Origin of the sequence: Acetobacter okinawensis (assembly GCF_002153655.1) — a bacterium.
Lineage (GTDB): Bacteria > Pseudomonadota > Alphaproteobacteria > Acetobacterales > Acetobacteraceae > Acetobacter > Acetobacter okinawensis_A.
The window spans coordinates 1-53,018 of the sequence record NZ_JOPJ01000022.1; the positions used below are offsets into that span (position 1 = coordinate 1).

General features: G+C 60.0%; 51 protein-coding genes, 1 tRNA gene and 1 riboswitch. Of the genes, 25 read left to right on the forward strand and 27 right to left on the reverse strand.

Features of this window, described 5'->3' with window-relative positions; all coding sequences use genetic code 11:
• Positions 1-113: 113 nt before the first annotated feature.
• Positions 114-998, reverse strand: a complete 885-nt coding sequence (locus tag HK26_RS09900) for an energy transducer TonB (protein ID WP_180539487.1) — start codon at positions 996-998, stop codon at positions 114-116.
• Positions 999-1,131: 133 nt separating this feature from the next.
• On the opposite strand from HK26_RS09900, the gene HK26_RS09905 reads away from it, so the two are divergent.
• Both HK26_RS09905 and HK26_RS09910 read left to right on the forward strand, forming a co-directional pair.
• Positions 1,132-1,605 (forward strand): DUF2946 domain-containing protein, encoded by a 474-nt coding sequence (locus HK26_RS09905; protein WP_086639637.1) that lies wholly within the window; start codon positions 1,132-1,134, stop codon positions 1,603-1,605.
• A 96-nt stretch (positions 1,606-1,701) separates the two neighbouring features.
• Entirely contained in the window at positions 1,702-3,879 is a 2,178-nt protein-coding gene (locus tag HK26_RS09910; RefSeq protein WP_086639638.1) for a TonB-dependent receptor, read from the forward strand.
• Positions 3,880-3,962: 83 nt separating this feature from the next.
• Here the strand turns inward: HK26_RS09910 and HK26_RS09915 are convergent, their stop codons facing one another.
• Complete coding sequence (locus HK26_RS09915) at positions 3,963-5,417, reverse strand: NAD-dependent succinate-semialdehyde dehydrogenase (RefSeq protein ID WP_086639669.1); 1,455 nt, start codon at positions 5,415-5,417, stop codon at positions 3,963-3,965.
• Between the two features lie 239 nt (positions 5,418-5,656).
• The gene (gene cobU / locus HK26_RS09920; RefSeq protein ID WP_086639670.1) at positions 5,657-6,223 is read right to left on the reverse strand and encodes a bifunctional adenosylcobinamide kinase/adenosylcobinamide-phosphate guanylyltransferase; all 567 of its coding nucleotides are present in this window, start codon (positions 6,221-6,223) and stop codon (positions 5,657-5,659) included.
• Positions 6,224-6,283: 60 nt separating this feature from the next.
• On the opposite strand from cobU, the gene cobT reads away from it, so the two are divergent.
• A complete protein-coding gene (gene cobT / locus HK26_RS09925; protein ID WP_086639639.1) occupies positions 6,284-7,330 on the forward strand; it encodes a nicotinate-nucleotide--dimethylbenzimidazole phosphoribosyltransferase in 1,047 nt (348 codons plus the stop codon).
• A complete protein-coding gene (gene cobS / locus HK26_RS09930; RefSeq protein ID WP_257640960.1) occupies positions 7,327-8,160 on the forward strand; it encodes an adenosylcobinamide-GDP ribazoletransferase in 834 nt (277 codons plus the stop codon). The genes cobT and cobS overlap by 4 nt, the downstream gene beginning before the upstream one ends.
• A 75-nt stretch (positions 8,161-8,235) precedes the next feature.
• Here the strand turns inward: cobS and HK26_RS09935 are convergent, their stop codons facing one another.
• Together HK26_RS09935 and cobD are read right to left on the reverse strand one after the other, a co-directional pair.
• Positions 8,236-8,499, reverse strand: coding sequence for a hypothetical protein (locus HK26_RS09935; RefSeq protein ID WP_086639640.1), 264 nt, complete (start codon positions 8,497-8,499; stop codon positions 8,236-8,238).
• A 151-nt stretch (positions 8,500-8,650) separates the two neighbouring features.
• The gene (cobD, locus tag HK26_RS09940) at positions 8,651-9,763 is read right to left on the reverse strand and encodes a threonine-phosphate decarboxylase CobD (RefSeq protein ID WP_180539490.1); all 1,113 of its coding nucleotides are present in this window, start codon (positions 9,761-9,763) and stop codon (positions 8,651-8,653) included.
• An 11-nt stretch (positions 9,764-9,774) separates the two neighbouring features.
• Between cobD and cbiB the strand changes: the two genes are divergently transcribed.
• Together cbiB and bluB are read left to right on the forward strand one after the other, a co-directional pair.
• A complete protein-coding gene (gene cbiB, locus HK26_RS09945; protein WP_086639641.1) occupies positions 9,775-10,764 on the forward strand; it encodes an adenosylcobinamide-phosphate synthase CbiB in 990 nt (329 codons plus the stop codon).
• Positions 10,761-11,399: a 5,6-dimethylbenzimidazole synthase gene (gene bluB, locus HK26_RS09950; protein WP_086639642.1), complete on the forward strand. Its 639-nt coding sequence runs from the start codon at positions 10,761-10,763 to the stop codon at positions 11,397-11,399. Before cbiB ends, bluB begins: the two co-directional genes overlap by 4 nt.
• 34 nt (positions 11,400-11,433) lie before the next feature.
• On the opposite strand, the gene HK26_RS09955 is transcribed toward bluB, so the two are convergent.
• From HK26_RS09955 to HK26_RS09985, 7 genes are all read right to left on the reverse strand, one after another.
• A complete protein-coding gene (locus HK26_RS09955) occupies positions 11,434-12,948 on the reverse strand; it encodes a cobyric acid synthase (protein WP_086639643.1) in 1,515 nt (504 codons plus the stop codon).
• Between the two features lie 14 nt (positions 12,949-12,962).
• The gene (gene cobO, locus HK26_RS09960; RefSeq protein ID WP_086639644.1) at positions 12,963-13,589 is read right to left on the reverse strand and encodes a cob(I)yrinic acid a,c-diamide adenosyltransferase; all 627 of its coding nucleotides are present in this window, start codon (positions 13,587-13,589) and stop codon (positions 12,963-12,965) included.
• A gap of 45 nt (positions 13,590-13,634) precedes the next feature.
• Positions 13,635-14,216 (reverse strand): histidine phosphatase family protein, encoded by a 582-nt coding sequence (locus tag HK26_RS09965; protein ID WP_086639645.1) that lies wholly within the window; start codon positions 14,214-14,216, stop codon positions 13,635-13,637.
• 124 nt (positions 14,217-14,340) lie between these two features.
• The gene (locus tag HK26_RS09970) at positions 14,341-15,693 is read right to left on the reverse strand and encodes a cobyrinic acid a,c-diamide synthase CobB (RefSeq protein WP_086639646.1); all 1,353 of its coding nucleotides are present in this window, start codon (positions 15,691-15,693) and stop codon (positions 14,341-14,343) included.
• 3 nt (positions 15,694-15,696) lie between these two features.
• Positions 15,697-19,146: a cobaltochelatase subunit CobN gene (gene cobN / locus HK26_RS09975; protein ID WP_086639647.1), complete on the reverse strand. Its 3,450-nt coding sequence runs from the start codon at positions 19,144-19,146 to the stop codon at positions 15,697-15,699.
• Positions 19,147-19,159: 13 nt separating this feature from the next.
• The gene (cobW, locus tag HK26_RS09980; RefSeq protein WP_086639648.1) at positions 19,160-20,212 is read right to left on the reverse strand and encodes a cobalamin biosynthesis protein CobW; all 1,053 of its coding nucleotides are present in this window, start codon (positions 20,210-20,212) and stop codon (positions 19,160-19,162) included.
• The gene (locus tag HK26_RS09985) at positions 20,209-20,649 is read right to left on the reverse strand and encodes a DUF1636 family protein (protein ID WP_086639673.1); all 441 of its coding nucleotides are present in this window, start codon (positions 20,647-20,649) and stop codon (positions 20,209-20,211) included. Before HK26_RS09985 ends, cobW begins: the two co-directional genes overlap by 4 nt.
• Before the next feature lie 177 nt (positions 20,650-20,826).
• A riboswitch (cobalamin riboswitch) is annotated at positions 20,827-21,064 on the reverse strand.
• 181 nt (positions 21,065-21,245) lie between these two features.
• Here HK26_RS09985 and HK26_RS09990 point away from each other — a divergent pair.
• The 3 genes from HK26_RS09990 to HK26_RS10000 all read left to right on the forward strand — a co-directional run bounded on the left by HK26_RS09990 (position 21,246) and on the right by HK26_RS10000 (position 24,744).
• Positions 21,246-21,719, forward strand: a complete 474-nt coding sequence (locus HK26_RS09990; RefSeq protein ID WP_025826449.1) for a MarR family winged helix-turn-helix transcriptional regulator — start codon at positions 21,246-21,248, stop codon at positions 21,717-21,719.
• A gap of 10 nt (positions 21,720-21,729) precedes the next feature.
• Positions 21,730-23,952 carry an FUSC family protein gene (locus HK26_RS09995; protein WP_086639674.1) on the forward strand — a complete coding sequence of 741 codons (2,223 nt, stop codon included), beginning with the start codon at positions 21,730-21,732 and terminating at the stop codon, positions 23,950-23,952.
• A 192-nt stretch (positions 23,953-24,144) separates the two neighbouring features.
• The gene (locus tag HK26_RS10000) at positions 24,145-24,744 is read left to right on the forward strand and encodes an acetate uptake transporter (RefSeq protein ID WP_086639649.1); all 600 of its coding nucleotides are present in this window, start codon (positions 24,145-24,147) and stop codon (positions 24,742-24,744) included.
• 94 nt (positions 24,745-24,838) lie between these two features.
• Here HK26_RS10000 and HK26_RS10005 read toward each other — a convergent pair whose 3' ends face one another.
• Positions 24,839-25,858, reverse strand: coding sequence for an enoyl-CoA hydratase/isomerase family protein (locus HK26_RS10005; RefSeq protein WP_086639650.1), 1,020 nt, complete (start codon positions 25,856-25,858; stop codon positions 24,839-24,841).
• A gap of 61 nt (positions 25,859-25,919) precedes the next feature.
• Between HK26_RS10005 and HK26_RS10010 the strand changes: the two genes are divergently transcribed.
• Entirely contained in the window at positions 25,920-26,414 is a 495-nt protein-coding gene (locus tag HK26_RS10010; protein ID WP_086639651.1) for a flavin reductase, read from the forward strand.
• Positions 26,415-26,466: 52 nt separating this feature from the next.
• Positions 26,467-26,598 (forward strand): hypothetical protein, encoded by a 132-nt coding sequence (locus HK26_RS13905; RefSeq protein ID WP_257640961.1) that lies wholly within the window; start codon positions 26,467-26,469, stop codon positions 26,596-26,598.
• A 26-nt stretch (positions 26,599-26,624) separates the two neighbouring features.
• On the opposite strand, the gene HK26_RS10015 is transcribed toward HK26_RS13905, so the two are convergent.
• The 3 genes from HK26_RS10015 to HK26_RS10025 are packed head-to-tail and all read right to left on the reverse strand — an operon-like array spanning position 26,625 to position 29,136.
• Positions 26,625-27,419, reverse strand: coding sequence for a metal ABC transporter permease (locus HK26_RS10015; RefSeq protein ID WP_025826441.1), 795 nt, complete (start codon positions 27,417-27,419; stop codon positions 26,625-26,627).
• The gene (locus HK26_RS10020) at positions 27,419-28,225 is read right to left on the reverse strand and encodes a metal ABC transporter ATP-binding protein (RefSeq protein WP_086639652.1); all 807 of its coding nucleotides are present in this window, start codon (positions 28,223-28,225) and stop codon (positions 27,419-27,421) included. The genes HK26_RS10015 and HK26_RS10020 overlap by 1 nt, the downstream gene beginning before the upstream one ends.
• Positions 28,222-29,136: a metal ABC transporter solute-binding protein, Zn/Mn family gene (locus HK26_RS10025; protein WP_086639653.1), complete on the reverse strand. Its 915-nt coding sequence runs from the start codon at positions 29,134-29,136 to the stop codon at positions 28,222-28,224. The genes HK26_RS10020 and HK26_RS10025 overlap by 4 nt, the downstream gene beginning before the upstream one ends.
• 123 nt (positions 29,137-29,259) lie before the next feature.
• Between HK26_RS10025 and HK26_RS10030 the strand changes: the two genes are divergently transcribed.
• The gene (locus HK26_RS10030; protein ID WP_374188241.1) at positions 29,260-29,841 is read left to right on the forward strand and encodes a Fur family transcriptional regulator; all 582 of its coding nucleotides are present in this window, start codon (positions 29,260-29,262) and stop codon (positions 29,839-29,841) included.
• On the forward strand, positions 29,781-30,362 hold the full coding sequence (locus tag HK26_RS13910; protein WP_257640963.1) for a hypothetical protein: 582 nt from the start codon (positions 29,781-29,783) through the stop codon (positions 30,360-30,362). Before HK26_RS10030 ends, HK26_RS13910 begins: the two co-directional genes overlap by 61 nt.
• A gap of 211 nt (positions 30,363-30,573) precedes the next feature.
• On the opposite strand, the gene HK26_RS10040 is transcribed toward HK26_RS13910, so the two are convergent.
• The gene (locus tag HK26_RS10040) at positions 30,574-31,275 is read right to left on the reverse strand and encodes a hypothetical protein (RefSeq protein WP_086639654.1); all 702 of its coding nucleotides are present in this window, start codon (positions 31,273-31,275) and stop codon (positions 30,574-30,576) included.
• Positions 31,276-31,601: 326 nt separating this feature from the next.
• On the opposite strand from HK26_RS10040, the gene mtnA reads away from it, so the two are divergent.
• The 5 genes from mtnA (at position 31,602) to HK26_RS10065 (ending at position 35,665) form a co-directional block, all read left to right on the forward strand.
• A complete protein-coding gene (mtnA, locus tag HK26_RS10045) occupies positions 31,602-32,699 on the forward strand; it encodes an S-methyl-5-thioribose-1-phosphate isomerase (RefSeq protein ID WP_086639655.1) in 1,098 nt (365 codons plus the stop codon).
• Between the two features lie 32 nt (positions 32,700-32,731).
• Positions 32,732-33,229 (forward strand): aminoacyl-tRNA deacylase, encoded by a 498-nt coding sequence (locus HK26_RS10050; RefSeq protein WP_086639656.1) that lies wholly within the window; start codon positions 32,732-32,734, stop codon positions 33,227-33,229.
• Positions 33,230-33,381: 152 nt separating this feature from the next.
• On the forward strand, positions 33,382-34,275 hold the full coding sequence (locus tag HK26_RS10055) for a DUF2272 domain-containing protein (RefSeq protein WP_086639677.1): 894 nt from the start codon (positions 33,382-33,384) through the stop codon (positions 34,273-34,275).
• Between the two features lie 73 nt (positions 34,276-34,348).
• On the forward strand, positions 34,349-35,389 hold the full coding sequence (locus HK26_RS10060) for a cysteine synthase A (RefSeq protein ID WP_086639657.1): 1,041 nt from the start codon (positions 34,349-34,351) through the stop codon (positions 35,387-35,389).
• A gap of 66 nt (positions 35,390-35,455) precedes the next feature.
• Positions 35,456-35,665: a hypothetical protein gene (locus HK26_RS10065; protein ID WP_086639658.1), complete on the forward strand. Its 210-nt coding sequence runs from the start codon at positions 35,456-35,458 to the stop codon at positions 35,663-35,665.
• Between the two features lie 39 nt (positions 35,666-35,704).
• Here the strand turns inward: HK26_RS10065 and HK26_RS10070 are convergent, their stop codons facing one another.
• Both HK26_RS10070 and guaA read right to left on the reverse strand, forming a co-directional pair.
• Complete coding sequence (locus HK26_RS10070) at positions 35,705-36,289, reverse strand: hypothetical protein (protein WP_257640964.1); 585 nt, start codon at positions 36,287-36,289, stop codon at positions 35,705-35,707.
• Positions 36,290-36,488: 199 nt separating this feature from the next.
• Positions 36,489-38,087 (reverse strand): glutamine-hydrolyzing GMP synthase, encoded by a 1,599-nt coding sequence (gene guaA, locus HK26_RS10075; protein WP_086639660.1) that lies wholly within the window; start codon positions 38,085-38,087, stop codon positions 36,489-36,491.
• Between the two features lie 233 nt (positions 38,088-38,320).
• Between guaA and HK26_RS10080 the strand changes: the two genes are divergently transcribed.
• Both HK26_RS10080 and HK26_RS10085 read left to right on the forward strand, forming a co-directional pair.
• Complete coding sequence (locus tag HK26_RS10080; protein ID WP_257640965.1) at positions 38,321-38,767, forward strand: hypothetical protein; 447 nt, start codon at positions 38,321-38,323, stop codon at positions 38,765-38,767.
• A 71-nt stretch (positions 38,768-38,838) separates the two neighbouring features.
• A tRNA-Arg gene (locus tag HK26_RS10085) sits at positions 38,839-38,915 on the forward strand.
• Between the two features lie 190 nt (positions 38,916-39,105).
• Here the strand turns inward: HK26_RS10085 and HK26_RS10090 are convergent.
• Positions 39,106-40,290: a lipase family protein gene (locus HK26_RS10090; protein WP_086639661.1), complete on the reverse strand. Its 1,185-nt coding sequence runs from the start codon at positions 40,288-40,290 to the stop codon at positions 39,106-39,108.
• A gap of 158 nt (positions 40,291-40,448) precedes the next feature.
• Entirely contained in the window at positions 40,449-41,786 is a 1,338-nt protein-coding gene (locus HK26_RS10095) for a PQQ-dependent sugar dehydrogenase (RefSeq protein ID WP_086639662.1), read from the reverse strand.
• Positions 41,787-41,973: 187 nt separating this feature from the next.
• On the opposite strand from HK26_RS10095, the gene HK26_RS10100 reads away from it, so the two are divergent.
• A complete protein-coding gene (locus HK26_RS10100; RefSeq protein ID WP_086639663.1) occupies positions 41,974-43,569 on the forward strand; it encodes an L-lactate permease in 1,596 nt (531 codons plus the stop codon).
• Between the two features lie 52 nt (positions 43,570-43,621).
• Here HK26_RS10100 and HK26_RS10105 read toward each other — a convergent pair whose 3' ends face one another.
• The gene (locus HK26_RS10105) at positions 43,622-43,924 is read right to left on the reverse strand and encodes a putative quinol monooxygenase (RefSeq protein ID WP_086639664.1); all 303 of its coding nucleotides are present in this window, start codon (positions 43,922-43,924) and stop codon (positions 43,622-43,624) included.
• A 254-nt stretch (positions 43,925-44,178) separates the two neighbouring features.
• Between HK26_RS10105 and lgt the strand changes: the two genes are divergently transcribed.
• From lgt to HK26_RS10125, 4 genes are read left to right on the forward strand one after another with little or no spacing between them, the layout of a single operon-like run.
• Positions 44,179-45,027: a prolipoprotein diacylglyceryl transferase gene (lgt, locus tag HK26_RS10110; protein ID WP_086639679.1), complete on the forward strand. Its 849-nt coding sequence runs from the start codon at positions 44,179-44,181 to the stop codon at positions 45,025-45,027.
• Positions 45,028-45,035: 8 nt separating this feature from the next.
• The gene (locus HK26_RS10115) at positions 45,036-46,064 is read left to right on the forward strand and encodes a class I SAM-dependent methyltransferase (protein ID WP_086639665.1); all 1,029 of its coding nucleotides are present in this window, start codon (positions 45,036-45,038) and stop codon (positions 46,062-46,064) included.
• Entirely contained in the window at positions 46,061-46,864 is an 804-nt protein-coding gene (gene pgeF, locus HK26_RS10120; RefSeq protein ID WP_086639666.1) for a peptidoglycan editing factor PgeF, read from the forward strand. Before HK26_RS10115 ends, pgeF begins: the two co-directional genes overlap by 4 nt.
• Positions 46,861-47,826 carry a hypothetical protein gene (locus HK26_RS10125; protein WP_086639667.1) on the forward strand — a complete coding sequence of 322 codons (966 nt, stop codon included), beginning with the start codon at positions 46,861-46,863 and terminating at the stop codon, positions 47,824-47,826. Before pgeF ends, HK26_RS10125 begins: the two co-directional genes overlap by 4 nt.
• 49 nt (positions 47,827-47,875) lie before the next feature.
• On the opposite strand, the gene HK26_RS10130 is transcribed toward HK26_RS10125, so the two are convergent.
• From HK26_RS10130 to HK26_RS10150, 5 genes are all read right to left on the reverse strand, one after another.
• Positions 47,876-49,291: a lytic transglycosylase domain-containing protein gene (locus HK26_RS10130; RefSeq protein WP_086639680.1), complete on the reverse strand. Its 1,416-nt coding sequence runs from the start codon at positions 49,289-49,291 to the stop codon at positions 47,876-47,878.
• A gap of 341 nt (positions 49,292-49,632) precedes the next feature.
• Positions 49,633-50,691 (reverse strand): transporter, encoded by a 1,059-nt coding sequence (locus HK26_RS10135; RefSeq protein WP_374188242.1) that lies wholly within the window; start codon positions 50,689-50,691, stop codon positions 49,633-49,635.
• A 162-nt stretch (positions 50,692-50,853) separates the two neighbouring features.
• Entirely contained in the window at positions 50,854-51,132 is a 279-nt protein-coding gene (locus HK26_RS10140) for a hypothetical protein (RefSeq protein WP_086639681.1), read from the reverse strand.
• 158 nt (positions 51,133-51,290) lie between these two features.
• Entirely contained in the window at positions 51,291-52,358 is a 1,068-nt protein-coding gene (gene hisC / locus HK26_RS10145; protein WP_086639682.1) for a histidinol-phosphate transaminase, read from the reverse strand.
• A gap of 117 nt (positions 52,359-52,475) precedes the next feature.
• On the reverse strand, positions 52,476-53,018 hold a 543-nt coding region (locus HK26_RS10150; RefSeq protein ID WP_257640966.1), incomplete at its 5' end, for an ankyrin repeat domain-containing protein.

The window sequence follows — 53,018 nt, forward strand, 5'->3', positions numbered from 1 at the left end:
GGATTCGAACCCGTGTTGCCGCCGTGAAAGGGCAGTGTCCTAGGCCTCTAGACGAACGGGACAGAGGCAATGGACAGTCTCCTACCGCAAAACCCTGCCGGGCACAAGCACAATTACTGGATATGAAAACCAACCGGAATACGCCCGGTAACAACAGCCGTGCCGGGTGGCGTACAGTGCAGGTTTTTGACGGTTTGCAGAGCCTGATCGTCCAGATCATCATAGCCGGTGCTTTTCACCAGTCTGGCAGCAATAACCTGCCCTTTGGTGTTAATGCTGACCTCGGCCAGAGCCTCCCCCTCCTCATGCAGGTGGCGAGCTGACACGGGGTAATGCGCTTCCGGCGCGGAGCAGGAGAGCTGAAAACCCCCTTTCTGCCCGGCAGCAGCAGTGCTGGCAGGGGCAGCAGACTGCCCACCGGTAGCCGCACTGTCTGCTCTGCCCTGTGTCTGACCTGTTGCTGTTGTTGCCTCTGTGTGCGCGGCAGATGTTGCGCTCATATGGGGCTCCCTGTCATGACGTGAGGTTGGGAGCGCCAGCTTTTTAGGCACGGCAGATACTGGTGGCAGGTGTTCGGATTCCGGCTGCACGGACGGCAGAAGAACCGTAGCCTCCTCCTGTGCGAGAGACTGCACATCCATGTCCGGCATATCCTGCATCACAGCCGCGGGTCTGGGGGGGGCCAGCGGCTCCGGCCGGGCCTGCCCGGCTTGGGGCGGAGCGGTTCTGGGCGCTTCAAACAGCATGGACACTGCCGCAGGCTGCTGCGTGCCGGTTTGGGGGGCAACGCGCATCATCAACCACACGGTCATAGCCAGATGGGCCGTTATGGCCAGTGCAAAAGCCGCCAGCCAGACAAGCCTGTTCTGGCGCGAGGCCCCAGAGGCAAGCCGGTGTTGCCGGACAACCCCGGCAAGATGCCGCTCAGGCACACACAGGGCTGTGGTCGCAGCCACCTGACCTGTGGGGTCCTGTCTGTCTGTATGCCATATGCTCACGGTACGCCTCCGCGCTGAACTATGGCATAGCCGTGTTTGATTTGACAGGCCGGTCCATAAAAGCGCAAACATGGCACAAGTTTGGCAAAATGCCTGTTTACATCTGAGTCTTGAAAAGTTACTGACCCGCCCCATGTCCCGTCGCAACCCCATTATTCGCGCGCTGCTTGTATGGCCGCTGGTCATGGTGACGCTGGCGGGCCTTGTGGGGCTGATGGCGCTCCAGTCCCTCTCCCTCCCTGACGAACTGCCCCGCGCAACACTCATCCGCCTGACGGGGGTGGATATTGCCCCACGCGCAATGCAGCCCGCCCCGCCGGTTCATTGCGCTCCCATGCAGGGGGCCATGCATCACATGCACTGCATGGCCATGGCGCAAAAAGGTCAGCAGCACCCCACCCACCATCATGATGAGGCAAGCTGCCCACTTTGCCCGTTGCTGGCATTTTTTGCTGCATTGCCCGCCGTCTTTTTGCTGCTACCCGCCCCTGTTCTGCGCTGGGTCCGCCGTGGCAGTGCGGCCTCTGCCCCACGTGCACCCCCAGTGTGCATACTGGGCCTTCCACCATCTCGCGGACCACCATCCTCCCTGCTTCAGGCTTTCTGACACTTCGCTCTCTGGCTCTGCGCGCGCGTGTATGCGCAAGCGTGCGTTTGTGAGCTGAGACCCTCTCAGTATGCTTTGAACAGGGTTTTTCTGTTTATGTCCTATCCTTTTTCTGCCCGTGGCCAGCGTAGCTGGCTATGGGCTGCGGCTGTGTGCGCACTCCCCTGCGCCGCACCCTCTGCACTTGGTGCAACCGTTGTTACTCTTCCACGCGTGGACATTTCCACCGCGCAGGAAGATGCCTCCCTTGCGGATAGTCTTTTAAGCGCCTCCACGGTTGATAAAGCCTCGGCCCGCATGTCCCGCCTTTCCAGCCCGGATGCGGCCTCGCTCTTTAGGAACCAGCCGGGGTTCAGCAGTTATGGCGGGGGGCGGCTGGCCAACCTGCCCGTGCTCAACGGCATGGCGGATGACCGTGTGGCAACCGTTGTGGATGGTGTGCGCATCAACCCCGCCTGCCCCAACCATATGAACCCGGCCCTCTCCTACATCGACCCGGACAGCGTGGAGAGCGCAACCTCCGTTGCGGGTCTGACATCCGTCAGCAACGGGGGGGACAGCCTTGGCGGCACCATAGATGTGGAGCGCGCTGACCCGCGCTTTGCCCGCCACGGAAAAATCCTTTTTACCGGGCGCGCACGCGGCACATACCGCAGCAATGGGGGCGGCTATTCTGCCGCAGGCAGCATGACCGTGGCTAACGACACGTTCAGCCTGCGCTACAATGCCTCCTACGACCAGTCGGGCGACTACAGCGGCGGGGGCGGCATAGGTCAGGTCGGCTCAACCGAATACCTGCGTTACACCCATGACGTTACTCTGGGCGTGCATAAAAAGAACCACCTCCTCACGCTGACCTTTGGCCAGCAGGATGCCCCGCGTGAGGGATTCGCCAACCAGTATATGGATATGACCAACAACCGCTCCACCTATGTGAACGGCAAATACGTGGGCGACTTTGACTGGGGTACGCTCGAAGCCCGTGGTCATTGGCAGCGCGTCATCCACGCCATGAACATGCTGGATGACAAGGGTGGCCACACCGCCACCAAAGGCATGCCCATGAATGATGACCAGCGCTCGGTAGGGTATTCCGTCAAAGCCACCATTCCCCTTGGCCACCAACACACGCTGCGCCTTGGCAGCTCCTTCGACCATGAAGGGTTAAAGGACTGGTGGCCCCCGCTTAAAGGCAGCTCGATGATGGGACCGGGCACCTTTAACAACATCAACAACGGACACCGTGACAGGCTTGGTCATTTTGCGGAATGGGAAGCCCAGTGGACGCCCCGCGTTTCCACCCTGCTGGGCCTGCGCAATGATCTGGTGATGATGAATACGGGCAACGTGTCGCCTTATTCATCCATGGGCATGATGGGCATGAGCAATGCCGATGCTACTGCCGCCAAGGACTTTAACGCCCGCAGCCATGGGCGCACCGACGTGAACTTTGATGTCACTGCCCTGACACGATGGAAAGCAACAGATAGCCTGACCATAGAGGCAGGCTATGCCCGCAAATCCCGCGCCCCCAATCTGTACGAACGCTACGCATGGGGCAAGGGCGCCATGGCGTCCACGATGATCGGCTGGTTTGGTGATGGCAACGGCTACGTTGGCAACCCGGACCTGAAATCCGAAGTCGGGAACACCGCCAGCGTCACGTTTGACTGGCATGACCCCTCTCTCGCACAGAGATGGGGGCTGAAGGTGCAGCCCTACTACACCTATGTGCATAATTATATTAATGTGAACCTTAATCCCAAACCTATGGGCATGAACGTCAACCAGAACCAGTATACGTTCGCAAACCACAACGCCCAGATGTATGGCATCAACTCCTCTGCCCATTATACGGTGTGGAACACCAGCCGTTATGGCAAAGGCGAGGTCACAGGTGTGCTCAACTGGGTGCGCGGACAAGATAAGGTAACCCACACGGGCCTGTACCAGCAGATGCCGCTGAACGGCACACTCGGCCTGAACGAAACCGTAGGCCCATGGACTGGCCGGGTCGAGATGAACTTTGTCAAAGCCAAAAGCACCGTGGACTCACTGCGGAACGAACCGCACACCCCCGGCTACGCGCTGCTCAACATGAACGGCAGCTACAACTGGAAGATGATGACCCTGACAGCAGGGATCGATAACGTGTTCAACCAGCCCTATTACATGCCCCTTGGTGGTATTCTGACATCGGACATAAAAACCGGCCGCATGCCCATGCCCGGTATGGGGCGGTCGTTTAACGTCAGCCTTGCTGCCACGTTCTGAATTTTTGGGGAATTGATACAAAAAGACCGTGCGCCACAACAGCGCACGGTCTTTTTTAAACACCCCGCAAATAGCGGTGTATTTTAGTACTCGGCAGGCCTTTGCAGGCTGGATACCAGCTTGATGATCGTGTGCGCCCGCAACGCCGCAGGACCACCCTCCGTGCCGTAGCCGGAATCCTTGACCCCACCAAACGGCACTTCTGGCACCCCAATACCGTGGTGGTTAATGGCGACCATACCCGCTTCAAGCTTTTCGCCCAGCAGGCGCTGGGTGCGCTCGCAACGCGTGTAAACATATGCTGCCAGACCATATGGCAGGCGATTAGCCTCCGCGAGCGCATCCGCCAGATGGGAAAACTCGTCCATAATGGCGATCGGGCCAAACGGCTCTTCCTGCATCACCCGCATATCCAGCGTGGGTTTGAGCACCAGCGTGGGCGGGAAGAAAAAGCCTTTGTTGGGCAGAGCCGTATCGGGCTGCCATACCTGCGCACCCTTGGCGCGGGCATCGGCCACCAGTTCGGTCAGGGCCTTGACACGACGTTCATTGATGAGCGGGCCCATAGTCACCCCCTCATCCAGACCACAGCCGATTTTGAGCGCGCTCATCTGGGCCTTGAACTTTTCAATAAACGCTGCGGCAATATCCTTGTGCAGCAAAAAGCGTGTGGGGGCTATGCACACCTGACCCGCATTGCGGAACTTGGCTGCGGCCACGCGCTCGGCTGCCTGGTCCAGATCCGCATCGCGGCACACGATAACCGGACCATGACCACCCAGTTCCATGGTGACCGGCTTCATCTGCCCACCGGCCAGCGCGGCCAGGTGCTTACCCACAGGGGTTGAGCCGGTAAAGGAAATCTTGCGCACCACGGGGTGGGCAATCAGATACTCCGAAATTTCGGCAGGTGTGCCATACACAAGGGACACAGCCCCTGCGGGAATACCCGCATCACAGAAACAACGGATCAGCTCGGCGGGGGATGCCGGTGTATCTTCCGGCGCCTTGACAATAACGCCACACCCGGCCCCAAGCGCTGCCCCAAGCTTGCGGGCAATCTGGTTGATGGGGAAGTTCCACGGCGTAAAGGCAGCCACCACGCCAATGGGCCGGTGCAGCACGCGCTGCTCAACATTGGGCACACGGGGGGGCACCAGTTCGTCGTTCAGGCGGCGGCCTTCTTCACCAAAATATTCAATAACGCCTGCGGCTGCGTTAATTTCGATCACGGCCTGCGCAAGGGGCTTGCCCTGCTCACGGCTCATGATCCGGCCGATGGATTCTGCCCGCTCACGCAGCAGTTCCGCCGCCTTGCGCATGATTGCGTAACGGTCCCATGCGCTCAGGTTGCGCCATGTTTCATACCCTTGTGCTGCTCCGGCCACTGTTTTGTCCAGATCAGCAACGGAGGCATGGGCAACCTTGCCTATGGTCTCACCACTCGCGGGGTCGAGTATGGGGAGCGTGCGACCATCCGCCGCGTCCTGCCATTGTCCCGCGATCAGAAGCTGGGTGTTGATAGGTGTTTCCGACATATGCATCTCTCAACCAAAATAAACGGGTCTGCTGGCAACACAGGTCTGCCCACACAAGTATCCGCCACTCACCATCTTCCGACTGACTGCGCAAGAGGCTGGCCACATTTTACCACCTGCAAGAGCACTGTAGGCAACCCAAAGCACAGGTATGCTGTGCAAAGCATACGCCCCCGGGCAAAAGGGGTTCCCCCAACCCTGTTATACGCGCAGCACAACCCACCCGCTGGCGGGGCTTGTCATGACTGGTCTGGCATGCCTGTGTTCTTGAGCACCAGCGGCAACCCTGCGGCCACAAACACGACCTTGCCCATACAGGCTGCCAGACGTTGGTGCAGCAACCCTGCCTCATCCCTGAAGCGCCGCCCCAGCGGGCTTTGTGGCACAATACCCAGCCCGACCTCATTCCCCACCATAACGGTTGGGGCTTTACGCACATTCAGGCTGGCAAGCAGGGCCTGAACCGGCCCCTCCACATCACGCTCGGCCAGCAAAAGGTTGGTCAGCCACAAGGTCAGGCAGTCCAGCAGCACAGGAGTGGTGGCATACTGGCGGAGCACGGCTGCCACATCCAGCGGTTCCTCCACCGTTTGCCAGCCCGACTGACTGCGCTGCTGTTTGTGCCGGGCAATGCGCTCGTGCATTTCCGTATCGAACGCGCGCCCCGTGGCCAGATAGATCCATGGTCCGGGCAAGGCGGTTATTGCGCTCTCGGCAAAGCGGCTTTTGCCCGACCTTGCCCCGCCCAGCACAAGCAGGCTACCTGCCGCACCACCTGCCCCCGCACAAAGGGTTATGCCACTCATACGCCCGTCCAGCCCTGTTTCCATTTGCCTGAACCTCCATAACAGCACACAATTGCCGCCATGCCTTCTTCCTTATCACCACGCCCCAGCGCTCCCCTGTCCCTGCACGCACTGCGCGCGCTGTGCATGGACCTGCCCCCCGCCAACACGCAGGTGCAGCACGCCATTGCCCAAAGAGAGGCCACACTGACCAAACCTCCGGGCAGTCTTGGACAACTGGAGGAGATGACACGCTGGCTAGGCGGATGGCAACACAGCGCCACCCCACGGCTGGAGCATGTTCATGTGCTTATTTTTGCGGGTAATCATGGTGTTATGGCGCACCATGTCTCCCCCTGGCCGGTGGAAGTTACGGCGCAGATGGTGCAGAACTTCCAGCATGGTGGCGCTGCCATCAACCAGATTGCGCGCGTAGCACAGGCCAGACTGGCTGTAGTGGCGGTGTATGAGCTTGCCCCCACAACAGATTTTACCCTTGCCCCGGCCATGACAGAAGCGGAGTTCCTGTCCGCCATACAAGTTGGGTTTAACGCAGTGCCCCCAGACTGCGACCTGCTGTGTCTGGGCGAAATGGGCATTGGCAACACCACGGCCGCATCAGCCCTGTGCGCAGCCCTGACCCACCAGAGCGGCACAGACTGGGCAGGACAGGGCACCGGGCTGGACGCAGCAGGCACTGCGCACAAAGCAATGGTCATTGATACCGCACTGGCCCACCATGCGGCCCATCTGGACGACCCGCTGGACGTCGCACGGCGGCTGGGTGGGTATGAACTGGCAGCAACACTCGGCGCCACCCTTGCAGCACGGCTGATGCATATTCCTGTCATACTGGATGGTTTTGTCTGCACCGCAGCCGTGGCCCCTCTGGCACACCTGCACCCCAATGCGCTGGACCACACAGTGCTCTCCCACTGCCCAACCCCCACTGGTCAAACCGCCCGTCTGGCACAACACCTGCGGATGACACCAATTTTAAGCGGTCTTGGCCTGCGTCTGGGAGAGGCCTCTGGCGCCGCACTCACCATTCCTCTTTTGCGCGCAGCAGTTGCCTGCCACACCGGCATGGCAACCTTTGCGCAGGCTGCTGTCTCTGAAAAAGCATGATGCCCGCACCACCCCCACCCAAGACTCTGGCAAGCCGGTGCAGGCTGGACCTTGCCTGTGGCCTTGCCCTGCTGACCCGCCTGCCTGCCGCATGGTTAGCCCCCCTTGCCTTCAGAACAGGTGCTGCACCATGGCCAATGGCGCGCTCCATCTGGTGCTGGCCCCTGGTTGCCGCAGGAGTTGGGGCAGGCAGCGGCTGCATACTGGCCTTGTTGCGCACGGCGCATGTGCCCGCTCTTGCTGCCGCCGGTCTGGCCCTTGCCTGCCAGACCGCACTGACTGGCGCCTTACACGAGGACGGTCTGGCAGACATGGCCGACAGCTTTGGCGCTGCCACACCAGAGCGTAAACTGGCCATCATGCGTGACAGCCACGTGGGCAGTTATGGAGTTATCGCACTGAGCCTGAGCCTGCTGGTCCGCGCTGCGGCTCTGGCGGCATTGCCTGTGCATTCCGCCATTATGGCCTGCGCCATAACCGCCTGCCTTGCCAGAATGGCCATGCTCCTGCTGCCAGCATCCATTCCACCCGCCCGCCCGGACGGACTGGCCCGCATGCTGTACCCCATCCCTCGCGGCTCTTTGGGGGGAGCAGTAATTTGTGCATTGGCGGTCGTACTGGGCCTGCCTTTTGCAGGGCATACCGGGGCGCTACCCCTGTGGCCCTATTTTGCATACACCGTAGCCCCCATAGGCATAGGCTGCGCCACGGCATGGCTGGTGGCATTATGGGCAAAACGTATTCTGGGCGGTTTTACGGGGGATGTGCTAGGCGGCTGCGCAGTGCTGGTAGAATGCCTGCTGCTCAGCTTTTATGCCGCTCTGGCCTGACTGCAAGCGGCAGGCACCACATGGAGGTGTACCGCGCGCCACACCCTTACAGACGGGGCGCGCGGTGCTGCCTGCTCAGGCCTTGGGGGCCTCTTCTTCTTCGTCTTCTTCGTCCCAGTCTTCGTCATCTGCTTCAAAGACCAGTTCAACGGTAATAGTTGCGTCATCACCGTCCTGCAGGGCTTTGGCGTCGGCTTCCGCCTCCTCTACTTTTTCGTAGAGTTTGCCTTCATTGGGGTCTTCCTGCCACTCGTTCCGCGGCTCCCAGAACGACAGTTCGCCCTCCGCGTCTTCACGCTGGATGAGGTAGCCTACGACAACTTCGTCTTGGTCTTGCATGGCGTTATCCTTTTCTGCCTGTTTCCTTCTATGAAGCATGCCGCAAAAAAGGGAAGAGGAAAGCGTGACAAACAGTTTGATGAAAATATGACAAGACGGATAATTCTGGCCCAAGCGCCCTAATCCACACGTTCACCCTCACCCCAACACCCTATGCCGCGCTATGGCCTGCCTGCCATGCTGCCAGTGCGCACGCCAGTCGGGTCCATTCTGCCTCGTCTGCTGGCAGACCAATGCGCAGGCAATGTGGCTGCTCTGCAAACCGACGGGTGACAATACCGTGCTGGCATAAATGCACCCACAAAGCATAAGCCTGCGCCACATCCACCAGAGTAAACAGGGTTGACTGGCCCCGGCACGCAAGCCCCGCCTTGTGCAGCATGCCAACCAGCCGGTCATGGGCCATGCGGGCCTTGTGCGCTGCCTGCTCCAGCCACTGCGTATCCACCAGTGCCTGCTGCCCTGCGGCCAATGCCAGCGCACCGACCGGCCATGCCCCCAGCAGGTCCCGCGCGCGCTGTGCAAGGGGCGCGCAAGCCAGCAGAAAGCCCAGACGCACACCGGGGAGCCCATAGGTCTTGCCAAATGAACGCAGCACCACAAGTGCTGGATGTGGCAGCAGGGGAGCCATGCTCTGGCTCTCAAAATCCCCAAATGCCTCGTCCACCACAAGCCAGCTTTGTGCCCGCGCACATTGGTCCGCCAGAGCGAGCAGAGTTTGCCGCTCCAGCAGCCGCCCGTCAGGATTATTCGGGTTGCAGACAACACACGCCACACCCCCCTGCTGCGCGGCAAGGCTCAGTTGGTGCACATGTGTAGCCCCCTCGCACGGCACAGCGTTATGCTCCCACGCAAGCCGGTGGCCGGAATAGGTCGGCCCCAGAACACAGGCTTTTTGCACTTTCAGCAGGCGTGGCAACAACGCAATAAGGCTCTGGCTCCCAGCCCCGCTGACCACCATATCGGGTGCGGCAACACCATAAGCACTGGCCGCTGCCTGCTGGAGAGCCTGCTCCTCCCCCTCCTCGGGCAGATGGTGCAGAGCCCCGCGCTCCGGCAGAACCAGCGGATAGGCAAAGGGGCTGATTCCAGTCGACAGGTCAACAAATGGCTGCTCTGCTCCAGCAAAATACTGCATGACGGCTTTGACCTGCCCACCATGGCTAAACAGCGGCACCTGCTCCCCACTGGCGGACAAAGCATTAGGTGGCACACCCTGCGGCATGGTAGCGTCCATGACCTTTTGTGTCTGCTTAGTGTTCATACCCACCTCCCATGCTGCTTTTTCCCCTCTCCATCACCCTGCCGGTTGCTGCCCTTGCCGCTGGCATGGAGGCCCTGTGGGGCTACCCACCCCGCCTGCTGGGCCTGATCGGCCACCCCGTTATGTGGGTTGGCGCACTGATAGACAGGCTGGAGCGCGCACTGAACAAGGCAGACACTCCAGAACAGATGCGCCGTATGCTGGGCTTTGTAGCGCTGGCCCTGATTATTGCCATACCCGTTGCCCTGACAGCCGCCCTGCTGGGGGTGGGTTATACTCTTTTGCCAGCGCCTGTCATGCTGCTTGTGCAGGCTGCTCTGGCCAGCACACTTGTTGCGCAACGCTCCTTGTGGGTCCATGTGCGCGCTGTGGGCACGGCCCTGCGCCAGAATGGCCTGCCCGGTGGCCGAAAAGCCGTTAGCATGATTGTCGGGCGGGACACATCAGCACTGGATGAAGCGGGTATTGTGCGTGCAGCGCTGGAAAGTCTGGCTGAGAACTTTTCCGACGGTATTGTCGCCCCGCTCCTGTGGACCGCACTCTTTGGGCTGCCGGGGGCTGTTTTTTACAAATCCGTCAACACAGCAGACAGCATGATCGGGCATATGAGCCCCCGTTATAAGGCTTTTGGCATGGCAGCCGCCCGACTGGATGATCTGATAAACCTGCCAGCCTCCCGCCTTGCCGCCCTGTGCCTTATGCTGGCAGCCCCACGGCAGAAGTGGCCCCACATCTGGCAGACCGTCAGACGGGATGCACCACGCCACCGCTCCCCCAATGCGGGCTGGCCCGAAGCCGCCATGGCCGCAGCCCTGAACACCCTGCTGGCAGGCCCACGCTCCTACGGTGGACACATGACCAAAGACCCATGGATTGGCAGCGGTACCTCGGGGGCAAGAACCGCCGATCTGGACCGTGGGTTACACCTGTACCGGCGGGCCTGCGGCGTGCTGATTGCCGGCTTGCTGTGCACCGCACTTGGCTGCATGATAGCACAATGAACGCACCCTCCTTCTCCCCCGTTTTTCTGGCCGAGCTTGAACAGCTTTTTACGTGGCGAAGGGATGTGCGCCATTTTCGGACAGACCCGTTGCCTGACCACACCTTGCAGCATCTGCTGGAAACCGCCTGCATGGCACCCTCCGTGGGGCTGAGTGAGCCATGGCGCTTTGTAAAAGTGGACAGCCCAACCCGCCGCCATGCAATCCGCGAGAACTTTGCCTTAAGCAATGCACGCGAGTTGGCCGGGCGCGGTGGTGATGACGCCCAGCGATACGCCACACTCAAACTGGCAGGGCTGGATGAAGCCCCCCACCATATTGCCGTGTTCTGCGAAACCAACCCCCAGCAGGGGCGTGGTCTGGGCCGGGGCACCATGCCCCAGACCACCACATGGTCCGCCGTTATGGCCATTCACACCTTCTGGCTGGCAGCCACCGCACGGGGGATCGGCGTGGGCTGGGTGTCCATTCTGGACCCCAGAGAAGCCAACAGAGTGCTGGGCATCAACCCCGAGTGGCAGTTTTTAGCCTATCTGTGCGTCGGCTACCCGCAAGAGCCTGCCAGTTCACCCGAGTTGGAGCGCCGCGGCTGGGAGCACCGCAACCCCGCGCGCCGCAAATGGATAGCCCGTTAACCCCAACACCATGCTGGCTGCCGCACGGCGGAGCTTAATCAACGTAAACAGGCGGGCGGGCCAGCGCGAGCAGACTGTCCACGTCCATATACTGCTCCAGGTGGTCAGCCAGACGGTCCAATGCTGCATCCACCGTGCTGTCATGGTTGTCGGGCAGGCCCTCACCCGCACGCGCCCACACGCCATCCGGTGCAAATGCCGCCCCGCCAGCACGCGCCAGCAAGGCCAGACGTGCAGCACGGTGTGTGAAAATACCGTGCAGATATGTCCCCCAGATCAGTCCGTTACCCGCCACGCACCCTTCCGCATGCCCGTTAAGCTGTAAAAATGGTGTGGCGTCCAAAGCCCGGTCTGTCTGGCCCATATGCATTTCGTACCCGACGACAGGCTGCCCCTCCTGGGCCAGAAAACCTGTTCCGTATTCAAGTTTTTTTTGTCCCCCCAGCACAGTATGAACGGGCAATAACCCCAAGCCCTGCGCGGTGCTGGCAGTTCCCTCCGTGCCAGATGGGTCAGCAACGCTGTGGCCCAGCATCTGGTAGCCACCGCAAATACCCATAACAGCCCGACCACTTTGCGCATGCTCCACAATCTGCCCAGCCCAACCACGCCTGCGCAAACAGGCCAGATCAGCCAGAGTTGCCTTGGAGCCGGGGAGCAGAATCACGTCACCTTCTGGCAGAGGTTCCCCTTCCAGAGCAGGCACAACCTCCACCCCCGGCTCCGCACAAAGCGGGTCCAGATCATCAAAATTGGCAATCATGGGTAAAATGGGCACAACAATGCGCAAACGCGGCGTACCGCCATGCCCCCTCTTATGCCGAACCCGCAGAGTGCTCAGAAGGTCAGCGGCATCCTCTGCTGGCAGGTCATGCACATCGGGCAGATGGGGCACCAGCCCCAGAGCCTGCCACCCTGTTTTTTGGGCAACAAACTGCATGCCATCGGCAAACAGGGTGGGGTCACCACGCATACGGTTAACCACAAAACCTTTTATTTTTTCTGCATCTTCCGCCGATAAAACAACCTGTGTGCCAACAAGGCTTGCAATCACACCGCCCCGATCAATATCGCCTACAAGGACAACGGGAGCCTGTGTGGCATGGGCAAAACCCATATTGGCAATGTCATGCCGCCGCAGGTTCACTTCCGAGGCGGAGCCAGCACCTTCGACCAGAACAATATCGGCTCTGGAGACAAGGTTTTTAAAACTCTCCAGCACCTGCGGCATAAGGCGCTCTTTGCGCGTCTGGTAGGTTCTGGCCTCCACCGTATCAACCCGCTGGCCACGCACAACAAGCTGCGCCCCAGTCTCGCCCTGCGGTTTGAGCAGCACGGGGTTCATATCCGCCATGGGCGCCACACCACAGGCCCGCGCCTGCAGAGCCTGCGCCCGCCCGATTTCTCCACCATCCAGTGTGACAGCAGCATTGTTGGACATGTTCTGGGGTTTGAAGGGCAACACCCGCAGGCCGCGCCGTGTTAACGCACGGGCCAGACCCGCAACCAGCGTGGATTTTCCAACACTTGAGCCTGTGCCTTGCAACATAAGAACACGGGCACTCAAAACTCCACCCCCTCCTGCGCCTTGACCCCGGCCTTGAAGTGATGTTTGACCAGCGTCATTTCCGTCACCAGATCAGCCGCGTCCAGCAGGGGCTGGCGGGCGTTGCGGCCCGTGACCACCACATGCTGCCCCACAGGACGGGCGGCTATATCTGCCAGAACCCGCTCTATGTCCAGATACTCATACCGCAGGGCCACATTCAACTCATCGAGCACAACAAGGGCCACATCCTCCCTTGCCAGCGCCTGCACGGCCACAGCCCATGCGCGCTCGCAGGCTGCCACGTCCCGCGCGCGGTCCTGTGTTTCCCACGTAAATCCCTCGCCCATTGAGTGCCATTCGACCAGATCACCAAAGCGCTCCAGTGCGCGGCGCTCGCCTGTATGCCATGCCCCCTTGATAAACTGCACCACCACAACACGCCGCTCATACCCCAGCATGCGCAGTGCCAGACCAAAAGCTGCCGTGGACTTGCCCTTGCCCGGCCCGGTATTGACCAGCAACAGCCCTTTCCGGGTTGTTTTGCTGGCAACCTCGCGGTCCTGCACGGCTTTGCGCTTGCGCATTTTCTCCCTATGCCGTTCTGCGTCGTGCTCTGCCGTGTTGTGCTGCTGATCGCTCATACTGCCCCGTGTTCTCCACCAGTCTGTTTGGTCTGTACGTTCTGCTTAACCTGCCTGAGCACAGGGCAGAGCTGGCGTTACCGCCTGCTCGACCATAAACAGCCGTGCAAACCCCTGCGGAATGGAAGGGGCAAGCAGTTCAGGCTGTTCACCCGCTGCCAGCGCGCTGAGAATACGCAGCGGCCCCCCGTGCGAGAGCACACAGGCTGGCTCCCCCTTATGGTGCACCTCCTGCCAGAAGTCGGTTATACGGTGGCATAGTGCACGCCCGCTCTCCCCCTGTGGGGGGGCAAAGGCTGATGGGTCTTTGGCCCATTCATCCAGTTGCCTGCGCTCAATATCCTGCCAGCGCAGTCCTTCCCACTGGCCAAAATCCAGCTCGGACAGGCGCGGGTCCACGCGCAATTCCATCCCTGTGGCCTGTGCGAGCCGTTGCGCCATTTCCCGGCAACGCCGGGCGGGGGAGCTATACAGCACATGGCAGACAGCCCCTTTGGCCAGAACCGAAAGCCCGGATACAATTTTCTCCCACCCCGGACGCAGCGCCACATCCTGCCTGCCATAGCAGACACCATCGGGCAGCAGCACGGGCGCATGCCTTACCAGCAACACCGGAAAAGACTGCATGGCCTGTCTCCTCTTTAATTCTGTGTCCGTTGTTCAAATGTGCAAGACAGGTCAGACAAATCCGTTGTCTGTGTCTGCCAATCACATTGCCTGCAAGCCCGGCACACCACCACCCCCTTTTGGGTCACGGAGTAGGGATGGCTGCATCCACCCGCTCCGGTACTGTAGCCAGCACATGAAAAAAAGAACCAGACACAAACCCACGCTGCCCCCCGCAGGCCCCCAGTACTTCCCCCAGACCTGAGTTCAGGCTGGCGAGTGGTGCATCCCGCCCCGCGTCCAGCACGGTTGCATAATGGAACTCATGCCCGCGCAGGCGCGTCCCACGCGGCCCTAACACACCATCATCGAGCAAAGTGGCCTCTCGGTAACCAAGGTTCAGCTTCCGCCGTGCAAAGGACGTGGAGTGGTCCAGAAGTCCAGCCATGGTATGCCGCACGCCCTGAGCATCCTCCAGCCCCTGCCCGAGCACCATAAACCCCCCGCATTCACCATGGACCGGGCGGGTCTGGGCAAACCGGGCCAACCCGGAGCGGAATGTTGCTGCCTCCGCAAGCTGCCCGGCATGCAACTCGGGGTAACCACCGGGCAGCCAGCAGGCCGTGCAGGACGGGTCAGGCGCTTCGTCCGCTATGGGGGAGAACGGCACCAGCTCGGCCCCGGCCTGCCGCCAGAACAACGCCAGATGACCATAAAGGAACGAAAAAGCCGCATCATCCGCAACCGCAATGCGCTGGCCCGGCGGCGGGGGCAACCCGGCCAGCGCCCCCCCAGCACCCGGCTGGGCAAGCGGTGCGGCAGCAGACAAAATACCATCCAGATCAAGCTCCCGCTCCGCCTTGTCCGCAAGGTCTGCCAGCCAACCAGCCAGATTGCCGTGCTCACGGGCCTGCACAAGGCCCAGATGCCGCTCTGGCAGAACCTGCCCACCTTGCCGCATGAGCGCGCCATACACAGGCAGGCCCGCCTCCTGCACAGCCTCGCGCCCCAGACGCTCATGCCGCGCAGATGCCACCCGGTTGAGCACAACGCCACTCACCCGCACATCAGCCGACCAGCGCGCAAACCCCTGAGCAATAGGCCCCACAGATTGCCCCTGCCCCGACATATCCAGCACCAGCAGAACCGGAATGCCAAAAAACGCGGCAATATCGGACGGAGCACCCCGCTCCCCGTCAGGCAGGGACAGGCCATCAAACAGCCCCATGGCCGATTCCACGACCAGAAGATCCACATCCTCACATGCTGCGGCCATAACCCCGTGCAACAGCGGGTGAGGCATGCACCAGCTATCCAGATTAAGGCCCGGCCGCCCCGTAATGGCCGCATGAAAAGCCGGGTCTATATAATCCGGCCCGGTTTTGACCGCGCCAACCCGCAAACCCCGCCTGCCAAAGGCCGCCAGCAGGGCAAGGGTCAGTGTTGTTTTGCCCCCGCCAGAACGGGGGGCCGCAACCATAATGGCCCGTGTTGTCATGTCTTAGTCATCCCCATCGAGCACATGGGCAACACTGTTGCCACGCGGGTGCCACAGGCCGCGCCGCAGGGCCTCGGCAAAGCGCTGGCGCATGGCCTCCCGCGCGGCAGGGCTGGCATTGCGCAAAAACGCATCGCACGCTGCGTTGCCCAATGTTGCTGCGAACACAAGGTCAAACTGTCTGTCAAAACGCTGGGGCATGGTGGCTGCAAAACCATGCAGGGCATCCAGCCCGCGCGCCAGCTCGGCAGCACCTGCGTAGCCATGCCGCTGCATGCCCTCTATCCATTGCGGATTGGCAAGGCGGCCACGCACAATGCGGGCCACTTCGTCCGCTGTGGCCCGCAAGCGGGGGCTTTGCGGGCGCGAAGTATCGCCATGCAGGACCGATGGCGCTCCCCCCGCCATGTGGCTGGCTGCCGCAAGCCCGCCCTCGTGTGCGGCAATATCCGGGCTTTCCAGCAGATCGGTCTCGGCACTGTCCTGCACATGCAGCACGGTCTCGGCACGGCCCAGCAGGGTGGACAGGGCTGCCCCATCACGCGTGCCTTCACGCCCACCGCCATACATCCACGACGACCCCTCCAGCCAAGCGGCACCAAGATCTGCCTGAGTGGCCCATGTGCCGTGGAGCAGATGCTCCTCCACCCCTGTGCCATACGCCCCGGCAGCCGCACCAAAAATACGGGCACTCGCACGCTTGCGGGCAGCGCCCTCCAGCCCCCGGACCTGCGCTGCCAGCGGGTTCCACGCATCGGGCTCACGCCGCTCGGCCACGGCGCTGACAGCCTGATCAAACAGGGCAATCTGCTCGGCAAATGCATCCCGGAACAGGCCGGAAATACGGAGTGTCACATCCACCCTCGGGCGGTCGAGCACGGGCAGGGGAATAACCTCAAACCCGCATACATGCCCCGTACCAGCCGCACGCTGGACCTCCACCCCCATCAGACGCAGAGCCAGAGCCAGATCCTCCCCCCCCGTGCGCAGGCTGGCCGAGCCCCACATATCCATGACCAACCGGGTCAGGTGTTCACCATGCTCCTGCAAATGGCGGGTCAGCAGCACCTGCTCCATCCGGCCCGCCAGCACCACGGCGGAGGGTGTGGGCAAGGCCCGCGGGTCCACCGTAAATAGATTGCGCCCTGTTGGCAGCACATCAATCCGCCCACGTGTGGGCGCTCCCGCAGGCCCGGCGGCAACCGGTTGCCCGGCCAGAGCGGCAAGCAGGGCATCCATTTCCGCCTTGCCGCACAGGTTTACGCGCTGCGTTACATCGCTCACAAATGCCGGGTCCTGCCCCCGGCCACAGGCCTGCGCAATGGTCTGGACAAGTGCTGCCCCACGCGGAGCCGTTTTGCCAAAAATATGCAGCCCATCACGGATTTGCAGGTCCTTGACATCGCACAAATAGGCATCCAGCCGTGCCAGAGCCTCCGTCTCATCCAGGTTAGCGGCTCTGACGCCACTCTCGGCCAGCACACCCGTACGGGCGGCACGTTCAAGAATATCCGCCCGCAGCAGAGCCCCCCGGCGGGGGTCCAGCCCATCGGCCTCTGCATATTCATCAATCAGGCGTTCGAGTTCATGCATCTCACCCGACAGGCTGCTTTGCATGACCGGGGGCGTCATATGCCCGATGGTCACCGCCCCCAGACGCCTGCGGGCCGCCGCTGCCTCGCCCGGGTTATTGACGATGAAGGGATAAATGACCGGCAACGCCCCCGTCAGCACCGCAGGGGCGCAGGCGGGAGACAGAGCCGTAGCTTTACCCGGCAACCACTCCAATGTGCCATGCGTGCCCAGATGCACCAGCACATCCAGTTGCTGCCTGCAGCGCAGCCAGAGGTAAAACGCCACATAGGCATGGCATGGCGGCACGTCCGGGTCATGGTAGAGGGTTTTGCGGTTCTCGCTCCGGCCCCGGTCTGGCTGTATGGCAAGGGTAATGGCCCCCAGCGTGGCATAACGCAGATAAAACACCCCGTCCCTTACCGCCGCGTCCTGCTCCGGAGCACCCCATGCCCTTGTCACGGAGTCCATAAAATCCGCATCCAGCTCTGCGCACAGGGCCTTGTACGCCGCTATGGGCAAAACCGCCTGTGCAGGCTGGTTGAGCATAAGCCGGGCCATATCCTGCGCCGTTGGCACGGGCTGTTCCCCCACCCCATACCCCTGCGCGTGCATGTGCTGGACAATATTATGCAGGCTGGCAAACCCATCCAGCCCCACGGCATGGGCCACATGTGCCCCTGCCTGCTCAAGCCCCGCGCCCGGATAGTCGGAGAGCACAATGCCAACCCGCTTTTGTGCCGCAGGAATATGCCGCAACCGCGCCCACGCCATGGCACGGGCCGCAACCATGCAAATGCCCGGCTCATACGCAACACGCCGGGCTGGCAGCCCCGGTGCCGCCTCCTGACGGAAAGAAATAGGAAACGTAGCGATTGTGCCGTCCAGTTCCGGCAGCACAACCTGCATGGCAAGGTCGGAGCGGGCCAGCCCACGCGCACTCTCAGCCCACAACGCCTGCGTGCTCCCCGGCTGCAACAGTTGCAGGACAGGCGCCACGGCCCCATCCAGAGGGGAAAAACCATCCACCCCGCGCGCAGAAAAACAGGTGGCATTCAGGACCACATCAGGCCGTGTGCTGCGCAGGTGTTCCGCCACGCCCTGCGCCACCTCCGGGTCCTTGAGCGAGGTCACAAACAGCAGTTCCACCGCACAGCCCTGCCCGGCCAGCACCTCGGCCAGACGCTCCACCCCCGCCATGTCCGCTGCCTGAAGATGCGCACGGTAGAACACAATAACCGCAGAACAGGCGGCCCCTGCCCCGTTGCCCCCCTGCGTTGCAGGCACAGTGCGATAGACACCCCATGCGGCCAAGGGCCGGGGCTGTGCGCCGTCATCATCCCCTGTTCCGGCAAGGACCGCCATAAGCCGTAAGGCGGCCTGCATGTTCTGCGGCCCGCCTTGGGCAAAAAAACCGCCCAGACGCTGGCGCTGCTCCGCATGCACACCGTAAGACAGGTCTGCCAGACGGGTATCATCCTCCGTCAAAGGCTGTGCAGTGCTCCCCACACCCCCTGTGTGACCGGGCAGGAACACCACAGGCACCGACTGCTCACGCGCCCATAGCGCCAGCTCTTCCGCACCATAGCGCCAGTAGTCCACACCGCCCAGCAGACGCACCACCACGCATCTGGCTGCGGCCAGTGTGCTCTCCACATACAGGTCGATCGACATGGGGTGGCGCAGGCGGGCAAGGCTTGTCACCTGCACGGAGGGAAGACAGGCATGCCCCTGCGCGCGGAGTTGCTGCTCTGCATGGCGCAGGCCCAGCAGGTCGCTCTCCGTAAAAGACAGGACAACTATATCCGCTCCGGGCAGCCCCAGATCCTCGGCAGTGTCCTGCTCATCCAGTGTGCGGCTTTCGCGGACTAGAAGGTGCATGCCCCAGAGCCCCTTACGTGGCCAGATGGCCCGCAAGTGCGGTAGCGATTGCGCTGGCGTCCAGCCCTTTTTGACCAATGACCACAATGCGGCCCGTGCGCTCTTCCGCCGCACTCAGGGGGCGGTCAAACTCATGCCGGAAGCGGCTACCCACGCCCTGCACCGCCAGCCGCATGGGCTTGCCTGCCACGGCTGCAAAACCTTTCATACGCAGCACATCAAAGCTGCGCGCGGTATTCTGCAAAAGGGTCAGGAACTGGTCGAGCGTTGGCTGTTCAGGCACGACAACCACAAAGCTCTCAAAATCATCATGCTCATGTTCGCCATCCTCTGCATCATGGTGGGAGGGGCGGGCTGCAAGGTCACTCTCTGCCGCAGCACCAATGCCAAGCAGCACGGCGGGGTCCACCTTGCCTTCCGTCGCCCGCACAATCTGCACAGGACGGGGGGCATGGCTGCGAATATCCTGCTCCACTGCATCCAGTTGTGCAGCGTCCAGCAGGTCCGTCTTGTTCAGCACCACCAGATCGGCAGCATTGATCTGGTCTTCAAACACCTCTGCCAAAGGGTTGTCATGGTCGAGGGAGGGGTCTTCCGCCCTCTGGGCTTCCACGGCCTGCGGGTCATCAGCAAAGCGGCCTGCCGCTACGGCAGGTGCATCCACAACTGCCACCACGCCATCCACGGTCATGCGGTTGCGCACGGTGGGCCAGCCAAAAGCCTTGAGCAGCGGCTTGGGCAATGCAAGCCCCGATGTTTCGATCACCACATGTTCGGGCGGGTCAGCACGGTCCAGCAGAGCTTCCATCGTGGGTAAAAAATCATCTGCCACGGTGCAGCACAGGCACCCGTTGGTCAGCTCCACAATATCTTCATCCCGGCAGCCTTCCACCCCGCAACCACGCAGGATTTCGCCATCAATCCCGAGCGAGCCGAACTCGTTGACCACCACGGCAATGCGGTGCCCCTGTGCGCGGTTGAGCAGATGACGGAGCAGGGTTGTTTTACCCGCCCCCAGAAACCCGGTGATAATGGTGACGGGCACACGCGTTTTGGCAGCAGTCATGGTTCTTCCTGTTCAGTATAAAGGAGTGCAGGCACACGCCCGAGCACCATATGGGCCAAGGATGCGGGACGGCGGGATGGCATGACAGTGCCTTTGGCCGAAGCGGCATACAGGCGGGCATAGGCCAGAATATCTTCCGCCTTTTCGGCTCCCAGATGGCCAAGCAGCCATGTCCAGCGCTCGGGCATGGCTATGGCTGCCGTGCATCCCCGATCACATGCGGCAAGGCAGGCCACAGGACGCAGCGTGGCGGACGGCTCCTGCCCTGCCAGACGTTCCGCCTCCAGCAAGTCCTGCAAACGCTCCAGCAACTGCGCGCCCGGCGGGCAGTCCATGGCAGGGCCACCTTGCCGGCACGTCACACAGACATGCAGCACGGGGGGGCCTGCAGCAGCCGGATTACCGACCGAAGAAAGCGGGAGTGGTTGCGCGGTCATGCGTTTTTCCAGCAGGCCATGCGCCATTGAAAAAGCACGCTGGCCAGATATCGGGGGCAGTTACACCCAGCCCTCTGCCACGCATGCGGCAAAGAAAACGCACCCAGTCGTGCATCCGTGCCTGCCGGGCACCCCGCCAGCAGACAACGCCAGAACTCACCCACTCCACATAGGAATGGTTTACCAGACTTGCGATGGCAGGTCTCCTGGCTTGTACCCTGCCAGCCCCGGCCTGTGGCCCGTGCGCGGCACCGCTCCGTACCTTCCCGCCCCCGGTTGGGGAGGCAGTGGCTTACCCCCGAACTGCGTTCGGGCGGAACGTGATGGGTACTTACAGTTGCGGGGGCAGCGACGGCTTTGCACCGATCTTCCCTTTTCACCCCGGTCAAGGGGCACCATCAAGTCCGGGCATGATGCACACAAAACCGGGCCGGTTCAAGACATACGGCCACGCAGCCGCCCCGACCGGCATGCATAAGCCCCCGAACCCGGCACTGCGAAACATGGAACATGATTGACCCACAACACATGTTGCCTTATTTTGCCGCCAGATAGTTTTTATATCAACTATAATGACACTAACCTAATGGACCTGCATGACTGACCAGCGCACCATGCCCCAACTGGACGAGACCCACTTCCCCGGCATGGCGCTCACCTTCAGGGTCATGCGGCTGGCAACACTGTGGCGCACCGGGCTGGACCGGGCCCTGCGCCCGCATGGCATGACACTTGCCGTCATGCGGCCCATGGCCTACCTGCGGATGCTGCCCGAAGGCGCCACGCAGCGCGACCTTGCCCAGACCATGAACATAGACTGCTCGGCACTGGTCCGCATTCTGGACCTACTGGAAAAGCAGAAGCTGATAACCCGCAAACCCGATACCCATGACCGCCGTGCCAAACGCCTGTTCCTGACAGAGGCCGGGCAGGAGCAGTGCAGGCTCTTCCACCATATTGCCGCCGAACTTGAGCGTGACATCCGGCGCGCACTCCCCCCCGCCGAAGCCCGCACCCTCACACACTCCCTATCTACCCTGCTTGAAGCGCACCATGCCCTCACAATCTGATACGCCCAGCATGCCCACCACACTGGCACACTGGGTGAACAACCGCATTGCCCCGGCAGTTTTTGCGAATGATGCACGCTGGAATGGCCTGCTGGCGACGGCGGGCTATACCTTGCGTGTGTTTCTCTCAATCGGGATTGCTCTTTTTCTGGCGTTTGTTTTTCAGCTCCAGTCCCCCCTTAGCGCTGCAACAACGGTGCTGATCGTGGCCAACCCCACGGTGGGGGCCATGGTGTCCAAGAGTGTGTGGCGTCTTATTGGCACGCTGATTGGTGCGGGTATCAGCGTTGGGGTCATGGCCGTTTTTGTCCAATCCCCCGTGTTGTATTTTGCCACCCTGTCCGTCTTTGTGGGTCTTGCCTGCATGGTGGCCACATTCCTGCGGTTTTTCCGTGCCTATGCAGCTGTGCTGACCGGCTATACGATTGTTATTATTGCAGCCCCCTCCTTTGCAAACCCGGACGGCATCTTTTTGTCCGCCATGAGTCGCCTGTCGGTTGTCGCCACAGGTATTGTGGTGACGGCCTGCGTGTTTATGGTGACATCCCCGCGCAAGCCCAGCACAGTACTCTACAAGCTTGGGCAGGCGTTCAGGGAAACTGTGCTCCATGCAAGGACTTTTCATAAAGCGGAAAGCGAGCGTGTAACGCCGCAAACGCTGGAAAACACGGTTATCAGCACTCTGGAGCAACAGGAGCAGAAAACACAGGCCACCAACACGGCCTTTCGGGGGTTGGGCCAACCGATCTATGACAGCCGCAGCAAGCTTCTGGCCAACATGGCGGGTCTGACCCCGGCCATAGAATTTGCCGCAGCAGACGACCCGGACATGCAAAACCGCGTGCGTAACCTGCGTTTGTGCCTAAGCCGCCTGACCGGGCTGATTGTCAGCTATCATCCGTACTGGCTGACATTTTCCGCCGGGGAGGAGGAAACCAGAGCCGTGCATATTCTGGTGGCCCAAACACTGGGCCGCGTACTGGAATTAACCGAACAACCCGACTGGCTGACAAACGCCACCCCACTCTCCACCTGTTTACATGACGCGCTTAAAACACTTGAACAGCTTGCCCGCCAGACCACCAACACCACCACACTGGCAGCACTGGACAACACGCGTGACGCACTGGTGCAGATGGACCTGGCCCTGCATGACCTGACCAGCCTGCGCCCGGACCGCACCCAAGCCAACATCCAGCCTTACCTTGAATGGCCAACCGCGCTGCGCAACGGCGTGCGCGGGGGCTTTATTGCCCTGCTGGCGGGCATGTTGTGGTATGTATTGCACTGGAGTTCTGGCCCGCTGCTGATTATTTACACCGTTGCCGCATCCAGCCTTTTGTCCACCACGCCCTCCGCCGCCAAGGCCAGCCCCATGATGGCGGCTGGCACCATGCTGGCTATTCCCATGGGGTTTTTGTGCCATACGCTGGCGCTCCCCCGCATAGATGGCTACCCCCTGCTCTGGCTGAGTCTGTGCCTGTTCCTGCTACCGGGCGTGTGGTTGCAGTTCCACCCCCGCTACAGCATTGGCGCGTTTGGGTATGCGGTGTTTTTTACCATGATGCTCTCGGTAGATAACCCGATTGTTTATGATGACCTGAGCCTGACCAACAACTGGATGAGCATTCTGGTCGCCTGCGCCCTGCTGGCCGTAGTTTTTCGGGTTATTCTGCCTGCCGACCACAGGCTGGATGCAGCGCGGCTTGTCACATCCCTGACCCGCAGTATTCAAAAACTGGCACGCACCCCGTATGCCCGCACCGAACCATGGGTGGCGTGGGAAGGCATGCAACTCCAGAAAATTTCCCGCCTGATGATGCGCCTGTCCTTTATTCCCGCCAACATAGACCGCCAAGGCTATACGGATGCCGCGTTTGCATCACTCTCCCTTGGCAGGCTGATTGTCCGGCTCAAATGGAATGCGGCCCACGCAACGCTGGACCCGCAGACCCACGCAACACTGAAAAACGCCCTGAACGCCTTTGCACACCTGCGCCACAACCCGGAGCAAACGGCCCGCGCACTCCAGCAGGCAGCACTGGCCATACGGAGCATGCCCCAACAAGAGACAGGATTATCCCTGACACGCGACAGAACCCTGTCCTGTCTGGAGCAGGCGGCCAGTATTATTCTCTCGGTCCCCGGATTTTTCCATGATCATGGCCCTATTCACACCGCCGAGGACAGGCCGCAGGCCGCTGCTTCTGTTTCCGCCCACCCTGCGGCGTAGTCGGTCATTACTGGATAACAGCATGAAAAATGATAAAAATACTGTAAAAAACAAATTTTAGAGAGCATAAAACTTTACAGATTTATTTAATAAAATAGTTTTTACGGCATTAATATATTTTTTATGGGAACTCCGCCTGACAAAGCCACTTATAACCGAGCCATTACATTAATTTCCATAAGAAGAAACACCATGGCTCAAACCGATACCCCCCTCCATACACCCCTGCGCGCCAACCCCGCCCCCCTTGGTCTTATGGGCTTTGGCATGACCACCATTCTGCTGAACCTCCACAATGCCGGACTTGTACCCATGGGATCCGCCATTCTGGCCATGGGTCTTCTTTTTGGCGGAGCCGCCCAGATTATTGCGGGTATTCTGGAATATGGCGTAGGCAACACCTTTGGTATGACTGCCTTTATTTCCTACGGCGCATTCTGGCTGACACTGGTGGCCCTGATCGCCATGCCGCACACGGGCATTGTCCCCGCCAGTTCCCCCGCACTGGTTGGCAGTTACCTGCTGCTGTGGGGGCTGTTCACTTTTATCCTGTTCCTTGGCACACTGCGGGCTACACGCGCACATCAGGTTATTTTTGGCACGCTGGTCATTCTGTTTGCCCTGCTTGGACTGGCAGACCTACTGGCCCAGCCGGGGCTGACCGTTATTGCCGGTTATGAAGGACTGATCTGCGGCCTGTCCGCCGTTTACCTTGCTGCGGCTGAAATTCTGGAAGCCCAGTTCAAATGTGCTGTTCTGCCTGTAGGGCCTTACACCCCGCCCCGGGGCTGACCCTTCCCCCTCTCACAAACACCCCTACCACCTCCCCTACCCAGCATTCGGCCCGGGCAGGGGAGCGTGTGTGTTACAGGCTCCCCTACCCCCCTTACGCTCCAAGCACAGCCTGTAGTGCCGTAACATCCACATCCTCAAGGCGTGCGGGCTGCCATATGGGAGCGTTGTCACGATCAATCAGACGTGCGCGCACCCCTTCTGCAAAATCTGCACGCCCGAGCATGTAGCGCACCAGCAGCCCTTCCACAGCAAACGCATCCTGCAATGAGGGCGCACTACGGGCTGCCTGCCAGCCATACCATGCTGCTGCGATGGAGGTCGGGCAGGCGCGTGACAGGTCCTGCCTGTCAGCCTGCGCACTGTGATGGAGCGCGCGCTCCAGCCGTTCCATAATCTGGCCAAGGGGTGCTTGGGGGTCATATTCCGCCATTGCCGGGCTTTGTACGGAAGGCGGCACCGGCGGCAAAGATGCAAACACATCCTCTGCCGCAGCGGTAGCAAGCCTATTGCGGAGCGTATCCAGTTCCGCCGAGGGGAGCATATAATCGGCAAAGCCCATGGCCACGGCCTGTGCTGCCTCCATGCGGCCACCAGTCAGCGCCAGCCGCAACCCGGCACCACCTGGAGCGCGTGACAAAAGCCACGACCCACCGGCATCCGGCACCAGACCGATGGATGTTTCGGGCATGGCAACAACAGAGCGTTCTGTGACCACCCGGTACCGGGCATGCCCACCCAGCCCCACGCCGCCCCCCATGGCAATACCATCCATGAACGACACAACAGGTTTGGCGTACTGCGCAATATGCAGCATGGTCTGGTAGGCGCGGTTCATCAGGTCAAACGCCACATCAGGGCCTTGAGCCAGCAGCACACCCCGTATGGCCTTAAGGTCCCCCCCGGCGCAGAAAGCGCGGGGCGCGCTGCTCTCTATCAGCACGGACTGCACCTGCGGGTCATCCCGCCAGGCCGTAAGGGCGCGTTCAATACCTTGCGCCATTTCCAGATCAACCGCATTCAGCCGTCCGGGCTTATCCAGAATGATACGGCCCAGATGCCCAAGCCGGGCTGTTTGCACGCATGCCGTGCCGGAAAGGACATCCTCTATCATTGCTTTCCTCTTTGTTTCATGCACAAACACGTAGCCATTAACCGTTGGATGAGGACAGCAGATGTTGGCTCCGGAGACCAGTGCCTATCGTAACGCCATGGCCAGACTTGGTGCGGCTGTGAATATTGTAACAACAGGAACGCTGGATAACCCGATCGGATTTACCGCATCTGCCGTATGTTCGGTAACAGATAGCCCTCCCACAGTGCTGGTCTGCCTGAACCGCACCAGCCGCGCACGCTCCGCTTTTTGTGAAGGGGGGCCTCTGTGCGTCAATGTGCTCACATCCAGCCATCAGGACCTGTCCAACCACTTTGCAAGCCCGAACACAATGGCGGAGCGCTTTGCCACAGGTCACTGGCATACGCTGGCAACAGGGGCCCCCGTGCTACAGGAGGCCGCCGCCAGCTTTGACTGCAAGATCAGCCAGATTGTGGAAGTCGGCACCCATAGTGTTATTTTTGGCGTAGTACAGGCCCTTGTGAGCCACGATAATGCGGAAGGGCTTGTTTATTTCAACCGCAGGTACCATTCTCTTCCTTGTCATCAGGGCTGAAGGCTGCCTGACTGAGGGCATTGCCTCCCTGTTTATATGAGGAGCATGAGTGATGGTCCGTAAATCTTCCCAAAGCCGTGCCTTGGCCATTCCCGCCACGCAGAACCAGATGGTGCTGGCCCTGTATGCCGCACTGACCGCATCTGTTGTTGCAGGGACGTGCCTGAGTTGGCTGCTGAGTTAAGCCATCACTCCCCACCTGCCCGGAGTTTAACGCCCGCGCAGGTGGGCCACGCCATTGGCACTGGCAAAAACCACGCTGCCAAGCAACGCAATCCAGAATGATGCCGGGCAATCTGTCAGCCATGACAGGTAAAGCCCACCCCATGCCTCAATCAGGGCAAGGCAGAAGGCCACCCCCATGCCGGACATGGGGCCAAAGCCCAGCCGCAGGCTGGCTGCTGCGGGGGCAACCATAAGCGTAAACACCAGCAAAACGCCCGTAATCTGCGAGCACATGGCCGAGGCAATCCCCACCAGAGCCAGAAAAAGCACATCCAGCAGGCGCAGATTTACACCTCTGGCCTCCGCCACCTCTGGCTGGAGCGAGGCAAACAGCAAGGGCCTGCTGATCACCGCAAGCGCTGCCACGCAGCCAACAGCCAGAGCCGCCAGCCAGTAAAGGCTGGAGGGGGAAATGCCCAGAATATCACCAAACAGCAAAGCCGTTGCGGCTCCGGCTGAACGGGTCAGAAAATGCAGGCACAAAGCCCCGGTACCCATGGCAAGGGAGAGCACAAGCCCGATCATGACATCGCGCCCGACCACCCGGTCGCTTGCCACCCCCATACCCATACCGCTGACAACCGCACTCAGCCCAAAACCCAGCAGCGCAGGCTGCCCCCACAACAGGGCGGCCGCAGCACCGGCAAAACCAACGTGCGAGAGTGCATGGCTGGCAAAACTCTGCCCACGCAGCACCAAAAACCACCCAACAGGGCCACAGACAAACGCCGCCAGAAACGCGGCCACAAACGCCGTGCGCATAAACTCGTAGGCAAACATCAGCGCGTGTGCTCCGCACAGTCACAACAATGCAGGGTATCCCCCCCGCCGTCGGCTACAACAAACAGGCGTCCATTCGCACGCACAACCTCCACCGGCGCACCATACAGCGCGCTCAGGGCCGGAGTCGTCATGACATCATCCACACTTCCCAGCAATGCCTTGCCATGCGCCAGATACAGCACACTGTCCATAAACCCCATAAGCGGGTTAATGTCATGGGTAGAGAACAGCACCGTCAGGCCCCGCTGGCGGGCCAGATCGTAAATCCTGCGCGTTGTCTCACGCATGCGCGCGGGGTCCAGGCTGGCCAGTGGTTCATCAAGCAACAGAATACGCGGGTGGTCCAGCATGGCCTGCGCCAGCAAAAGCCGCTGCCGCTCCCCCCCGGACAGGGACATGACAGGCCTTGCAGCCAGCTCACGCGCATCCACCGCATCGAGTGCCGCATCAACTTCCGCCCGCGCATGGGCCGAACACCACGGCAGCCCCCATGCCCGCCCCTGCAAGGCGGCAGCCACCATGTGCCACCCGCTAATCTGCCCGGCCACCATACGGCGCATCTGGGGCATATACCCCACAGGCATACGCCCCCTGCCAACAGGCTGCCCCTCTACCAGAACAGACCCCCGCTCTGGCGTACTCAACCCCATAATGGCGCGGAACAGGGACGTCTTACCCGCGCCATTCCCCCCCAGCACAGCCACAAAACTGCCCGGAGGGATGGCAAAGCTGACCTGATCAAGCACGCGCCGCCCACCGTATGAAACGCTGAGCTGCTCGGCCTTGATGGCCGGTGTCATCATTGCTGCACCCCAAGCAGCTGGCCGGTCTGGACCAGAATGTCATGCACCCAGACCTGCCAGTGCTTGTGGGGGGGGAGCATTTCGGACAGCGGCAGCGTTGGTACGGAGGACTGCTGGGCCAGTTCCAGCAGGTGACGGACCGAAGGTTCTTCCACCTGCTGGTTATAGACCAGCATTTTCAGGCGGTGTTCTTTCAGGTCGCTCTCAAACTTTGCAATGGTGGATGGGGCAGGTTCCACATCGTTCATGATGGCGAGCTGGAATGCCTGCTCATCCATCTGCAAACCCAGAAGATCGGCAAGTGGGGTAAACAGGGGCTCGGTCGCAGCCACATGCATGCCCGCCACGTGGGTCTTCAACAACGCGGCATGCGCCTCGATTGCCTGAATGGCCATCTGCATTTTGGCCGCACGTCCTGAATAACCGTCCGCGTGTTCGGGGTCTATGTGCGCGCAGGCTTCGGCAAAGTGTTTAACAAACGCACTGACCGCCTCCATGTTAAACCACAGATGCGGGTTGCCCCCTTCCTCCCAACCGGGCCACGAGTCGGCACGGACATAACGGGCAGGCAGCAGGCCAGATGCCGCCACCAGCTTATCGGCCCACGAATCGTACCCGGCGCCATTGGCCACAACCAGTTCTGCTGCGGCAATCAGCCGCGCATCAGCGGGTGTGGCCTGATATTCATGCGGGTCAACGGTCGGGGAGGACAAAATAGCGACAACCCGCATATCGGGTGCGGCAATCTGGGCGGCGAGGTCCCCCCACGTATTTTCTGCCGCCACGACAAGGGGCATCTTGGCGGCAGCCTGCGCTGCCCCTGCCCCAAACCCGAGCGCACCTGCCAGACTCAATGCACAAAAAGCGGTTTTTAGCCAAAAACCCTGTTTTTTCTGAACCGGAAAAACCATGATGCTGATGCCCCAATCAATGATATGTAATAATATTACATTACTTCCGCACATCCGTCACCTCATCACGCATGACTGGCCTTCCCCTTCTGGCTCGTTTACGCTAGAAATAAGAGAGAACGGATGATGAACATGCAGACCAGAACGCCCCCTTCCACCCAACCGGATGACGGCTACGGTTTTTCGGACCGTATTCAACATCAGCTTGACCACGCAGGCCGCCTGTGTGCCGGGCAGGGTGGACGCATGACCCAGCAACGGCGGGATGTTCTGGGCCTTATTCTCAGCGCCTCTGCACCTGTTGGAGCCTATGACCTGCTGGAGCAGCTCAAAACATCCGGGCGCAAGCCAGCCCCCCCGACCATTTACCGCGCCCTCGACTTTTTGCTCGAACACGGACTGATCCATCGCATTGAGCGCCTGTCCGCCTTTGTCCCCTGCACGCATCTCCAGCATGAGCATACCCATGACCATGCACATGCCCAGACCGAACCCTGCCTGCATAGTGCCCAGTTCCTGATCTGCCGGACCTGCGGTGGTGTGACCGAAATAGCGGATGCACCCCGTGTTCTGGACGTACTGAAAACCATTTGTGGCAAAAAAAACTTTACCATGCAAAGCGCATCGGTCGAGGTGGAAGGTGTGTGCGAGGACTGCACGCAGGCCGCAACCGGCCAGAAGGGGCATGCCCCAACCCCCAACTGATGGAACGGCCACCACAGCCCGGCCCTGTTCAGCCAGACCTGCTGCCCCTGCCCAATGGCAGGGTGTGCAAACCTGTCCGGGCGGGCAGAAAAACCCCCAGAACCAGACTCAACCCGACCACGCTCCATGCACAGCAGGCAGACCTGTTTGCGCTGCCACTCCCACCTCTGCCACGCTCGCGCTTTATGCCTGATGAAATTCGGCTCAGTATTGTCCCGTCCCCCGAAAAACTCCCTACTGATGGCCAGGATGCTTTTTTGTATATGGTCGTTCCGCAACATCTCGCGCAGGACTTTATGGTCACTGGCCTCCCCCTTGACCGACGCGCGCCACTCATGCTCACGGAGCGTTCAGGGATTTCTCCGTGGCTTGCAAAAACAGCCGACACGACCACAGGCTATGATGAGGCACGGCCCGTTGTGCTCCGCCTCAAACGCGCTCTTGTCGCACAGGCTCTTGAACCGGACCCTGACCATACAGCCGAATTTGCCACCGTCTGTTATCTGTTAAGTGGCAATTAAGTTTTTTACGCAATCAAGCCAGCGCGGTAGCCGTAGAATTACCCGATATAAAAAAGGCCCTGAACAAAGCAACATCTCTGCCAAGACCTTTTGATCACCGGACATTATGGCTTCATACCATTCCATCTGGTGTTAAGCGCCCCAAAACACGGTTATGACCGAGGCATCTCACCTCAACCATAACCGTGCAATAAGCGAGTTTTTTTAAACCTTATGCTTTTGCGGCACGCGGTTTACGGGTAGCTGCAACCTTGCGCTTGCGGGCAGGGGCGGCCTTTTCTGCTGCTGCCACTTCAGCTTCAGCCGCCAGACGTTCGTAACGCTTGCGACGACGGCGCTCTTGCACAATGCGCAGCTTCTCGACCGCAGAAAGGTTTTTGGCGTTTTCTGCCTCTTCCACCTTTTCTGCCCGCTTGCGGGTTGCTTTAGCTACGGGTTTGGCAGGAGCAGGTGCTACAACCGCCGTCTTACGGGCTGGCTTGCGACCACGTGCGGGGGCGGCAACCACAACCTCTGGTTCAGCAGCCACAACCTTGGCGCGTGTTTTGGCAGGCGCTGCCTTTGTTGCCTTGGCTGCGGCACGCGGTGCTTTGGCGGGTGCTTCAGCCGCTGCTGCCTGTGCTTTTGTGCGGCGGGCAGGCTTTACAACCTCTTCCACCGGAGCGGCTGCAACCTTGGTGGTCTTTCTGGTGCTTACCGGCTTGGCTGCTTTTTCTACCTTGGTGGTCTTGCGTGCGGCGGCTGGCTGGCGAGCCTTACGTGCGGCAGGAGCCGCCACCTCCACTTCAAAAATTTCTTCTACAACGTCCTGTTTTGCACGTGGCGCACGTTTTTTGGGGGTTGCAACAACAGCGGCGCGGGCCGGTGCGCGTTTACTTGTAACAACCTTACGGCTTTTTTTGGTCTCGCTCATTCCTGCATCCTTTTTTTCATCTTCCTATAAAAATCAAAGAAGAGAAAACGGTCTTTCAAAAAATATAAAAAACAAACCCATTACCGGCACGCTCCGCAACATCAGACAACGTGCCTATTTCCCCCTCTACATAACAAAAATCACCGAAAATGCAAAAAAATACTCTTGTCTTTTCAAGAATAGACAGAACAGTTCCCTCCACCGTGCAGTATATGTTCTACTCATGTTCGCAAAACTGTCATGCCACGGAGATATTGCTCACAGGGTCAAAGAAACCTTATGATAAGCGGGAGATTTTTTGTCTTCCGCCATCAGGAACCTTTGTCATGAAAATTAACGGCACCCCCTACCGCAGTGTCTGGGTTAATGAAAAAGACGGCTGGTCCGTGCATATTTTCGACCAGACCCGCCTGCCCTTCGCACTGGACGTGCTCCAGCTCACAACACCTGAGCAGGTGGCTCATGCCATTAAAACCATGCAGGTCCGTGGTGCGCCCCTTATTGGTGCGGTTGCCGCTTACGGGCTGGCGCTGGCCCTGCGCACGGACAGTTCCGACAATGCGCTGGAACAGCAGGCCGCCATGCTGGCAGCTACTCGCCCCACCGCCATAAACCTGCGCTGGGCCATTGAAAGAATGCTGACCCACCTGCGCCCCCTTACCCCGGCAGAGCGTGTTGCAGCCGCCTATGCCGAAGCAGGCCGCATCTGCGATGAGGACGCCGCACAAAACGAAGCCATTGGCCAACATGGTCTGGAGTTGCTGCGCACACTCGCTGCCCAACGCGGCAAAAATGACAAAATCAACATCCTGACCCACTGCAACGCGGGCTGGATTGCCACAGTGGACTGGGGCACAGCGCTCGCCCCCATTTACATGGCGCATGATGAAGGGCTGAACGTACACGTCTGGGTGGATGAAACACGCCCGCGTAATCAGGGAGCAGCCCTGACTGCATGGGAACTTGGCAGCCATGGTGTGCCGCATACGGTTATTGCGGACAACGCGGGTGGCCACCTGATGCAACACGGACTGGTGGATATTGTTATTGTCGGCACCGACCGTGTTACCCGCAATGCCGATGTCGCCAACAAAATCGGCACGTACCTCAAGGCACTGGCCGCACGGGACAACGGTGTGCCGTTCTGGGTCGCCCTGCCCTCCACCACCATTGACTGGCAGGTGGCCGATGGCGTCCGTGAAATTCCCATTGAAGAGCGCTCAGGAACCGAAATTACCCATATCAGCGGGCGTGATGACAACGGGCAGATCAGCCGGGTACAGATCACCCCTGATGGCAGCACGGCTGCAAACCCGGCATTTGACGTAACCCCCGCCCGCCTTGTAACCGGGCTGATAACGGAAAAAGGCTGCTGCGCCGCCACACCCGAAGGTCTGCTCTCCCTTTTTCCCGAACAGGGCTGACCTCTTCCACCAGCAGATAAAGACACCTGATTATGTCAGACACACTCCAGACCCCAACCACCTGCTTTCTGGCCGCTCATGGGGTGGCCTTTACCATGCATGATTATGATTATGTGTCCGATCCGGGCAAAATCGGCATGCATGCCGCAGCGGGCATTGGCATTGACCCCGAAAAGGTTTTCAAAACCCTGATGGTGGAAATCGACAAAAAACAGGTCGTATGCACCGCTATTCCCGTAAACCTGAAAATGGACCTGAAAAAAGTGGCCGCTCTTATGGGCGGCCGCAACGCCCGTATGCTCGGAGCCGAAAAAGCCGAAGCCCTGACCGGCTTTCAGGTTGGTGGGATCAGCCCCTTTGGGGCGCGCACAACCGTGCCTGTTATTTTTGACAAGAGCATACTGGGTCTGGACAAGCTCTACATCAACGGCGGTGGCAGGGGGCTGGTTGTGGAACTGGCACCAAAAGACGCCATAAGCTGCGTGCAGGCTACAATTGCCAGCATTACCGTGGACGCCCCACACACCTGAACACATAAAAAAGCACAGGCAGGGCTGGAGGTGCATAAAACCCCTTCCACCCTCCTTAAAGGACGCCTATTCCTTACTACGGGACTTTGCTCGTTATGGCGGACCAGCCACCTGTTCGGCCCGATGGAAGTCTGTTCTGGTATGGAGACAAGATGCCACGCAAGCTGACTGTGGCCCTTCTGGCACCTTTGTGTCTGGCGGCCTGCACCTCCCAGCCCTCCACAGGGGGCAGTTCACCCACCCACGGAGGTGGCGGATCCTCCGGCATGTATGGCCTGAACACCCATGTGCCGGACTTTGCCACGCGCAATTTTGAGCCCTTCAACCGTCAGGACGTTGTGGCCATTGCCATGCGTGAATGGCGGATGTTCGGCAGCCCGGTCAATGACGACAACCCCGAGCAGCGGCCAGAACCACAGGTTGCCGCAATCAAACCCGAGCGTGCACCGGGGTTGTGGCAGCGTGTGGGCGAATACTGGTGGATTGGCATGGACCCGGGCATGAGCGAGGTCGCATGGACAGGCAAACACAATGCAGACGGCCAGTTGACCGATTTTGTGCATGACGGATTTTTTGCATGGTCGGCGGCATTCATCTCCTACGTCATGCGGGTTGCCGGGGCCAATGAGCGCTTCCCCTACTCCCCCAACCATTCCACCTATATTAACGCGGCCGCCTCCGGGCAGTCCCCCATCCTGCGCGCCCACGACCCTGCGTCCTATACCCCCAAAGCGGGTGATCTGGTCTGTGTTGCGCGTGGGCGTAGCCGGCAGAACATCCGCTTTGCAAGCCTGCCCACCTCATACGGCTTTCCCGCGCATTGCGGCTATGTGGTCGCCACAGGCCAGAATGGGCCACCCTTTGGCCGCCAGCTCAGCATTATTGGCGGAAATATTGACGATGCCGTAGCCCTGACCCACGTCCCCACAGATGAGCAGGGGCGGCTGGCAAGCCCCGCCGGGCAAAGCTACGACCCACGCTATCCTTGGTGTGCTGTTCTTGAAGTGCTATATGATGCCGAAGAAGAACCCGATGCAGGCCGGTAGGTTACAGGGGCCCTCCCCCCAACACTGACCAGCCCCGATCACCCAACCCGACCATAACAAGCAGGGTACACAGATGACCGAAAGCGCAACGTCCTCCCCCCATACCGGCTGGACCTCCCTCTCGCCCGACATGCCCGGCGCGGTAGGTGGAACGCCCCTTATTCTTTTGCGCAAGGCCTCTGAAGCAACGGGTTGTCAGATTTACGGCAAGGCGGAGTTCATGAACCCCGGCGGTTCTGTAAAAGACCGGGCTGCACTTGCCATTATTGATGATGCAGAACGCCGTGGTGTGCTCAAACCCGGCGGCACTCTGGTTGAAGGGACAGCGGGCAACACAGGCATCGGGCTGACCCTTGTTGCCAATGCACGCGGCTACAAATGCGTAATTGTCATGCCCGAGACCCAGAGCCGCGAAAAAATCGGGTTTTTGCGCATGATCGGCGCAGACCTGCGTCTGGTGCCTGCCAAGCCTTACCGTGACCCGGGCAACTACGTCCATGTCTCCCGCCGTCTGGCGGAAGAAAACGGCTGGGTCTGGGCCAACCAGTTTGACAATACCGCCAACCGCGAGGGCCACCGCGCCACAACAGCGCAGGAAATCTGGCAGCAGATGGGCGGCAAGGTTGATGCCTTTACCTGCGCCTGCGGCACAGGTGGCACACTGGCGGGCATAGCCCTTGGCCTGCATGACGCAGCGCGGCGTGACAACACAAAAGCCCCCCATATTGTACTGGCCGACCCCGAAGGCTCGGGCCTGTACGGCTGGGTCAAGAGCAATGACCTGTCAGTCGCCGGGTCCTCCATTACCGAAGGGATCGGCCAGTCCCGCGTGACCGGCAACCTTGAAGGCGCCCCTATTGACGATGCAGAGCGCATCCCTGACCCCGAGGCGCTGGACGTGATCTACAGCCTGCTGGGAGAGGAAGGCCTGTCCGTTGGGGGGTCATCTGGCATTAATGTTGCAGCAGCCATCCGCACGGCCCGCAAGCTTGGGCCGGGGCACAGGATTGTCACCATTCTGGCCGATGGGGGGGCGCGGTATGAATCCAAACTCTTTAACCCGACCTTCCTGCGGGAGAAGAACCTGCCCGTTGCACCGTGGCTCGACCAGTAAGTTTACCCCTCCATCTGAATTAAGCACACAAGGGAGCATGACCCGTTTTTTGGGTATGAAACAGACATGACAAAAAGCGGGCTCCCCAAAAGCTGGCCTATAGCGGTGTTCTGCTGCCTTGTTATCCTGAGTGTTTCCATTGCCGCATTTTGTATCGGCATTGTTGTCATTCAGGATTTCAATATTATTCCGGGCTGCCTGTGGCTGGTTGTCTCCGCACTCACCCTGTGGCTGTCCGATGTCTGCATAGACTGGCACAACCGCCCTACCCCATAAAAACCACTAGACCTTACACCACCCTGCAAAGCTAGAATTTCAACGCGCTTCTTGCTCGGGCCGCACGTCCATGACATCGCCACGGCTCCCGACCAGTGCGATCTCGATACCAGCCAGAGCGCAACGCGGCGCCAATCGTTTGGCCAGACGCAAAGTGCCTTCCGTAAAAGGGACGACAGCCACCTGCCGTCCCTGCGAGGGTGTTGCCATCAACATTCCCACCGTCTCGCACAGGCCTTTGTAAAGCCGGGACACCTGACCAGAATGCCGCGTGTTGATGATCCCGCCCTTGCATTCTGCGGAGATGATGTGGTTGCACACCTCTGCGACCACGTCACCCAGCCCCGATTTTGGCTGAACAGTGATCTCCTGCCCCGTAGCGTTCCGATACGTGCCGCCATAGCTGGTGGTGCCAATCGTGGAGACCTTGATAAAACCACGTCGCAGCAACCATGCTGCAAAGTCGAACTGCTTGCCGTGCTCGCCATCGGGGTGAACACGGATGTGCCGGGTGTCCTCCGTCCGCAACAGGTGCATGGCATAGGCGAGCATGACCGCGCCTTCATAAAGATGGTGCTCTTGATCGCCATCGGATTTCCCGACCCGGTTTGGCGGCGGTGACAAGGCTATAACGAGATCTTCAAAATCCATGACAATCCTCCCCGACCGCTGGAATAAATAATGAGTCCAGACTGACTCAGTATCACGCGCTATGCCATGTGCTGCCAGACAATGCCGGACCAGAACACAAAAAAAGCCCGCATTTCTGCGGGCTTTAAGGCACTTTCATGCCGGGTGATGCCACCCTATGCCAGAGGCGGGATCATTCCCACTCAATGGTGCCGGGGGGTTTGGACGTAATGTCGTATGTCACGCGGTTGATGCCGCGCACTTCATTGACAATACGCCCGGCCACTTTGGTCAGGAAGCTCATGTCAAACGGGTAGACATCCGCAGTCATGCCATCGGTGCTGGTTACGGCGCGCAATGCGCAGGCCTGATCGTATGTACGGCCATCACCCATAACACCAACGGTACGAACCGGCAGCAGCACGGCAAAAGCCTGCCAGATAGCATCATACAGACCAGCGGCCCGGATTTCTTCCAAGAAAACCGTGTCCACTTTACGCAGCAGATCCAGCTTTTCACGCGTGATGTTGCCCGGAATACGAATAGCCAGACCCGGACCGGGGAACGGATGCCGACCGACGATCACTTCGGGAATACCCAGTTCACGCCCAAGGTCACGCACTTCATCCTTGAACAGCTCACGCAGCGGCTCAACAAGCTGCATGTTCATGCGGTCAGGCAGACCGCCCACGTTATGATGGGATTTGATGGTAACAGACGGGCCACCCGTAAAGCTTACGCTCTCGATAACATCCGGGTAGAGCGTGCCTTGTGCCAGAAACTGTGCACCACCGAGCTTGACGGCCTCTTCCTCGAACACTTCCACAAACAGCCGACCAATGGTCTTGCGTTTGATTTCGGGGTCGGTCACGCCGTCAAGCGCGGACAGGAAGATGTCCGATGCATCACGGTGGATCAGCTGAATGTTGTACTGGCCACGGAAGGTCTTGATAACCTCATCCGCCTCCCCTGCACGCAACATGCCATGATCGACAAAAATACAGGTCAGCTGCTCGCCAATGGCCTCGTGGATCAGCACGGCTGCAACTGATGAATCCACCCCGCCAGACAGACCGCAGATCACCTTGCCCGAGCCTACCTGCGCACGGATGCGGGCGATTTCCATGTCGCGGAAGCCCGCCATGGTCCATGACCCAGAGCAGCCCGCAACATTATGCGTGAAGTTTTCCAGCAGAGCAGCCCCGTGGGGCGTATGCACAACCTCGGGGTGGAACTGCACACCATAAAGGCGGCGCCCCTCATCTGCGATGACGGCAAAAGGCGCTCCCTGACTGACAGCCACCGTGCGGAACCCCGGCGGCAGAGCCACCACGCGGTCACCATGGCTCATCCAGACCTGCTCGCGCCCACCGCGTGCCCATGCGCCACGGAACAGGGCGCAGTCTTCTACAATATCCACAAAAGCACGGCCGAATTCGCGGTGCTCACCGCTTTCCACCTCACCACCGAGCTGTTTGCACATGGCCTGCTGGCCATAACAGATGCCCAGCACGGGCACTGCCATCTCAAACACCACATCCGGCACTTTAGGGGCATCCGGGCCGTTCACACTTGCCGGGCCGCCAGACAGGATAATGCCACGCGGGGAAAAGGCGCGAATTTTCTCGGCATCTGTCGTAAACGGCCAGATCTCGCAATACACGCCACTTTCACGCACACGGCGGGCAATAAGCTGCGTGACCTGACTACCAAAATCCAGAATCAGAATACGGTCATGGTGCAGGGCCTCATCCAACACAGTGGTAGAAGCGGGCTGAGCGGCATCGGACATGGGTCTGGTTTCTTTCCGGTCTGCGTCCTGGGTTGGTCTTTTGTGCAGTGCCGATACAACACACCCCAAAAGACCCACCACTTAAGTAAGTATGACAGCGGGATATAATGCCATGCGGCGGCTCCGTCACCCTATAAAACCAGAATGGTGAGGGAAACTGTTTTTCGCACAGGCTTGCAACAACCGGTTTATCATCCCAGATTCTAGCGCACACAGCACAGAAGGCTCATGCCATGAAAGACAGATACCTGCGGTTATGGACGTTTTGCTCCCTGCTAGGCATGGGCTGGGCCTGTTTTGCCCCCACCCCGGCAGCACTGGCAGCAACCTCCGCCGCCAACGACCCTTACGGAGACTGGACAGGCACACTTGTTACCGACAAAGGCCGGGACTGCCCGACCGAAGGCCCGTCCTTTATGCAGATCGAACCTGACAAAATCATTTTTGTGCCAGAAACCGGTAATCTGATCCTGCGCGGCGTGCCCAATAAAGAGCGCCAGCATTACCATGCCCAGCTTGTTTTGCAGGATGCCAGAAAACAGCCCCTACCCATGGTTTTTGAGGCCCACCCGGTAGAGGACACATTTGAGGGCGTTTATGGCACCCCCACCTGCCGCGCACATATTACGCTCCACCGCCCGGAAACCCACCCGATAGATAACTTTCTGGCACGACATTAGAAAAAATTTCAAAAAAATGAAATTTAGGGGTTGCCGACCCGCCAGAGCTCGGCTAAACACCCTCTCACGGCGCACCCGTAGCTCAACTGGATAGAGCACCAGACTACGAATCTGGGGGTTAGAGGTTCGAGTCCTCTCGGGTGCACCACATTTTCCCTACCATAAAATATGATCTGATTACAAAACTATTTTTGTAATTCTGCATTCAGTCCCCCCCCTCGTCCGCAGGCCATAAATCGCGGCGGGTCCATAGCTGTATTTCCGCTTTTTTTAAAATTGCAAAAAAGACCGCGCCCCTGTGCTGGAACGCGGTCTTTATTACCTATGGGCGTAAAATCTTACCGCGCGACGGGTTTGCACACAGCCTGCACCGGCTCGCCACTCATGACGGCTTTGGTAAACGCTGCAGAATCCTCCATGGAGGCCAGCACAGCCTGAGAATGATCCTGCCCTTTATACAGATGCGCCTGCACAAGCGTGCCTGCCTTGCAGGCATCTTTTACCAGCATCAGCTGACCCTGAGGCGCCACATCCCTGTCCGTTGTACCAATGCCCACAAACAGCGGCACATCAAGCTTGAGGGTGGGAAATTCCATAGCCTTGAACGCAGGGCTTAAAGCCTGCACCAAAGTCGGCTCAAAGGCGTTGGCGCGGGTCAGCCCTTCCGCACGGATCCGCTCCATAAGAGGACGAGCGCATATTTCTGACGCCGCATGGAACTCCGGCATGGCCCGCTCCGTAAAGGCCTGCTCCGGGTTGAATGCCGGGTTCAACCCGGCCTCGGATGCGCCAATGAGCAGGGCATATGCCACAACGGGGTCTATGCCGCTCTCACTCTTCTGCGGTTTGGCGTGCAATACGGCCTTGATTACCTCGGGGGACATGTAGGGAATACCCGTGGCCACCACACCGCGTATATGCAACGCTTGTGCATACGCTGGCGCATAGGCGGCAGAAGCAAAAGCCGCCCCCGCCCCCTGTGACTGCCCGACAACCATAATATTATTGCTCAAGTCCGGTAGCCCCGCCAGCGCCGCCCGCACACCATCAAGCACACTATAGGCTTCGGTCCGGGCATTCAGGTACGGGTGCGTACCATCACTCCCCAACCCCTGATAATCCGTGGCGACAATAGCAAAGCCACGGTGCAGCCATTCCCCCAGATATGTCTGGTCCCGAGCAGAGCGGGGGTTGCGTGAGGGGGCACAGCTATCCGCAATGCCCACGGTGCCATGGGCCCACGCAACAATCGGCCAGCCACCAGCAGGGGCAGGCCCGGCGGGGTAGATGACAACACCGGTGACAGGCACAAGGCCCGTACCCGTAACCCCGTTTGTAGAAAGATACCTGATACTGAAGGACGGACCACTCCCCTTGACCCCCAGATCGGCGGCAAGCGGCTTATACTGCGTCAACTCCCCCGCCACCTGAGCAGGCGGTGCGGCCACAGGCGGCAAGGGGGTATGGCAGGCAGTTAACGCAAGTAGGGAAACAGCGGCAACAAGGTGCTGTAAGGACTTCATGAAATACCCCTTATATGGGGCCAGTCCGCCCCATAGTGCCAAACACAGGCCCGCATGCACGCACCGGGCCAGTTTTATGCCAGAAGAGTTCCATTATCCCGCCATGGATGCAAGGACACAAAAAACCAAACACACCGTTTGCCAGCCCCCTTCCTCAGCTACTGCGCGCCACTCACGCGCCAGATGGTATTGCCCACATCATCCGCCACGAGCAGAGCGCCACTCTGGTCAATAGCAACCCCAACGGGCCGACCGTGAGCCTGCTCCTGATCGGGGGATAAAAAGCCTGTCAGCACGTCCTGCGGCATGCCTGCGGGTTTTCCTCCAACAAACGGAATGTAAATCACCTTGTACCCACTTTTGGGCCGCCGGTTCCATGACCCGTGCTGCCCCACCACAACACCGTGCTGCATGCTCTGGGGCAAAAGCCGGGCGGTGGCTGTAAAGGCCAGTCCAAGCGATGCGGTATGCGGCCCAAGCGCATAGTCCGGCACAAGAGCAGTGGCCACCAGATCAGGCCGGGGTGGTTGCACCCGCACATCCACATGCTGGCCATAATAGCTGTAAGGCCAGCCGTAAAAACCGCCTTGCCGGACCGCAGTCATATAGTCTGGCACAAGATCGCTGCCGATCTCGTCACGCTCATTCACCGCAACCCACAAGGCCCCTGTCTGCGGCTCCCAGCCCATGCCATTGGGGTTGCGCAGGCCAGTCGCATACGGCTCCAGCGTAGCAGTTTGCAGGTCCAGCCGGTCTATGCGTGCGCGGCCTTCCTCCACCGCCATGCCGTGCTCGGCCACATTGCTGTTGGACCCAACCGTAACATACAGGAACCGCCCATCCGGGCTGGCCAGAATGTTTTTGGTCCAGTGGTGATTATACCCGGCTGGCAGATCGACCACCTTTACGGGGGGTGCGGTAATATGTGTGTCCCCCGCATGGTAGGGAAATTTTACAATGGCATTGGCGTTGGCCACAAAAAGCTCATTGCCAACCAGCGCCATGCCAAAGGGAGAATGCAGATGGTCCAGCAGGACTGTCTGCAAGGTGGCATGCCCTGTGCCATGCTCATCACGCAGCAGGATGATCTTGTCCGGGCTGGGGCTCCCCGCCCCGACAGCACCCATAACAAGGCTGGCAATACGGTTTTTGACTGTCTGGATATCCGTATCTGGTGAATTGCTCTGGGCGACCAGAACATCCCCATTAGGGAGGGTATAGAGCCAGCGCGGGTGGTCCAGATGGGTAGCAAACGCCGTAACGGCCAGCCCTGCTGCAGGTGTGGGATGCTCCGCATCTTTCCAGCCTACCGGGTGGGCAATATTGACCGTGGGGAGCACCCGCCCGGCTGGGGCAGGGAGCACCGGGTCTGGCCCCATGCCCTGCGCAACACCAAGGCTCGCCCGCTCCATGCGGGAGTACTGCACCACACCACCCACCGCACCAATGCACACGGCAAGCGCGCCTACACCCAGCCAGATGCCACGATGTTTCATGACCCTACCTTCCATTTTGTTGGGAACGCACGCCATGCCTGCCCCGGAACACCACGCCCCGCATGGTGTGCGCAGCACGAGCGCTCCATAACATGAAATTTTGTTGCATCATCCCACAGAAGCACGCGTTACTTCAAACGCTCTCTACCATCACGGGAGAGGCCAACGCCTTGTTTTGAGAACAATCATGTTCATACAGCCTCTTGCTCCTGTGGGTCATAGCCTGCTGCTTTCATTTATTGTGGCCGCATGCCCCATTCTTGTTACCCTGTTCATGATGGGGGTTTTACGCCGCCCTGCCTGGCAGTCTTCCCTCGGGGGGCTGCTTGTAGGGCTGGTCATTGCTATTGGCGTATGGGGGCTGCCCCCGGCTCTGGCGGCGGCCAGCATTGCCAATGGTGTGGTTTTTTCGCTCCTGCCGGTCATGTGGATCGCACTTTGCGCGCTGCTCCTGTTCAATGTGGCCGTGCATAATGGGCGGTTTGATGCCTTCAGGGGCTGGATTATCCGGCACGTCCCCAATGACCGGCGCATTATTCTTATTGTGCTTGGCTTCTGCTTCAGCGCCGCTCTTGAAGGGGTTGCCGGGTTTGGCACACCTGTGGCCATTACCAGCGCCCTGCTGATTCTGCTTGGTTTTCCCGCACTGGACGCCCTGACCTATGTGCTCATCTTCAATTCCGCACCTGTGGCGTTCGGGGGCTTGGGTATTCCTGTCACCGTGCTGGGCTCCATTACCGGGCTGCCACCAGATGTGCTGGGGGCAACCATTGGCCGCCAGTTAACACCCTTTGCCTGCCTTATTCCCTTTTATGTCATGGCGCTGTATGGCGGCTGGCGCTCTGTACGGCAGACGTGGCCCATTCTGCTTGTGGCAGGGGGAAGTTTTGCCCTGACCTTGCTGGTTATCTCCGGCGCGGGGCTGTACAGCCTGAGCAATGTGCTCTCCTCAAGCGTGTCACTCGTGGCCAGCATTGTGTTCCTGCGCATCTGGCAGCCAGCACCTGACCCTGACTACGCCATAGACCTGAGCCAGATAGACCATAAGGATGGTGCCCAAACTGCCCCCGTACCACTCTGGCAGGGGTGGATTCCGTGGGTTACGGTCATTTGTGTGGTTATCGCGTGGGATGGGCTGCACATTGCGCGCATTGGAGCACTTCCCGTGCACTGGCCGGGGCTGGACAATGCTGTTTTCATCTCGCTGTATAAATCGGTTTATGCTGCGGTGTGGAAGTTTGAACCCCTTGGCACGGGAACGGCCATTCTGGTTTCTGCCATTCTCAGCGCCATATTCACCCGCACCTCCCTCCGCCAGTTTGGCGCGGCCATTACCACGACCATACGGCAGGCATGGCTGGCGGTTGTGACTGTAGCCCTGACCATTGGCCTTGCTTTTTTGATGAACTATTCAGGCATGACCTACACGTTGGGATATGCCGTGTCTTCCACGGGCATGCTGTTCCCACTTGTTTCGGTTTTTCTGGGCTGGATCGCCGTATTCCTTACAGGGAGCGATACATCGGGCAATGCCCTGTTTGGCAATTTACAGGTTGCCGCAGCGCATCAGCTCTCGCTCGACCCTGTTCTGTTTGCCTCGGCCAACTCCTCCGGCGGGGTCATGGGCAAGATGATCTCGCCCCAGAACATTACCACCGGCGTGTCCGTAACATCGCTCAAGGGGCAGGAGGGCGTTGTGCTGGCACGCACCTTCAAGCACAGCCTGTTCCTGACCTTCTGCATGGGTGTGCTGGTGGTGATCCAGCAGTTTGTCCTGCACTAGCCACCACACCCGCGCGCACCACCAAACAGTGTGGCGCGCGGGCTGTTTTTGCTCAGGCCCCAGCGACCGGCTGGAGAATATGGATCTGCAAGGGTGCTGCAAGCTGCCCTTCCAGAGCCGCCGCGAGCGCTTTAAAATGCGGTGTTTCCATATGGTCCGCCAGCGCCTGCCTGCTGGCCCAGCGTTCAATAAAAATCAGTGTCTGCGGGTCATCCAGATCGCGGTTGGGCACATACTGGTGGTTTGTGGCCTCTGCGCGGGACGGAGCAGTACAGGCGGCCATGGCCTTTGCCACGGTCTCCTCACAGCCTGCTTTGGTCTTGAGAATGGCAACAACCGTAATTTCATCACTCATGGGTCTGACCTTTATCTTTCACAAAAGAGGCAATATCGGGCATGATAGGAAAATGACAGCCCGCTGACTACCGGCCCGTAACCTGTTTTTACACCCCCCGACCGCCTGCTGCGCAATTGCTGGCTTGGAGGGAGCGGGTACGCCCTTTATAGTCCTCCGCAGACCCACCTTGCCGGTGGGCGGTTCCTGCCCGGATGTTCCTGAACGCAAACCGCCCTGTCCACTGGCCCCTCACGCACCGGATTGACCCCTCCATGCTTCCTGTTCTGATGTTTCCACAGTTCGACCCGGTGCTGGTGCATTTCGGGCCATTGGCTGTGCGCTGGTATGCCCTGTCCTATATTCTGGGCATTGTTCTGGGCATTATGCTGCTGCGCAAACTGCTGCTCCTGCGCCCACGCGCAGGCACAACAGAACTGGCTGACGATTTTTTGACATGGGTAACCATTGGCGTGCTTTTGGGCGGACGGCTTGGGTATGTGCTGTTCTACCAGCCGAGCTATTACCTCAGCCACCCCGTTTCCATACTGGAAGTGTGGCATGGCGGCATGTCCTTCCATGGTGGCGCGCTGGGGGTCATTACCGCCATGGTGCTGTTTACCTGGCGCTACAAGCTCAATTTTCTGGCATTTGCCGACCGTGTCACCGTGGCTGTGCCCATCGGGCTGGGTCTGGGGCGTCTGGCCAACTTCATTAACGGTGAACTCTGGGGGCGCGAGGCACCGGCAAGCCTGCCATGGGCCATGATTTTTCCCACAGGGGGGCCTGTCCCGCGCCACCCCTCCCAGCTGTATGAAAGCCTGACCGAAGGGCTTTTGCTGTTCCTGATCCTTTTTACCATCTCGCGCCGTCAATCCGTGCGTGAACGCCCGGGTTATCTGGCTGGCATATTCCTTATCGGGTATGGCTGTGCGCGGTCTTTCTGCGAGTTCTTCCGCGAGCCGGATTCCTTTCTGGGCTATCTGCCCGGCGGCATAACCATGGGGCAACTCCTGTGCCTGCCCATGCTGGCCGCGGGCCTTGTGCTGATTGTGAACGCCCGCCGCCAGCCCATTTACACCGGCCTGCCCGAGCCCCAAGATCAACCCGCTGAACAAAACTGAACGGACCTATGGCACCACACATCTACCACGCTGAGCGACTTGACCACTTCATGGCGCGGGTGAACGCCCAGTATTATGCCGAGACACCGTTCCTGTCGGACTTTATTACCGCGCCCGAAATTTCTCAGGTTTTTGGCGAACTGCTGGGTGCGTGGGCCATTACGGTCTGGCAGGGCATGGGCAGCCCGCCAAAACTGATTCTGGCCGAAGCAGGGCCGGGCCGGGGTACACTCATGGCTGATGCGCTGCGGGTCATTCTGCGGCAGGCCCCCGCAATGGCTGAGGGCCTGAGCGTACATCTGGTCGAAACATCCCCCCGGCTGCGGCAGGTGCAGGCCGAAATCTTGCAACCTTACACGCAACCCGTGTGGCACAAGCATGTGGAGGACATACCCGCAGGCCCCATGATTCTGCTGGCCAACGAGTTTTTGGACGCGCTCCCCGTCCGCCAGTTCATCCAGACCAGCACGGGCTGGCATGAACACTACGTGGCCAACAAAACACTGGAGCTGATCTCCTGCGCGCCTCCCTCCCTGCCGGACAGCCGCGTGCTTGAACCCAATACCGTTGTCGAGATTTGCGAGCAGGCACAGCATATTGTGCGCGGGCTTGCCCACCGGTTCAGCCATTCCCCCGGCGCGGCCCTGTTTATTGACTACGGGCACAGCACAGATTCAACGGGCGATTCCTTGCAGGCCCTGCGCCATGCGCGGCCGACCCCCCCCCTTCAGGCTGAGGAAGGTGAGGCGGACCTGACCACCCATGTGGACTTTACAGCCCTGCTTGCCGTAGCCCGCAAGGCGGAAGTGCCCTCCTACGGAACCGAAAATCAGGGCGACTTCCTACAGCATCTGGGGCTTATGGAACGGACGGAGCAACTGGCAGGCAAAGCCTCCGCGCAGGATGCGGCCATGCTGCGCTCTGCGGCAAACCGGCTCTCCGCCCCCGATAAAATGGGGGTGTTGTTCAAGGTCATGGCCATAACCTCCCCCACGCTGCCGGTCCCGCCCGGCTTTACAAAAGGCCCGGTTGCATGAGCAGTGCTCCCACACCCCCCTTTAGTCTGGCTCCGCTGACCAGCCCGCTGCTGGGGCAGGCACGGCACGGCTTTTTTACCCGCGAGGGGGGCGTATCCACCGGCCCCTACGCCAGCCTGAACTGCTCCACACGCTCGGGGGACACGGCAGAAAACCTTGCCCAGAACCGTGCGCGTGTTGCCAGCCACATGGGGGTGCAGGCAGGTTGCCTGCTGGGAGTAACGCAGGTGCATGGCCCAGCGGTCATAACCGCCACTACAGCCTGGGCCGCAGGTCAGGGGGCTGAGGCAGATGCGCTGGTAACCAGCAACCCCGATCTGGCAATTGGCGTTATTACGGCTGACTGCGCGCCTGTCCTGTTCAGCACCGCACAGGGTACCGTTGTTGGGGCAGCCCATGCTGGCTGGCGCGGTGCGTTAAGCGGTGTTCTGGAAGCGACAATAGAGGCCATGCTGGCACTTGGTGCCACGCGGGAGAGCCTGAGTGCCGTCGTAGGCCCCTGCATTGCGCAGGAAAGCTACGAGACAGCCGAAGACATGCACACAACCATTACCAGCACAGACAGGCAGGCCGCCCGCTTTTTTGCCCCCGGCAAACGGGCTGGCCATTACCAGTTTGATCTAGCCGGGTGGTGCGTGTTCCGCCTCCAGCGTGCTGGCATCCGGCATGCTGTTGCTCTGGGTGTGGATACACTCACGGACGAAGCACGTTTTTTCAGCCACAGGCGGCGTACTCTTGCTGGCGGTGGCCCTATCGGACACCAGATTTCTGCCATTGCTACAGGACCCCGTAACTCATGACAGGCCGCCTGAAGCCTTTACGCCTTGCCCTTCCCTGCTCTGCCCTGCTGCTGCTTAGCGGATGTCTGGATGTGCCGCATCCCTTTGCCCATTCGGGCAAAAACGGGCCGGGGCTGGCCACAAACGCCCCTCCTTCCCGGCTGGATGTGCCAACACCCCCCAATGCCCTGCTCTCCAACGCCAATGCAGAGCTATGGGCAAAAGATGTTGCACAGGCACTGCTCCAGCAGACCATTCCCGCCATAGCCCAGCCGACCCGCAAGGGGGACTGGTGGCTGAATATGCAGGCCGAACTGCGCAACGGGCAGGTGGTGCCGGTCTATACCGTCATGACCCCCCAGAACACAGTCCGCGCCACACAGGAAGGCAGCCCCGTACCCGTTGCGCAATGGTCTGCCGGAGATCAGGCATTTTTTGCACTGGTCGCGCAGGATGCGGCCAACCGCATTACCACGGCCCTGACCGGCATTCAGGCTGACGACATGGAAAAAGACCCGCACAGCCTCAAACACCGTGCCGCACGGGTTTATTTTACTGGTGTTAGTGGCGCACCGGGGGATGGAAATACATCGCTCGCGCAGGCCTTTACCGCCGCCTTCCGCGACAGTGCAGACACGCTCCAGAACTCTGCTAAAAATGCTGATTTTATTGTAACCACTACCGTAAAGCTGACCCCCGGCCCAGCAGGCACCACTGGCCACCCCCAGCAGCATATAGAGATTGTCTGGCGGGTTGTGGATGCAGGCGGCAAAGAAGCAGGAGCCGCAACGCAACTCCACGATATAGACGCCCACTCGCTCGACCAGTACTGGGGGGATGTTGCCGTGGCCGCAGCGCAGGAGGCCGCAGCCGCCACCAAGCAGATTATTGACCGCTATTCAGGCCGAGACAATGCCCCTCTGGCAGCCCCGGGCGCACCTGCCTCCGCGACAAAAACCGCGCAGCCTGCTCCGGCTGGCTGAGCCAGCGCCCCCCCACAGCCCGCCGCAGGTTATGAATTTTTAAAACCGCTCAGGGCTGGGACTGGGGGGATATAACAACACACCCACTCAACTTGCGGCAGGCCTCCACGGCATCGGTATGGGACAGGTTGATCAGACGCGCCCGATATAAGCGCCCTTTTTTGGCCTGTACCATCGCAATCTGCGCATGTGCGCCGGACAGAGCGCTACTTTGCTGCTGTGCTCGCCCCGATGCCTGCTGCGCCAGAGCGGCAGACCCAAAGGCGCCGACCTGAATAGCCCAGTTTCTGACGTCCACCCCCCGCACCTTTTTGCTCAGCAAGGGTGCAGGCTCCGCATGAACACTGGGGAAAAGCCTTAAATTCCCGCCTGTACGCCCCGTTCCCACAGCCATTCTGGCCGGTTCCGGCGCGGGCTGTACGGATTCGGCCGCAGGGGTGGCATCATCCACCGGCTCTTCCGCTGCCTGCGCCACCTGTATTGGGGTATCCGGTGTTGTCTGCGCCGTTGCCCCCAGCCGTTTAGCCCAGATTGCCCGGACATCGGCCGGGCTTTCCGTCAGCCCATCCACCTTTGTTTTACGTGAAACAGGGTGCCAGTCCTGCCCATAACTGGCCGAAGATGCTGGGGTCGTATCCGCCCCGTCATCCCCGATCGCATCAGCCACCTGCACGGGCTGCATACTCCCCTGCCCCTGCTGCCTGTTTGACCACGCTGCACGCACGGCACTGATGCCACCTTGCTGGCGAGCATACCCCCCCGCCGTTGCACTTTGTGTAAAGGTGTCATGGCTTGCGACCTGCATATCGGCCTGCGAGCGGTTGAGGGGCGAAATGCCCACAATCCGCCGCCCGATGGAGGCCACGTAGTTCCGCGTCTCCTTTGGCAAGGTGCGGTTGCGGGTGATAAAATCCTCCAGACGCCCCGGCCCTGCATTATATGCCGCCAGAAAACCCGGAGAGCCATAAACATCGTACAACTGCCGTAAATACGCCGTACCCGCCATAATGTTATCGTGTGGTTCGTAGGCATCTCCCCCCAGATTATAGGCGGCGCGCATCTCATCATACGTTGGGGGCATAAGCTGCATCAGCCCCATGGCACCGGGGCCAGAAGTGACCAGTTGACCATCGTGGAACAGCTTGCCACCCGATTCCTGCTGGATAACTGCGCGCACCCACTCCTCTGGCACATCAAAGCGCTTGGAGGCCTCGCGGATATACGGCCCCCACGGGTCGTCCGCCGGGCCGGGTGGAGCGTAATAGGAGCGGGCATGGGCGCGGTAAAATTCGGCTTCCTGCGCAATGGGCACATCCATGTCGCTGCCACCGGGCTGGCTGGCGCAGGCAGCAAGCAAAGCCAGCAGGCCAAGAGCCGCAGCCCCCTTTATGGCGCGTATGGGTTTGCGGGGCCGACTGGGGGCACAGCAGTCTTGCATCTGGGGGAGCGCCTGTGTGCCTGTCATGCTGTCCAATCCATCCTTGCCGTAGCACAGGAAATCTGGCCTGATCCACGCCCGGTCCCGCATGATCCCGCCAGAAAATACGGCCCTGTATTTATACGGACCCTACCCCACATGCAACAAAACGCTTGTGCCGCCCCACTGCGCGCATCTTGATCCAAACCGACTCTGATTTGTGCAAACACAACAGGCATGACCACTTTGCAATGACCCAAGCAGACACAAAAACCATTTGACCCGTAGCAGCAGGGCACACGCCTGTAGCGCCCAATATGGCTAATTTTATGGCAGACACATCTGTCCGCCACACACCGGCCTGCACCGCATTACCCTTGGGGCGGTTATTACAAAAAGCGGATCAGTTTAAGCAAAAACCATGTGCCCATCATGATAAGGAAGCACAACCCACCAGCATCGACCGTACCCCATGTGCCATTTGTCAGGAACATGCCGCCGGTATTCATACCAAAAAAGCCCGTCACCAGCGTTGCGGGCAGCATAAGAATGGTGCCTACGGTCAAAATATACAGACGCCGGTTGGTCTCTTCCGCCTGATTGGACGTCAGCTCGTCCTGCAAGGAGCGGGCACGGTCCTGTAGGGCCAGAAGGTCATCGAGTGCCGCATGCACCTGCCGGTGAGAGCGGTCCTTCAGGTCATCTTCCGCCCATTCGGGCAGTTCGAGTTCTTCATCACGGAAAATACGATCCACTGGGGCCAGAACACGCCGCAACTCCGTGGAGCGGCGGCGCACCATACCCAGCAGACCGCTCATACGGCCCAGGTCCGTATCCCGGTCGAGCATGAGCAGCACATCCTCCGCCCGGTCAAGCTGGTCATCCAGCCGGGCAAAGTCACGCCGCAAGGTATCGGCAAATTCCAGCAGGGCACGGTCCACCACCCTGGCAGGGGAGCGGGGCACAAGCCCCCGCTTGAGTTCGTGGAACACCACGCCAAGAGCGGGTATGGGGTGGCGGCGGGTTGTCAGCAGCAGGTCAGGCTCAAGGGCAAACCGCCATGTGCTGACATTACGGTCATCATCAGTCGACGTATCATCAAACGCGGGGAGTGCGCCAAAAACAATATCCCCCTCGTTTTCCAGACGTGTGCTGCGCTCAAGGTTGGTAAGCACCTGCCGCACTTCCTCGGGTAGGGAGGGAATGGTTTCAATCTGATGGCGGGACATGGTGTGGACGATATCAAAATGGAACCACGCCCATCCCCCTCCCTCAGCAAACTCGGGGGGAAAATTGCCCGTGGTGAGCCGATGGACCACCACATCGCGCTCCAACTCCTGCGGTTCCTGCCCGGGACGGCAGTAAATGGCCCATACCAGACCATCACGCAGGAGGGTCCCCCCCTCAGAGAGCAGGTCCGTCAGTGGAGATAAGGTGGTTCCAGCCAATTCCGCTCTCCCTGCTCTGCTCATCTCTTATAGGGGGTTTTTTCCAATGCACCGCAGCGCGGCTTATCTTGCAGCGACAATCTCGCCCAAAAAAGTTTCAACACGCACAAGCCACACAAAAAGGGGAGCGGTCAACCACCCCTCCCCTTTCTTTCCCATTATTTAAAGGGAACGTATTGTTGGCCTGCGTGGCGTGGCGGCCCGCTCCTGCCGGGGCCGTGCTGCCGTGCCGCTCCGGTTGGAAGCCTTGAGCACAGGGGCTGCTGTCAGCTCTGCTTCAAGCTGGGCAATACGTTTGCGCACGCTCTCCTTCAATGCAGGGGAGGTGTGGGACTTCATGGCAGCCAGCGTTTCCTTCAGGTCACGCAGCTGCTTCTGTTTTTCCGGCAGGGAACGCCGGATTGGCTGGTTATCAGACATCTGGCCGCGATAAGCGCGCATGAACAGATCCTCCATCAAATCAAGACCATGCGGCTGGGGCTGCGGCATGGTTTATGTCTTCAAAATTTAATACCCGACCCGGTGTACGCCTGCCGCTTTGCTATGCGGTACAGGCCCGACCAGAGCCGTGACGACTGGACGAATTGAGCAGACAGTTTTTACGAATTGCGAAGAACACTGTCGCGCAAAACATCCAGCAACGCCTGACACTGCTCTTGTGTTCCAACCGTAATGCGCAACCACGCCATTGTGCGTTCGCCTTTAAGGTGGCGGACCAGAATGGCCCGTGACCTTAGCTGCGCGGCCAGTTCTCCTGCATCACGGTCAGGGTGGCGAGTGTAAACAAAGTTTGCCGTGGACGGCAAGACTTCAAAACCAAGTGCCTCCAGCCCTTCGCTCAACAGGGTACGGTTGGTAACCACCTGCTGCACACCTTGGGCAAACCACGCCTCATCCTCCACCGAAGCCAGCGCCCCGACCTGCGCCAGACGGTCCAGAGGATAGGAATTAAAACTGTCCTTGACCCGCACAAGGGCCTCGATCAGGTCCGGCTGGCCAAAGGCAAAGCCCACCCGTGCGCCCGCCAGTGCGCGGGATTTGGAGAAAGTCTGCACAACCAGCAGGTTAGGGTATTCGCGGACCAGCTCCACAGCGCTCTGGGCGCCAAAATCCACATAGGCTTCATCCACCAGCACCACGCGCTCGGGGTGCATCTCCAGCAACCTGCGAATGGCGTCCAGCCCCAGCGCAATCCCGGTGGGCGCGTTGGGGTTTGCAATGACTACACCACTGCACGGGCCTGCATAGTCTTCCACCACAATGCGCATGTCAGCACTCAGGGGCACCATGCGGTAAGGCAGTTTGTACAGACCGCAATACACCTTGTAAAAACTGTAACTCACATCGGGGAAGAGCAGCGGCTCCCCGTGGGCGAACAGAGCCTGAAACGCATGGGCAAGCACTTCGTCCGAGCCATTGCCAACAAACACATGCTCCGCACCAAGGCCAACACGCTTGCCCAGCGCCGTGCGCAACGCCAGTGCCTCGGGGTCCGGGTACAGGCGCAGACTGTCATCTGTTGCAGCTTTTATGGCCTCCAGCGCCCTAGGGGACGGGCCATAGGGCAGCTCATTGGTGTTCAGCTTGATCAGATTGGCAATCTTGGGCTGCTCCCCCGGCACATAGGGCGTAAGGGTGTGAACAAGAGGGCTCCAGAAGCGGCTCATGCTGATCATTCCATAGACAAAAAGTTAAACGGCCTGCGCTGGCAGGCCGTTGCTCAAAAAAGGCTTCGCTCACAACGGACTGGCACGCTCCTGCGCGCCATGCCCCTGCGCTTACTATCAGGCAGAAACGCCTACCGCTTTTTTCAAATCCTGCAAGAGCGCACCATTCCCCTGCCTCTGGGCCAGATCAAGGGCACTCAGCCCCTCACCATCACGGAGCAGCACATTCGCCCCGGCACCAAGGAGCGCGCGGGCAACATCATCACGCCCGAACATGACGGCAAACATAAGCGGTGTACGGCCCACAGCGTTGGCGGCGTCCACCTCCGCCCCCGCCTCAAGCAGCATGTTTGCCAGAACGACATCGCCTTTAAAGGCGACTCCACTGAGCGCGGTAGAGCCTTTTTCATCCTGCAAATTGGTATCGGCACCGCGGTCAAGCAGCACGCGCACCGCATCCCTGTGCCCGTTATAGGCGGCCAGAATCAGCGGGGTGTAGCCCTTTTCCATCCTCTGGTTCGGGTTCATCCCCGCATCCAGAAAACGGGCAAGAAGGTCCGCATCCCCTTCTCTGGCAGCGTTAATGAACAGGGCTTCCACCTGCTCGCGCGTAAAAGCCTGCCCGCCTTCTCCGGCTGCCGGATTGGCGGGGGCCTGCCC

Bases quoted from the DNA above. Each gene is read 5' to 3' on its own strand.
- hisC (WP_086639682.1), bottom strand. From the start codon at position 52,358: ATGAGCCGCTTCTGGAGCCCTCTTGTTCACACCCTTACGCCCTATGTG.
- bluB (WP_086639642.1), top strand. From the start codon at position 10,761: ATGAACGCACCCTCCTTCTCCCCCGTTTTTCTGGCCGAGCTTGAACAG.
- cobO (WP_086639644.1), bottom strand. From the start codon at position 13,589: ATGAGCGATCAGCAGCACAACACGGCAGAGCACGACGCAGAACGGCAT.
- pgeF (WP_086639666.1), top strand. From the start codon at position 46,061: ATGAGCAGTGCTCCCACACCCCCCTTTAGTCTGGCTCCGCTGACCAGC.
- HK26_RS10065 (WP_086639658.1), top strand. From the start codon at position 35,456: ATGACAAAAAGCGGGCTCCCCAAAAGCTGGCCTATAGCGGTGTTCTGC.
- HK26_RS10090 (WP_086639661.1), bottom strand. From the start codon at position 40,290: ATGAAGTCCTTACAGCACCTTGTTGCCGCTGTTTCCCTACTTGCGTTA.
- HK26_RS09955 (WP_086639643.1), bottom strand. From the start codon at position 12,948: ATGTTGCAAGGCACAGGCTCAAGTGTTGGAAAATCCACGCTGGTTGCG.
- HK26_RS10040 (WP_086639654.1), bottom strand. From the start codon at position 31,275: ATGAGCGAGACCAAAAAAAGCCGTAAGGTTGTTACAAGTAAACGCGCA.
- HK26_RS10050 (WP_086639656.1), top strand. From the start codon at position 32,732: ATGTCAGACACACTCCAGACCCCAACCACCTGCTTTCTGGCCGCTCAT.
- HK26_RS09935 (WP_086639640.1), bottom strand. From the start codon at position 8,499: ATGCAAGACCAAGACGAAGTTGTCGTAGGCTACCTCATCCAGCGTGAA.
- HK26_RS10010 (WP_086639651.1), top strand. From the start codon at position 25,920: ATGTTGGCTCCGGAGACCAGTGCCTATCGTAACGCCATGGCCAGACTT.
- HK26_RS09985 (WP_086639673.1), bottom strand. From the start codon at position 20,649: ATGACCGCGCAACCACTCCCGCTTTCTTCGGTCGGTAATCCGGCTGCT.
- HK26_RS10015 (WP_025826441.1), bottom strand. From the start codon at position 27,419: ATGTTTGCCTACGAGTTTATGCGCACGGCGTTTGTGGCCGCGTTTCTG.
- HK26_RS09965 (WP_086639645.1), bottom strand. From the start codon at position 14,216: ATGCAGTCTTTTCCGGTGTTGCTGGTAAGGCATGCGCCCGTGCTGCTG.
- HK26_RS09910 (WP_086639638.1), top strand. From the start codon at position 1,702: ATGTCCTATCCTTTTTCTGCCCGTGGCCAGCGTAGCTGGCTATGGGCT.
- HK26_RS10055 (WP_086639677.1), top strand. From the start codon at position 33,382: ATGCCACGCAAGCTGACTGTGGCCCTTCTGGCACCTTTGTGTCTGGCG.
- cobT (WP_086639639.1), top strand. From the start codon at position 6,284: ATGCCTTCTTCCTTATCACCACGCCCCAGCGCTCCCCTGTCCCTGCAC.
- cbiB (WP_086639641.1), top strand. From the start codon at position 9,775: ATGCTGCTTTTTCCCCTCTCCATCACCCTGCCGGTTGCTGCCCTTGCC.
- cobU (WP_086639670.1), bottom strand. From the start codon at position 6,223: ATGAGTGGCATAACCCTTTGTGCGGGGGCAGGTGGTGCGGCAGGTAGC.
- lgt (WP_086639679.1), top strand. From the start codon at position 44,179: ATGCTTCCTGTTCTGATGTTTCCACAGTTCGACCCGGTGCTGGTGCAT.
- HK26_RS10080 (WP_257640965.1), top strand. From the start codon at position 38,321: ATGAAAGACAGATACCTGCGGTTATGGACGTTTTGCTCCCTGCTAGGC.
- HK26_RS13905 (WP_257640961.1), top strand. From the start codon at position 26,467: ATGGTCCGTAAATCTTCCCAAAGCCGTGCCTTGGCCATTCCCGCCACG.
- mtnA (WP_086639655.1), top strand. From the start codon at position 31,602: ATGAAAATTAACGGCACCCCCTACCGCAGTGTCTGGGTTAATGAAAAA.
- cobD (WP_180539490.1), bottom strand. From the start codon at position 9,763: ATGAACACTAAGCAGACACAAAAGGTCATGGACGCTACCATGCCGCAG.
- HK26_RS10060 (WP_086639657.1), top strand. From the start codon at position 34,349: ATGACCGAAAGCGCAACGTCCTCCCCCCATACCGGCTGGACCTCCCTC.
- HK26_RS10115 (WP_086639665.1), top strand. From the start codon at position 45,036: ATGGCACCACACATCTACCACGCTGAGCGACTTGACCACTTCATGGCG.
- HK26_RS10020 (WP_086639652.1), bottom strand. From the start codon at position 28,225: ATGATGACACCGGCCATCAAGGCCGAGCAGCTCAGCGTTTCATACGGT.
- cobN (WP_086639647.1), bottom strand. From the start codon at position 19,146: ATGCACCTTCTAGTCCGCGAAAGCCGCACACTGGATGAGCAGGACACT.
- cobS (WP_257640960.1), top strand. From the start codon at position 7,327: ATGATGCCCGCACCACCCCCACCCAAGACTCTGGCAAGCCGGTGCAGG.
- HK26_RS10105 (WP_086639664.1), bottom strand. From the start codon at position 43,924: ATGAGTGATGAAATTACGGTTGTTGCCATTCTCAAGACCAAAGCAGGC.
- HK26_RS09905 (WP_086639637.1), top strand. From the start codon at position 1,132: ATGTCCCGTCGCAACCCCATTATTCGCGCGCTGCTTGTATGGCCGCTG.
- HK26_RS09970 (WP_086639646.1), bottom strand. From the start codon at position 15,693: ATGACAACACGGGCCATTATGGTTGCGGCCCCCCGTTCTGGCGGGGGC.
- HK26_RS10140 (WP_086639681.1), bottom strand. From the start codon at position 51,132: ATGCGCGCTTATCGCGGCCAGATGTCTGATAACCAGCCAATCCGGCGT.
- HK26_RS09990 (WP_025826449.1), top strand. From the start codon at position 21,246: ATGACTGACCAGCGCACCATGCCCCAACTGGACGAGACCCACTTCCCC.
- HK26_RS10000 (WP_086639649.1), top strand. From the start codon at position 24,145: ATGGCTCAAACCGATACCCCCCTCCATACACCCCTGCGCGCCAACCCC.
- HK26_RS10100 (WP_086639663.1), top strand. From the start codon at position 41,974: ATGTTCATACAGCCTCTTGCTCCTGTGGGTCATAGCCTGCTGCTTTCA.
- HK26_RS10005 (WP_086639650.1), bottom strand. From the start codon at position 25,858: ATGATAGAGGATGTCCTTTCCGGCACGGCATGCGTGCAAACAGCCCGG.
- HK26_RS10130 (WP_086639680.1), bottom strand. From the start codon at position 49,291: ATGACAGGCACACAGGCGCTCCCCCAGATGCAAGACTGCTGTGCCCCC.
- HK26_RS10125 (WP_086639667.1), top strand. From the start codon at position 46,861: ATGACAGGCCGCCTGAAGCCTTTACGCCTTGCCCTTCCCTGCTCTGCC.
- cobW (WP_086639648.1), bottom strand. From the start codon at position 20,212: ATGACTGCTGCCAAAACGCGTGTGCCCGTCACCATTATCACCGGGTTT.
- HK26_RS09915 (WP_086639669.1), bottom strand. From the start codon at position 5,417: ATGTCGGAAACACCTATCAACACCCAGCTTCTGATCGCGGGACAATGG.
- HK26_RS10025 (WP_086639653.1), bottom strand. From the start codon at position 29,136: ATGGTTTTTCCGGTTCAGAAAAAACAGGGTTTTTGGCTAAAAACCGCT.
- HK26_RS10030 (WP_374188241.1), top strand. From the start codon at position 29,260: ATGATGAACATGCAGACCAGAACGCCCCCTTCCACCCAACCGGATGAC.
- HK26_RS09995 (WP_086639674.1), top strand. From the start codon at position 21,730: ATGCCCACCACACTGGCACACTGGGTGAACAACCGCATTGCCCCGGCA.
- HK26_RS10095 (WP_086639662.1), bottom strand. From the start codon at position 41,786: ATGAAACATCGTGGCATCTGGCTGGGTGTAGGCGCGCTTGCCGTGTGC.
- guaA (WP_086639660.1), bottom strand. From the start codon at position 38,087: ATGTCCGATGCCGCTCAGCCCGCTTCTACCACTGTGTTGGATGAGGCC.